The organism is Variovorax sp. 01T432, assembly GCF_056398605.1.
Genome location: NZ_JBFTPS010000032.1, coordinates 1 through 55,697 on the forward strand (window position 1 = coordinate 1; position 55,697 = coordinate 55,697).

53 protein-coding genes (1 of these 53 running past the window's edge) are annotated in these 55,697 nt (G+C 66.8%); 23 read left to right on the plus strand and 30 right to left on the minus strand.

Going from position 1 to position 55,697, the window contains the following annotated elements; translation table 11 throughout:
• A partial coding sequence (locus AC1DNF_RS22335; protein WP_478150818.1) for an AMP-binding protein occupies positions 1-554 on the minus strand: 554 nt, incomplete at its 3' end.
• A gap of 312 nt (positions 555-866) precedes the next feature.
• Here AC1DNF_RS22335 and AC1DNF_RS22340 point away from each other — a divergent pair.
• From AC1DNF_RS22340 to AC1DNF_RS22360, 5 genes are all read left to right on the plus strand, one after another.
• Entirely contained in the window at positions 867-2,348 is a 1,482-nt protein-coding gene (locus AC1DNF_RS22340) for a protein adenylyltransferase SelO (protein ID WP_478150819.1), read from the plus strand.
• Positions 2,345-2,755 (plus strand): peptide-methionine (R)-S-oxide reductase MsrB, encoded by a 411-nt coding sequence (msrB, locus tag AC1DNF_RS22345; RefSeq protein WP_478150820.1) that lies wholly within the window; start codon positions 2,345-2,347, stop codon positions 2,753-2,755. Before AC1DNF_RS22340 ends, msrB begins: the two co-directional genes overlap by 4 nt.
• 16 nt (positions 2,756-2,771) lie before the next feature.
• Complete coding sequence (locus AC1DNF_RS22350) at positions 2,772-3,314, plus strand: septation protein A (protein WP_478150821.1); 543 nt, start codon at positions 2,772-2,774, stop codon at positions 3,312-3,314.
• A complete protein-coding gene (locus AC1DNF_RS22355; RefSeq protein ID WP_478150822.1) occupies positions 3,311-3,574 on the plus strand; it encodes a BolA family protein in 264 nt (87 codons plus the stop codon). The genes AC1DNF_RS22350 and AC1DNF_RS22355 overlap by 4 nt, the downstream gene beginning before the upstream one ends.
• Positions 3,575-3,692: 118 nt before the next feature.
• Positions 3,693-4,478, plus strand: coding sequence for a foldase protein PrsA (locus tag AC1DNF_RS22360; RefSeq protein ID WP_478150823.1), 786 nt, complete (start codon positions 3,693-3,695; stop codon positions 4,476-4,478).
• Positions 4,479-4,613: 135 nt separating this feature from the next.
• Here the strand turns inward: AC1DNF_RS22360 and purL are convergent, their stop codons facing one another.
• Positions 4,614-8,618, minus strand: coding sequence for a phosphoribosylformylglycinamidine synthase (gene purL / locus AC1DNF_RS22365; protein ID WP_478150824.1), 4,005 nt, complete (start codon positions 8,616-8,618; stop codon positions 4,614-4,616).
• A 168-nt stretch (positions 8,619-8,786) separates the two neighbouring features.
• On the opposite strand from purL, the gene map reads away from it, so the two are divergent.
• Complete coding sequence (gene map, locus AC1DNF_RS22370; RefSeq protein WP_478150825.1) at positions 8,787-9,611, plus strand: type I methionyl aminopeptidase; 825 nt, start codon at positions 8,787-8,789, stop codon at positions 9,609-9,611.
• A gap of 26 nt (positions 9,612-9,637) precedes the next feature.
• Positions 9,638-12,223 carry a [protein-PII] uridylyltransferase gene (locus AC1DNF_RS22375; protein ID WP_478150890.1) on the plus strand — a complete coding sequence of 862 codons (2,586 nt, stop codon included), beginning with the start codon at positions 9,638-9,640 and terminating at the stop codon, positions 12,221-12,223.
• A gap of 4 nt (positions 12,224-12,227) precedes the next feature.
• Here AC1DNF_RS22375 and AC1DNF_RS22380 read toward each other — a convergent pair whose 3' ends face one another.
• Positions 12,228-12,938: a hypothetical protein gene (locus AC1DNF_RS22380; protein WP_478150826.1), complete on the minus strand. Its 711-nt coding sequence runs from the start codon at positions 12,936-12,938 to the stop codon at positions 12,228-12,230.
• Between the two features lie 313 nt (positions 12,939-13,251).
• On the opposite strand from AC1DNF_RS22380, the gene AC1DNF_RS22385 reads away from it, so the two are divergent.
• Entirely contained in the window at positions 13,252-13,716 is a 465-nt protein-coding gene (locus AC1DNF_RS22385; protein WP_478150827.1) for a methyltransferase family protein, read from the plus strand.
• Positions 13,717-13,757: 41 nt separating this feature from the next.
• On the opposite strand, the gene AC1DNF_RS22390 is transcribed toward AC1DNF_RS22385, so the two are convergent.
• A complete protein-coding gene (locus AC1DNF_RS22390; RefSeq protein ID WP_478150828.1) occupies positions 13,758-14,150 on the minus strand; it encodes an ArsR/SmtB family transcription factor in 393 nt (130 codons plus the stop codon).
• Positions 14,151-14,328: 178 nt separating this feature from the next.
• Here AC1DNF_RS22390 and AC1DNF_RS22395 point away from each other — a divergent pair, with 178 nt between their 5' ends.
• The 7 genes from AC1DNF_RS22395 (at position 14,329) to sorB (ending at position 23,366) form a co-directional block, all read left to right on the plus strand.
• Positions 14,329-15,384 carry an efflux RND transporter periplasmic adaptor subunit gene (locus AC1DNF_RS22395; RefSeq protein WP_478150829.1) on the plus strand — a complete coding sequence of 352 codons (1,056 nt, stop codon included), beginning with the start codon at positions 14,329-14,331 and terminating at the stop codon, positions 15,382-15,384.
• Complete coding sequence (locus AC1DNF_RS22400) at positions 15,381-18,683, plus strand: efflux RND transporter permease subunit (RefSeq protein WP_478150830.1); 3,303 nt, start codon at positions 15,381-15,383, stop codon at positions 18,681-18,683. Before AC1DNF_RS22395 ends, AC1DNF_RS22400 begins: the two co-directional genes overlap by 4 nt.
• A complete protein-coding gene (locus tag AC1DNF_RS22405; RefSeq protein WP_478150831.1) occupies positions 18,680-18,889 on the plus strand; it encodes a YgaP family membrane protein in 210 nt (69 codons plus the stop codon). The genes AC1DNF_RS22400 and AC1DNF_RS22405 overlap by 4 nt, the downstream gene beginning before the upstream one ends.
• 2 nt (positions 18,890-18,891) lie before the next feature.
• Complete coding sequence (locus AC1DNF_RS22410) at positions 18,892-20,349, plus strand: TolC family protein (protein WP_478150832.1); 1,458 nt, start codon at positions 18,892-18,894, stop codon at positions 20,347-20,349.
• A 61-nt stretch (positions 20,350-20,410) separates the two neighbouring features.
• Positions 20,411-21,682 (plus strand): NAD(P)/FAD-dependent oxidoreductase, encoded by a 1,272-nt coding sequence (locus AC1DNF_RS22415; protein ID WP_478150833.1) that lies wholly within the window; start codon positions 20,411-20,413, stop codon positions 21,680-21,682.
• Between the two features lie 104 nt (positions 21,683-21,786).
• On the plus strand, positions 21,787-23,019 hold the full coding sequence (sorA, locus tag AC1DNF_RS22420) for a SorA family sulfite dehydrogenase catalytic subunit (RefSeq protein WP_478150834.1): 1,233 nt from the start codon (positions 21,787-21,789) through the stop codon (positions 23,017-23,019).
• An 11-nt stretch (positions 23,020-23,030) separates the two neighbouring features.
• Positions 23,031-23,366 (plus strand): SorB family sulfite dehydrogenase c-type cytochrome subunit, encoded by a 336-nt coding sequence (sorB, locus tag AC1DNF_RS22425; RefSeq protein ID WP_478150835.1) that lies wholly within the window; start codon positions 23,031-23,033, stop codon positions 23,364-23,366.
• Positions 23,367-23,380: 14 nt separating this feature from the next.
• On the opposite strand, the gene AC1DNF_RS22430 is transcribed toward sorB, so the two are convergent.
• Entirely contained in the window at positions 23,381-23,767 is a 387-nt protein-coding gene (locus AC1DNF_RS22430; RefSeq protein ID WP_478150836.1) for a hypothetical protein, read from the minus strand.
• A gap of 208 nt (positions 23,768-23,975) precedes the next feature.
• Here AC1DNF_RS22430 and AC1DNF_RS22435 point away from each other — a divergent pair, with 208 nt between their 5' ends.
• On the plus strand, positions 23,976-24,422 hold the full coding sequence (locus AC1DNF_RS22435; RefSeq protein WP_478150837.1) for a carboxypeptidase regulatory-like domain-containing protein: 447 nt from the start codon (positions 23,976-23,978) through the stop codon (positions 24,420-24,422).
• The gene (petA, locus tag AC1DNF_RS22440) at positions 24,419-25,015 is read left to right on the plus strand and encodes a ubiquinol-cytochrome c reductase iron-sulfur subunit (RefSeq protein WP_478150838.1); all 597 of its coding nucleotides are present in this window, start codon (positions 24,419-24,421) and stop codon (positions 25,013-25,015) included. The genes AC1DNF_RS22435 and petA overlap by 4 nt, the downstream gene beginning before the upstream one ends.
• 70 nt (positions 25,016-25,085) lie before the next feature.
• Here petA and AC1DNF_RS22445 read toward each other — a convergent pair whose 3' ends face one another.
• Entirely contained in the window at positions 25,086-25,349 is a 264-nt protein-coding gene (locus tag AC1DNF_RS22445; protein WP_478150839.1) for a hypothetical protein, read from the minus strand.
• A 125-nt stretch (positions 25,350-25,474) separates the two neighbouring features.
• Between AC1DNF_RS22445 and AC1DNF_RS22450 the strand changes: the two genes are divergently transcribed.
• Positions 25,475-25,825 carry a hypothetical protein gene (locus tag AC1DNF_RS22450; protein WP_478150840.1) on the plus strand — a complete coding sequence of 117 codons (351 nt, stop codon included), beginning with the start codon at positions 25,475-25,477 and terminating at the stop codon, positions 25,823-25,825.
• A 215-nt stretch (positions 25,826-26,040) separates the two neighbouring features.
• The gene (locus tag AC1DNF_RS22455) at positions 26,041-29,184 is read left to right on the plus strand and encodes an FAD-dependent oxidoreductase (protein ID WP_478150841.1); all 3,144 of its coding nucleotides are present in this window, start codon (positions 26,041-26,043) and stop codon (positions 29,182-29,184) included.
• Here AC1DNF_RS22455 and AC1DNF_RS22460 read toward each other — a convergent pair.
• Genes AC1DNF_RS22460 through AC1DNF_RS22470 form a run of 3 tightly spaced genes read right to left on the minus strand, consistent with a single transcriptional unit; the run spans position 29,094 to position 32,187 of the window.
• Positions 29,094-30,143, minus strand: a complete 1,050-nt coding sequence (locus tag AC1DNF_RS22460; RefSeq protein WP_478150891.1) for an amino acid ABC transporter permease — start codon at positions 30,141-30,143, stop codon at positions 29,094-29,096. The two genes, AC1DNF_RS22455 and AC1DNF_RS22460, sit on opposite strands and share 91 nt — an antisense overlap.
• A complete protein-coding gene (locus tag AC1DNF_RS22465) occupies positions 30,143-31,147 on the minus strand; it encodes an amino acid ABC transporter permease (protein ID WP_478150842.1) in 1,005 nt (334 codons plus the stop codon). The genes AC1DNF_RS22460 and AC1DNF_RS22465 overlap by 1 nt, the downstream gene beginning before the upstream one ends.
• Positions 31,144-32,187 carry an amino acid ABC transporter substrate-binding protein gene (locus AC1DNF_RS22470; protein ID WP_478150843.1) on the minus strand — a complete coding sequence of 348 codons (1,044 nt, stop codon included), beginning with the start codon at positions 32,185-32,187 and terminating at the stop codon, positions 31,144-31,146. Before AC1DNF_RS22470 ends, AC1DNF_RS22465 begins: the two co-directional genes overlap by 4 nt.
• A gap of 148 nt (positions 32,188-32,335) precedes the next feature.
• Here AC1DNF_RS22470 and AC1DNF_RS22475 point away from each other — a divergent pair, with 148 nt between their 5' ends.
• Positions 32,336-32,740 (plus strand): DoxX family protein, encoded by a 405-nt coding sequence (locus AC1DNF_RS22475; RefSeq protein WP_478150844.1) that lies wholly within the window; start codon positions 32,336-32,338, stop codon positions 32,738-32,740.
• A 15-nt stretch (positions 32,741-32,755) separates the two neighbouring features.
• On the opposite strand, the gene def is transcribed toward AC1DNF_RS22475, so the two are convergent.
• From def to smc, 5 genes are all read right to left on the minus strand, one after another.
• Positions 32,756-33,295, minus strand: a complete 540-nt coding sequence (gene def / locus AC1DNF_RS22480; RefSeq protein ID WP_478150845.1) for a peptide deformylase — start codon at positions 33,293-33,295, stop codon at positions 32,756-32,758.
• A gap of 46 nt (positions 33,296-33,341) precedes the next feature.
• Positions 33,342-33,845, minus strand: coding sequence for a hypothetical protein (locus AC1DNF_RS22485; RefSeq protein WP_478150846.1), 504 nt, complete (start codon positions 33,843-33,845; stop codon positions 33,342-33,344).
• A gap of 119 nt (positions 33,846-33,964) precedes the next feature.
• Positions 33,965-36,052 (minus strand): NAD-dependent DNA ligase LigA, encoded by a 2,088-nt coding sequence (ligA, locus tag AC1DNF_RS22490; protein ID WP_478150847.1) that lies wholly within the window; start codon positions 36,050-36,052, stop codon positions 33,965-33,967.
• Positions 36,053-36,075: 23 nt separating this feature from the next.
• The gene (locus AC1DNF_RS22495; RefSeq protein WP_478150848.1) at positions 36,076-37,188 is read right to left on the minus strand and encodes a cell division protein ZipA C-terminal FtsZ-binding domain-containing protein; all 1,113 of its coding nucleotides are present in this window, start codon (positions 37,186-37,188) and stop codon (positions 36,076-36,078) included.
• Entirely contained in the window at positions 37,185-40,700 is a 3,516-nt protein-coding gene (gene smc, locus AC1DNF_RS22500; protein ID WP_478150849.1) for a chromosome segregation protein SMC, read from the minus strand. Before smc ends, AC1DNF_RS22495 begins: the two co-directional genes overlap by 4 nt.
• Positions 40,701-40,804: 104 nt before the next feature.
• Here smc and AC1DNF_RS22505 point away from each other — a divergent pair, with 104 nt between their 5' ends.
• Positions 40,805-41,566: a hypothetical protein gene (locus AC1DNF_RS22505; RefSeq protein ID WP_478150850.1), complete on the plus strand. Its 762-nt coding sequence runs from the start codon at positions 40,805-40,807 to the stop codon at positions 41,564-41,566.
• Positions 41,567-41,572: 6 nt separating this feature from the next.
• On the opposite strand, the gene AC1DNF_RS22510 is transcribed toward AC1DNF_RS22505, so the two are convergent.
• Together AC1DNF_RS22510 and AC1DNF_RS22515 are read right to left on the minus strand one after the other, a co-directional pair.
• Positions 41,573-42,946, minus strand: coding sequence for a type II toxin-antitoxin system HipA family toxin (locus AC1DNF_RS22510; RefSeq protein WP_478150851.1), 1,374 nt, complete (start codon positions 42,944-42,946; stop codon positions 41,573-41,575).
• Positions 42,943-43,254: a helix-turn-helix domain-containing protein gene (locus AC1DNF_RS22515; protein ID WP_478150852.1), complete on the minus strand. Its 312-nt coding sequence runs from the start codon at positions 43,252-43,254 to the stop codon at positions 42,943-42,945. The genes AC1DNF_RS22510 and AC1DNF_RS22515 overlap by 4 nt, the downstream gene beginning before the upstream one ends.
• A 210-nt stretch (positions 43,255-43,464) precedes the next feature.
• Here AC1DNF_RS22515 and AC1DNF_RS22520 point away from each other — a divergent pair, with 210 nt between their 5' ends.
• Positions 43,465-44,157 carry a P-loop NTPase family protein gene (locus tag AC1DNF_RS22520; RefSeq protein ID WP_478150853.1) on the plus strand — a complete coding sequence of 231 codons (693 nt, stop codon included), beginning with the start codon at positions 43,465-43,467 and terminating at the stop codon, positions 44,155-44,157.
• On the opposite strand, the gene AC1DNF_RS22525 is transcribed toward AC1DNF_RS22520, so the two are convergent.
• The 7 genes from AC1DNF_RS22525 to AC1DNF_RS22555 all read right to left on the minus strand — a co-directional run bounded on the left by AC1DNF_RS22525 (position 44,127) and on the right by AC1DNF_RS22555 (position 50,162).
• Positions 44,127-44,663, minus strand: coding sequence for a disulfide bond formation protein B (locus tag AC1DNF_RS22525; protein ID WP_478150854.1), 537 nt, complete (start codon positions 44,661-44,663; stop codon positions 44,127-44,129). The genes AC1DNF_RS22520 and AC1DNF_RS22525 overlap by 31 nt on opposite strands.
• Positions 44,660-45,754, minus strand: coding sequence for a sulfate/molybdate ABC transporter ATP-binding protein (locus tag AC1DNF_RS22530; RefSeq protein ID WP_478150855.1), 1,095 nt, complete (start codon positions 45,752-45,754; stop codon positions 44,660-44,662). The genes AC1DNF_RS22525 and AC1DNF_RS22530 overlap by 4 nt, the downstream gene beginning before the upstream one ends.
• Before the next feature lie 45 nt (positions 45,755-45,799).
• Entirely contained in the window at positions 45,800-46,690 is an 891-nt protein-coding gene (gene cysW, locus AC1DNF_RS22535; RefSeq protein WP_478150856.1) for a sulfate ABC transporter permease subunit CysW, read from the minus strand.
• Positions 46,687-47,580: a sulfate ABC transporter permease subunit CysT gene (cysT, locus tag AC1DNF_RS22540; RefSeq protein ID WP_478150857.1), complete on the minus strand. Its 894-nt coding sequence runs from the start codon at positions 47,578-47,580 to the stop codon at positions 46,687-46,689. Before cysT ends, cysW begins: the two co-directional genes overlap by 4 nt.
• Complete coding sequence (locus tag AC1DNF_RS22545; protein ID WP_478150858.1) at positions 47,581-48,579, minus strand: sulfate ABC transporter substrate-binding protein; 999 nt, start codon at positions 48,577-48,579, stop codon at positions 47,581-47,583. It abuts the gene before it with no gap.
• The gene (locus tag AC1DNF_RS22550) at positions 48,576-49,154 is read right to left on the minus strand and encodes an RBBP9/YdeN family alpha/beta hydrolase (RefSeq protein WP_478150859.1); all 579 of its coding nucleotides are present in this window, start codon (positions 49,152-49,154) and stop codon (positions 48,576-48,578) included. Before AC1DNF_RS22550 ends, AC1DNF_RS22545 begins: the two co-directional genes overlap by 4 nt.
• A gap of 90 nt (positions 49,155-49,244) precedes the next feature.
• On the minus strand, positions 49,245-50,162 hold the full coding sequence (locus AC1DNF_RS22555) for a LysR family transcriptional regulator (protein ID WP_478150860.1): 918 nt from the start codon (positions 50,160-50,162) through the stop codon (positions 49,245-49,247).
• 132 nt (positions 50,163-50,294) lie between these two features.
• Between AC1DNF_RS22555 and AC1DNF_RS22560 the strand changes: the two genes are divergently transcribed.
• Positions 50,295-50,942, plus strand: coding sequence for an FMN-dependent NADH-azoreductase (locus tag AC1DNF_RS22560; RefSeq protein ID WP_478150861.1), 648 nt, complete (start codon positions 50,295-50,297; stop codon positions 50,940-50,942).
• Positions 50,943-50,963: 21 nt separating this feature from the next.
• Here the strand turns inward: AC1DNF_RS22560 and AC1DNF_RS22565 are convergent, their stop codons facing one another.
• The 7 genes from AC1DNF_RS22565 to AC1DNF_RS22595 form a co-directional block, all read right to left on the minus strand.
• Entirely contained in the window at positions 50,964-51,515 is a 552-nt protein-coding gene (locus AC1DNF_RS22565; RefSeq protein WP_478150862.1) for an NADPH-dependent FMN reductase, read from the minus strand.
• A complete protein-coding gene (gene epsC, locus AC1DNF_RS22570) occupies positions 51,512-52,444 on the minus strand; it encodes a serine O-acetyltransferase EpsC (protein WP_478150863.1) in 933 nt (310 codons plus the stop codon). The genes AC1DNF_RS22565 and epsC overlap by 4 nt, the downstream gene beginning before the upstream one ends.
• 85 nt (positions 52,445-52,529) lie before the next feature.
• Entirely contained in the window at positions 52,530-53,336 is an 807-nt protein-coding gene (locus tag AC1DNF_RS22575) for a MetQ/NlpA family ABC transporter substrate-binding protein (RefSeq protein WP_478150864.1), read from the minus strand.
• A gap of 27 nt (positions 53,337-53,363) precedes the next feature.
• Positions 53,364-54,029 (minus strand): methionine ABC transporter permease, encoded by a 666-nt coding sequence (locus AC1DNF_RS22580; protein ID WP_478150865.1) that lies wholly within the window; start codon positions 54,027-54,029, stop codon positions 53,364-53,366.
• Positions 54,022-55,068: a methionine ABC transporter ATP-binding protein gene (locus AC1DNF_RS22585; protein WP_478150866.1), complete on the minus strand. Its 1,047-nt coding sequence runs from the start codon at positions 55,066-55,068 to the stop codon at positions 54,022-54,024. Before AC1DNF_RS22585 ends, AC1DNF_RS22580 begins: the two co-directional genes overlap by 8 nt.
• Positions 55,069-55,077: 9 nt before the next feature.
• Positions 55,078-55,293 carry a TOBE domain-containing protein gene (locus AC1DNF_RS22590; RefSeq protein ID WP_478150867.1) on the minus strand — a complete coding sequence of 72 codons (216 nt, stop codon included), beginning with the start codon at positions 55,291-55,293 and terminating at the stop codon, positions 55,078-55,080.
• Between the two features lie 35 nt (positions 55,294-55,328).
• Positions 55,329-55,697, minus strand: the 3' portion of a protein-coding gene (locus tag AC1DNF_RS22595) for an ATP-binding cassette domain-containing protein (RefSeq protein WP_478150868.1). Its footprint extends 462 nt past the window's final position; the window shows 369 of its 831 coding nt (coding positions 463-831); its start codon lies beyond the right edge, outside the window — the gene reads right to left on this strand; the stop codon is at positions 55,329-55,331.

The window sequence follows — 55,697 nt, forward strand, 5'->3', positions numbered from 1 at the left end:
TAGCACATGCTCGACGCCGAGTTCTCGTCGAAGCTCGGCCAGGGGTAGGCGTCGGACTGCTGGCTCATCCACGCCTCGTAGCTCACGAGATTGGGCACGCCGCTGTCGGCGGGCAGCCTGTCGGCGTCGCACAGCGCGATCCATTTCTTGATGGTGGTGCACTTGCCGTGCATGGCCTGGACCAGGGGCAGGAAGCTGAGGTCGAAACACAGGATCTGGTCTTCGGCGTGGTTCGCGATCCAGGCGATCTGGTCGGGATGCAGCCGCGGGTTGATGGTGTGCAGCACGCGCCCGCTGCCGCTCACGCCGTAATAGAGCTCCAGGTGGCGGTAGCCGTTCCAGGCGAGCGTGGCGATACGGTCGCTGAAGAGCAACTGCTCCTGCTCCAGCGCATTGGCCACCTGGCGCGAACGCGAGGCGATCTGCCGCCAGGTCGTGCGATGAATGTCGCCTTCGACGCGCCGCGAGACGATCTCGGCGTCGCCATGGTGGCGCTCGGCGAACTCGATCAGCGACGAGATCAGCAGCGGTTGGTCTTGCATCAAACCCAGCATCGAGAAAACTCCTTGGAATTGTGAAAAGCCTGCTTCTGCAGTATTGCGCACCGCACCATGGCGACGATGGGGGAATGCCCGAAGATGTTGCTCGCCCCCAGGCTGCGCGCACTTCGTGTCGCTTCGCCTCCCCCCTGCCGGGGGCGGGCCGGCCGCTTCGGGCGGCCGGGCGCGGCGGCCCTCTGGATGGGGTCGCCCCCAGGCTGCGCGCACTTCGTGTCGCTGCGCCTACCCCCTGCCGGGCGCGGCGGCCCCCATGGCTTTGCGGCCGTGCGGCGGCCGGGCTATTCGAACTGCCGGACAATCGGCGCCATGACATTGACCTCAGAAGCGGCGCTCGCCGCCGACAGCGGCCTGCATTGGAACAACCGCTTCATGGAGCTGGGCCCGGCCTTCTACACGCGGCTGCGTCCGACACCCCTCCCCGCCCCCTATTGGGTCGGCCGCAGCGACCGGGTGGCGCGCGAACTCGGGCTCGACACCGAGTGGTTCGCCTCGAACGAAGCACTGGAAACCTTCACAGGCAACGAGCTGCGCCCCGGCACCGACCCACTCTCCAGCGTCTACAGCGGCCATCAGTTCGGCGTATGGGCCGGCCAACTGGGCGACGGCCGCGCAATTCTGCTCGGCGAGACCGCGGCCGGGCTGGAAGTGCAACTCAAGGGCAGCGGCCGAACCCCCTACTCCCGAGGGGGTGATGGCCGCGCCGTGCTGCGCTCCAGCATCCGCGAATTCCTGTGCAGCGAAGCCATGCACGGCCTGGGCGTGCCGACCACGCGCGCGCTCTGCGTGACCGGCTCGGACGCCCGCGTCGCCCGCGAAGAGCTGGAAACCGCCGCCGTCGTCACCCGCGTGTCGCCCAGCTTCATCCGCTTCGGGCATTTCGAACATTTCGCGGCCAACGGGCGCGACGACGAACTGCGGACGCTCGCCGACTACGTCATCGACCGCTACTACCCGGCCTGCCGCACGACCGCCCGCTTCAACGGCAACGCATACGCCGCCCTGCTCGAAGCAGTCAGCGAACGCACCGCGGCGCTGCTGGCGCAATGGCAGGCGGTCGGCTTCTGCCATGGGGTGATGAACACCGACAACATGAGCATCCTGGGGCTCACCATCGACTACGGACCGTTCCAGTTCCTCGACGGCTTCGACCCCCGCCATATCTGCAACCACAGCGACACCGGCGGACGCTACGCCTACAACCAGCAGCCCAACGTCGCCTACTGGAACCTCCACTGCCTGGCGCAGGCGCTCCTGCCGCTGATCGGCGACCAGGAACTCGCCCTGGCCGCGCTGGCCTCGTACAAGACCGTGTTCCCGAGCGAATTCGAAGCGCGCATGCGGGCCAAGCTCGGGCTGGCCGACGCCGCCGCATCGGACCGGGCCCTGATCGAAGGCGTGCTCAAGCTGCTGGCGCAGGAAAAGGTGGACTACACGATCTTCTGGCGCCGCCTCGCGGACCACGTGGCCGGGGGCAGCCCGGAGCCGGTGCGCGACCTGTTTCTCGACCGGGCCGGCTGCGATGCCTGGCTGCTATCCTTTTCGGAGCGCCGCGCGCAAGCACCGTCGGCGCAGGCGGCCGATCTGATGTTTCGAAACAATCCGAAATTCGTGTTGCGGAACCACCTCGGCCAACAAGCGATCGAATTGGCGCAGCAAAAGGATTACGCCGGTGTTTCCACCTTGCTGGCGCTGCTCGAAACTCCATTTGAAGAACACCCCGGCCACGACACCCACGCCGGCTTCCCGCCCGACTGGGCCTCCACGATCGAAATCAGCTGCTCATCATGACCTCCCCCGTCCAGAAAACCGACGCCGAATGGAAAGCCCTGCTGGCCGAGAAAGGCGCCGAGCGCGGCGCCTTCGAAGTGACGCGCCACGCCGCCACCGAACGCCCCTTCACCGGCAAGTACGAGGCGCATTGGGAAGACGGCACCTACCACTGCATCTGCTGCGGCGCCAAGCTGTTCGAATCCGCCACCAAGTTCGACGCCGGCTGCGGCTGGCCCAGCTTTTCGCAGGAAGCAGTGCCGGGCGCGATCCGCAACATCGTCGACCGCTCACACGGCATGGTGCGCACCGAAAATGTGTGTGCCACTTGCGGGGCGCACCTGGGCCATGTGTTTCCTGACGGTCCGACCGAGACCGGGCTGCGCTACTGCATGAATTCCGCCTCGCTCGAGTTCCAGAAGAAATGACCGCTTCGCATTCCAGATGAAACTGATCCTCGACTTCTTCCCGATCCTGCTGTTCTTCGGCGCGTTCAAGCTCTACGACATCTACGCCGCCACCGGCGTGCTGATGGCGGCCACGGCCGTGCAGATGGCCATCATGTGGTTCATCCAGGACCGCCGCCTGCAGCCGATGCAGAAGGCGACGCTGGTGCTGATCCTGCTGTTCGGCACGCTCACACTCGCGCTGCACGACGACCGCTTCATCAAGTGGAAGCCGACCGTGCTCTATGGCGCCATGTCGCTGGCGCTGGCCATTGCCCTGTGGGTGTTCAAGAAGAACTTCCTCAAGATGCTCCTCGGCCAGCAACTGGAGTTGCCGACGCATATCTGGGGCAGGCTCAATGTGGCGTGGATCGTCTACTGCCTGTTCATGGCTGTGATCAACGGCTATGTGGCGGCCTATTTCAGCACCGATGCCTGGGTCAACTTCAAGCTCTGGGGCTATGCCTTCCCGATCGCCTTCCTGATCGCGCAGGGGGTCTATATCTCGCCTTATCTCAAATCGGACGAGCCGGCAGCATGAATCTTCCTACCGCCGCCGATCTCGAGGCGCGTCTGCGCGAGGCGCTGCAGCCCACCATGCTCGAGGTGATCGACGAAAGCGCCGCGCATGCGGGCCATGCGGGCGCCGGCGCGGAGGGCTACGGCACCCATTTCCGCGTGCGCATCGCGTCGCCACTATTCGACAGAAAGCCGCGGGTGGCGCGTCATCGGCTTGTGTATGATGCGCTGCAACTTTTCATCGCACAGGGCCTTCACGCCATCGCCATCGAGACGCTTTGAAGCGCATTGATCACGCCCCGCCTTTTCGTGCGGCGAGAAATATTCCCCCTTCTCTTTTTCAATCAGCATCCAGCGCTTATCCCTACGCGCGTTTCCCTCAAGGATCGAGGTTCCCCTCATGAAGAAACAAATCTTGCAGGCCATCGCGGCCGTCGTACTTGTTGGCGCCATCCCCATGGCCGCCTTCGCCCAGAACCTGGCCGTCGTCAACGGCAAGCCGGTGCCCAAGGCGCGCATGGATGTCCTGGCCCAGCAGCTGGCCAGCGCCGGCCGCCCGGTCACGCCTGAAATGCAGGGCCAGTTGCGCGAGGAGGTGATCGCGCGTGAAGTCTTCATGCAGGAGGCGCAGAAGCAGGGCCTCGACGCCACCGACGACTACAAGAACCAGCTCGAACTGGCGCGCCAGGCCATCCTGATTCGCCAGCTCTTCGAGAACTTCCGCAAGACGAGCGCCGTCTCCGACGCCGACGTGCAGGCCGAGTACGACAAGTTCGTCGCCTCCAATGGCGGCAAGGAATACAAGGCCCGCCACATCCTCGTCGAGAAGGAAGACCAGGCCCTCAAGATCCTGGCCGACCTGAAGAAGGGCGCGAAGTTCGAGGACATCGCCAAGAAGCAGAGCAAGGACCCCGGATCGGGCGCCAACGGCGGCGACCTCGACTGGGCCGCGCCAGCCAGCTTCGTGCCGGAGTTCTCCGAAGCCATGATCAAGCTCAAGAAGGGCGAGACGACGACGGTGCCGGTCAAGTCGCAGTTCGGCTATCACATCATCCGCGTCGACGACATTCGTCAGGCCCAACTGCCGAAGATCGAAGAGGTCAAGCCACAGATCACCCAGCAACTGCAGCAGCAACGTCTTCAGAAGTACCAGGAAGAATTGCGCGCGAAGGCAAAGATCGAATAAGCCTCCCCCCTGCTGGGGGCAACACCCGCAGACCGGCGGAGCCGGTTCCGTGGTGTTCCTGGAAAGAGAAAAGCGGCCCGCGGGCCGCTTTTCTCTTGTGGGGCCACGCGGTCGTTCGCTCCGCCCGCGCCCTGATCACCCCACCCACTTGCGCGCATTGCGCCAGACCCGAATCCAGGGACTGAACTCGCTCTTGTCGCCCGAGGTCCAGCTCATCTGGATGTTGCGGAAGACGCGCTCCGGGTGCGGCATCACCGCGGTGAAGCGGCCATCGGGCGTGGTCACCGCCGTGAGGCCGCCCGCGCTGCCGTTCGGATTGAAGGGATAGCGCTCGGTCGCCTGGCCCTGGTTGTCGACGAAGCGCATCGCCGCGATGGCCTTGCCGGCATCGCCGCGGTGCTTGAAGTTGGCATAGCCCTCCCCGTGGGCGACGGCGATGGGCAGGCGGCTGCCCGCCATGCCGGCGAAGAAGAGACTGGGCGAATCGAGCACCTCGACCATCGCCAGGCGGGCCTCGAAGCGCTCGCTCTGGTTGGTCGTGAAACGCGGCCAGGCCTCCGCGCCAGGGATGATGTCGGCCAGCTCGGCAAACATCTGGCAGCCATTGCACACGCCCAGCCCGAAGGTGTCGGCCCGCCCGAAGAAGCCCTTGAACTGCTCGGCCAGCTTCGGATTGAAGGTGACGCTGCGCGCCCAGCCGATGCCCGCCCCCAGCGTGTCGCCATAGCTGAAGCCGCCGCAGGCCACGATGCCCTTGAAATCGGCCAGGTCCGCCCTGCCCGCCTGCAGGTCGGTCATGTGCACATCATGGGCCTCGAATCCGGCCTCCGTGAAGGCGTAGGCCATCTCGACATGCGAATTGACGCCCTGCTCGCGCAGGATGGCAACCTTCGGCTTCGCCAGATTCAGGAAGGGCGCAGCCACGTTGTCGGTGGCGCCCGGCGCCAGGGACACGTGGGCGCCCGGGTCCAGCGGCTCGCCGGCCGCGGCGTGTTCGGCATCGGCGCAATCGGGGTTGTCGCGCTCGCGGCAGATCTTCCAGCTGACCGCGTCCCAGACCTGGTGCAGGTCATGCAGGCTGGCACTGAAGACGGACTTGGCGTCGCGCCAGACTTCGAGCTTGCCCTTGCCCGCATCCATGGGAGAGCTGGCGGGCCGCGTCTTGCCGACGAAGTGGCTGTGGGCGCTGAGGCCATGGGCGCGCAGGGTCTGCATGACCTCGTTGCGCTGCGCCGTGCGCACCTGCAGCAGCATGCCCAGTTCCTCGCTGAACAGGGCCTTGAGCGTGAGTTCTTCGCGCCGGGCGCTGACCTGGCCGGCCCAGTTCTTCGCATCGCCGTATTCGGCGCGGCTGTCGCTGATGCCGTCGCCTTCGGTAATGAGCATGTCGACGTTGAGCGCCACGCCGACGTGGCCGGCGAAGGCCATCTCGCAGGCGGCGGCGAACAGGCCACCGTCGCTGCGGTCGTGCATGGCGAGGATCTTGCCCTCGGCGCGCAGCGCGTTCACGGCGGCGATCAGCCGGACCAGGTCCTGCGGATCGTCGAGATCGGGCACCGTGTCGCCGCTTTGATCGAGCGTCTGCGCGAGGATGCTGCCGGCCATGCGGTTCCTGCCGCGGCCCAGATCGATCAGGAGCAGCGTGCTGTCGGGTTCCTGGGCGTCGAGCTGCGGTGTCAGGGTGCCGCGCACGTCCGCCAGCGTGGCGAAGGCGCTGACGATCAGGCTCACGGGAGAGGTGACCTTCTTTTGCGCACCGTCGTCCTGCCACTGCGTGCGCATCGACAGCGAATCCTTGCCGACCGGAATGGAGATGCCGAGCGCCGGGCACAGTTCGAGGCCCACGGCCTTGACGGTTTCGTAGAGCGCCGCGTCTTCGCCGGGCTCGCCGCAGGCGGCCATCCAGTTGGCCGACAGCTTGACGCGCGAGAGCTCGATCGGCGCGGCCAGCAGGTTGGTGATGGCTTCGCCGACCGCCATGCGGCCCGAGGCCGGCGCATCGATGGCCGCCAGCGGCGTGCGTTCACCCATGCTCATGGCCTCGCCCGCGAAGCCCTTGTAGTCGGCGAGCGTCACGGCGCAGTCCGCCACCGGCACCTGCCAGGGGCCGACCATCTGGTCGCGATGGCTGAGCCCGCCGACGGTGCGGTCGCCGATGGTGATGAGGAAGCGCTTGGAGGCGACCGTCGGGTGCGAGAGCACGTCGATGGCGGCCTTCTGGAGGGCAATGCCGGTGAGATCCAGGGGCTTGAAGCGGCGGGCGACGGTCTTGACGTCGCGCAGCATCTTGGGAGGCTTGCCCAGCAGGACGTCCATGGGCATGTCGACTGGCGAATGGCCCTCGCCCGCGCCCTCCTCCCCGTCGGCGACCACGAGCTGCCGCGTCTGCGTTGCCACGCCCACCACGGAGAACGGACACCGCTCCCGCTCGCAGAAGGCACTGAACCGCGCCAGCGACTCCGGCGCGATCGCCAGCACGTAGCGCTCCTGGCTCTCGTTGCACCAGATCTCCTTGGGCGCCATGCCCGACTCTTCCAGGGGCACCGCGTGCAGGTCGAAGCGCGCGCCGCGCCCGGCGTCGTTGGTCAGTTCGGGAAAAGCGTTGCTCAGGCCGCCCGCGCCCACGTCGTGGATGGCGAGGATCGGGTTCGCCTCGCCCTGCTGCCAGCAGTGGTTGATGACCTCCTGGGCGCGGCGCTCGATCTCGGGGTTGCCGCGCTGGACCGAGTCGAAGTCCAGTTCGGCCGCATTGGCGCCGGTGGCCATCGAACTCGCGGCGCTGCCGCCCATGCCGATACGCATGCCGGGCCCGCCCAGCTGGATCAGCAGCGAGCCCGCGGGAAACTGGATCTTCTTCGTCTGGCCCGCGTCGATGCTGCCCAGGCCGCCCGCGATCATGATGGGCTTGTGATAGCCGCGCCGCACGGTGTCGCCGTCGCTGGCGATCGTCTGTTCGTATTCGCGGAAGTAGCCGAGCAGGTTGGGCCGGCCGAATTCGTTGTTGAATGCCGCGCCGCCCAGCGGGCCCTCCGTCATGATCTGCAGCGGGCTCGCGATGTGGTCGGGCTTGCCGTAGCCGCCTTCGGCGGGCCAGAGCTTCGACACCGTGAAGCCGGTGAGCCCGGCCTTGGGCTTCGAGCCGCGGCCGGTGGCGCCCTCGTCGCGGATCTCGCCGCCGGCGCCGGTGGAGGCGCCCGGAAACGGCGAGATCGCGGTCGGGTGGTTGTGCGTCTCGACCTTCATCAGCACGTGGCTCAGCGCGTTCACCTTCCGGTAGCTGTCCGAACCCTCACCGGAACCGGCCACGAAACGCTCGACCTCCACGCCCTCCATGACCGACGCGTTGTCCGAATAGGCGACCACCGTGTGCTGCGGATGCTGGCGCTCGGTGTGGCGGATCATGGAGAACAGGCTGTGCGGCTGGGGCACGCCGTCGACGATGAAGTCGGCGTTGAAGATCTTGTGCCGGCAATGCTCGCTGTTGGCCTGCGCGAACATCATCAGTTCGACGTCGCTGGGGTTGCGCCCGAGGCGGGTGAAGGCATCGACGAGGTAGTCGATCTCGTCCTGCGCCAGCGCCAGTCCGAAGGTGGTGTTGGCCTCCACCAGCGCCGCGCGTCCGCCGCGCTGGACATCGACCTGCGCCATCGGCTGGGCCGGCAGTTCGGCGAAAAGGCTGGCGGCCTGGTCGAGACTGGCCAGCACGGATTCGGTCATGCGGTCGTGCAGCGGGCGGGCCACGGCGGCCAGCTTGTCGCCCTCGAGCGTCGGCGCCCTGCCGAGCAAGGGTGCCTTCAGGCTCAGGTGGTACTGGGTCACGCGCTCCACGCGCCGCAGCACGAGGCCGCAGTTGTGGGCGATGTCGGTGGCTTTGGACGCCCAGGGCGACACGGTGCCCAGCCGGGGCGTGACGACCAGCGTCGAAGCGGCCTTGGCGGGGGCGGTGAAGGGCTCGCCGTAACTCAGCAGCGCGGCGAAGCGCGCATGCCCGGCGCTGTCCAGCACCGACTCGGTCACGACCAGGTGCACGAAGCGGGCGCTCAGACCTTCGATGCGCGGCTCGATGGCCTGCAGGCGGGGCAGCAGCTGCCGCGCGCGGAAATCGCTGAGCGCGCTGCCGCCCTCGAAGAAGGTCACCACGTGGGGGACGGAATGAGAAGGCGGGTTCTGGGGCAACGTCACGGTCGGGTCGGCCGGCTGGCCGCATTGGGGTGATGAGAACGAGAGGAGAACAGACCGGGGGCCGCTGACTGGGGCCATCCGGGCAAGCCGGGAATTTTAACGGCCCCCGATGGGATAATTCCCGGCATGAGCATTACCTACAAAGACGCCGAGGGCGTCGCCGGCATGCGCGTGGCGTGCCGCCTCGCCTCCGAAGTGCTGGACTACATCACGCCGCACATCTTGCCCGGCGTCACCACCAACGACATCGACAAGCTCGCCCACGACTACATCACGCAGGTGCAGGGCGCGATTCCCGCGCCGCTGAACTACATGGGGGCGAGCAGCGTGCCCTACCCCAAGTCGATCTGCACCTCGGTCAACCACGTCGTGTGCCACGGCATCCCCAACGACAAGCCGATGAAGAAGGGCGACATCGTCAACTGCGACATCACGGTCATCAAGGACGGCTGGCACGGCGACACGAGCCGGATGTTCATCGTGGGCGACGCGTCCATCGCCGCCAAGCGGCTTTGCAACTTCACCTACGAGGCGATGTGGCACGGCATCGTCAAGGTCAAGCCCGGCGCCCATCTGGGCGACATCGGCTTCGCGATCCAGCGTTTTGCCGAAAGCAACGGCTTTTCGGTGGTGCGCGAGTTCTGCGGCCACGGCATCGGGCGCGGCTTCCACGAGGAGCCGCAGGTCCTGCACTACGGCAAGCCCGGCACGCTGGAAGAACTCAAGCCCGGCATGACCTTCACCATCGAGCCGATGATCAACGCCGGCAAGCGCGAAATCAAGGAAGACGCCAGGGGCGGCCAATACGACGGCTGGACCATCGTCACCCGCGACCACTCGCTGTCGGCCCAGTGGGAGCACACGGTGCTCGTCACCGAGACCGGCTACGAGGTCCTCACGCTGTCGGCCGGCAGCCCGCCCCCTCCCGCGTTCGTCAACGCCCTGGCGTGACGCGGCGCCGGCCTCCACAGGCTGCCATCGTGGACATTCCTTCCCTGCGCGACGCCTATCGCACGCACAAGCTGGCCCTCTTCGACCAGCTGCGCACCGCACGGGCGCCGACCCGCAGCGTCCACACCGTGCTGCGGCAACTCGCCTCGCTGGCCGACGAGACGCTGCGCGCGCTGTGGGCCGATGCCGAGTTCGGCAACCAGCTGACGCTGGTGGCAGTGGGTGGCTTCGGGCGCGGCGAACTCTTTCCGTACTCCGACGTCGACGTCCTGCTGCTGCTGCCCCATGGGCACGCCGGCGACATCGACGCCCGCCTCGAGGCCTTCATCGGCCATTGCTGGGATGCCGGACTCGAGATCGGATCGAGCGTGCGCACGGTCGACGAATGCCTGGCCGAAGCCGCGAAGGATGTCACCGTCCAGACATCGCTGCTCGAAGCGCGCCTGATCGTCGGCGACAAGAAGCTCTTCAGCACCTTTCGCAAGAGCTTCCTCGCGGCCATCGACCCGCAGGCCTTCTTCACGGCCAAGGCGCAGGAAATGCGCCACCGCCACCAGAAATTCGACAGCACGCCCTACGCGCTCGAGCCCAACTGCAAGGAATCCCCGGGCGGATTGCGCGACCTGCAGACCATCCTCTGGATGACCAAGGCCGCGGGCTTCGGCAACCGCTGGGACGACCTGGCGAAGAACGGCCTGGCGACGGCTTTCGAGGTGCAGCAGATCAAGCGCAACGAGGCGCTGTTGAGCCTGATTCGCGCGCGCCTGCACGTCACCGCCAACCGGCGCGAGGACCGCCTGGTGTTCGACCTGCAGACCGCCGTGGCCGCGACTTTCGGCTACGTCGGCGAATCGCAGCGCAAGGCGAGCGAGGCGCTGATGCGGCGCTACTACTGGGCCGCCAAGGCGGTCACGCAGCTCAACCAGATCATGCTGCTCAACATCGCCGACCGGCTGCAGCCGCAGGCCGAGGAGCCGACGAGGATCAACGAGCGCTTCTTCGAGAAGGCCGGGCTGATCGAGGTCGCGAGCGACGACCTCTACCTCAAGGAACCGCACGCGATCCTGGAGACCTTCCTGCTCTATCAGAAGACGATCGGCGTGAACGGCCTGTCGGCGCGCACGCTGCGCGCGCTGTACAACGCGCGCCACGTGATGGACAGCAAGTTCCGCAACGACCCGGTGAACCACGCCACCTTCATGCGGATGCTGCTGGAGCCGCGCGGCATCACGCATGCCTTCCGGCTGATGAACCAGACCTCGGTGCTGGGCCGCTACCTGCGGGTGTTCCGCAGCATCGTCGGGCAGATGCAGCACGACCTGTTCCACGTCTACACGGTCGACCAGCACATCCTGATGGTGCTGCGCAATGTGCGGCGCTTCTTCATCGCCGAGCATGCACACGAGTATCCGTTCTGCTCCCAGCTGGCGGCCGGCTGGGACAAGCCCTGGATCCTGTACGTGGCCGCCCTCTTCCACGACATCGCCAAGGGCCGCGGCGGCGACCACTCGACGCTGGGCGCGCGCGACGTCCGGCGCTTCTGCCAGCAGCACGACATCGCGCGCGAGGATGCCAGGCTGATCGAATTCCTGGTCGCCGAGCACCTGGTGATGAGCCAGGTGGCGCAGAAGCAGGACCTGAGCGACCCGGAGGTGATCGGCGCCTTCGCCAGGCGCGTGGGCAACGAGCGCAACCTGACGGCGCTCTACCTGCTCACCATCGCGGACATCCGGGGCACCTCGCCGCGCGTGTGGAATGCATGGAAGGGCAAGCTGCTCGAAGACCTCTACCGCTTCACACTGCGCGCCCTCGGCGGGCGCATGCCCGATGCCGATGCCGAGGTCGAGGCCCGCAAGCGCGAGGCGCTGGTGCAACTTGCGCTGTATGCGCAACCCTTCGAGGCGCACAAGGCGCTGTGGGAGACGCTGGACGTCGGCTACTTCATGCGCCACGAGGCCTCGGAGATCGCCTGGCACACCAAGAACCTCTCGCGCCACGTGCCGCACAAGGGCGTGCCGATCGATCCGCACACGCCGGCCATCGTCCGCGCCCGGCTGTCGCCGGTGGGCGAAGGGCTGCAAGTCGCGGTCTACACGCCCGACCAGCCCGACTTGTTCGCGCGCATCTGCGGCTATTTCGACCAGTCATCCTTCAGCATCCTGGATGCGAAGGTGCACACCACCACCAATGGCTTCGCGCTGGACACCTTCCAGGTCGTGACCACCTTCATCCCCGAGCACTACCGCGACCTGATCAGCATGGTCGAGACCGGCCTGGCGAAGACGCTCAACGAGGCAGGCCCGCTGCCCACGCCCAGCAAGGGCCGCGTTTCGCGCCGGGTGCGAAGCTTTCCGATCAAGCCGCGCATCAGCCTGCTGCCTGACGAGAAGGCGCAGCGCTGGCTGCTCAACATCTCGGCCAGCGACCGCACCGGCCTGCTGTATTCGGTGGCGCGCGTGCTGGCACGGCATCACCTGAACCTGCAGCTCGCGAAGGTCACGACGCTGGGCGAGCGGGTCGAGGACACCTTCCTCATCAGCGGGCCGGAGCTGCAGGGCCAGCGGGCGCAGCTGGCGATCGAGACCGAGTTGATCGAGGCGCTGGCGCCTTGAGACGCTAGCGCTTGAACTCGGCAAGGAGCCGGTCGAAGCCTTCCGAGCCGCGGGGGTGCAGGCTGGAGACCCATTGGATGAAACGCGACTCCAGCAAGGCGTGGGATTCGCGGCCCTTCAAGCCGTGCGCCTGTGCGATTTCCCGCAACGAGAGCCCGGAGTTGCCGACCTTCTCGTAAGCCTGCGCGCCGGGAATGAGGGCGGCGCACTCCAGGCGGTCGACCATCCTGCGGTTGAGGATGCCGTACCTCGCGGCGACCTCCTGCGCATTCTTGCCGGAGAAGACCTCCTTCGTCGCCGGATTCGGAAACGTGGCGGCATCGGCCTCCAGCCGTGAGCGGACCTCGTCCGACTGGATCAACCATCGATACGCGACCTCCCTGACGCTGGCGCCATCGCGAATCGCCTGGCTCATTTCGCCGCTGTAGGTCCGGGCGACGCGTCGATCCACAGCCTCATTCAAGGCGTCGAGCGCGCGGCTGTTCTTGCCGGCATAGCTCGCCTTGGCCTTCTGGAAAGCATGTGCGGCGGCATCCTGCTCGTCTTCCGCCAGATGGAGCAAGCGCTCGCCCAAGGCCTCCAGGGGCTCGCGCCGCAGGCGCGGCGGCAGCGCGCCGATCTGCTTCACCCGCTTCTCGAAGGCCGGCAGGGTTGTCACCTCCCGCGCGAACAGCATGTGGAACACGTCCCCCTTGCGCGCCAAGTCGTCGCGCATCGCCTCGCTCCCACCGGACGATGCGGCATCTCGTTGCGCGGCTGTTCTGGACGGCAGTGCCGCCAGGACATCCGGAATGCCAGGCGACGCACTCTCAGGGCCTTGCGGCGCTGCGGGATCGGGGGTTGCGGACGGGTGTGTATCCTGGGGCGGCGATGGCGGCGCGGAGTTCGCCAGTGCATCAATCCTCTTCATGATGGCTCCATTGGGATTTGTGGAAGTCGATTTCGACGAGTCGCAACGATGCATCCGGGCATCGAGACACGCATGCACGAACGCGATCCGATGAGCGCCGATCCGAAAAGGGGAATCAATGAAAACCACATCCCGTCGCGACCGCCTGGGCACCGTGCTGGTCGGCGCGCAATTCGCGTTGATCGCGGTCCTGGCAGGGCTGGCGTTGCCGCGCTTCCTTCACGCGCAGGCGCCGGCAGGCGCATGGTCGGTGGCCGCCGCCGGCGTGCTGCTGGGAGTGTGGGCGATCTCGTGCAACCGCCCGGGCAACTTCAACATCCGGCCCACGCCCCGCGAAGGCGGGCGCCTGGTGCAGGAGGGGCCTTACCGCTGGATCCGCCATCCCATGTACACCGCCGTCATGGTCCTTGGAATGGCCTGTGCCTGGGCGGGCATGACGGCGTGGGCTTGGATCTCCCTTGCCGCATTGGCAACCGTGCTGGTGATCAAGGCGGGGGTCGAGGAGCGCTGGATGCTCGCGGAACACCCGGACTACACCGCCTACCGCGCGCGCACGCAGCGCTTCATCCCCTGGATCTTCTGAGCATTGGCGCGCCGGACGCGCGAACCCTCTGATCTCTCGGGTCAGCCACGCTGGCTGGAGCGGCCCTGCGGCGGTCGCGGCTTTCCACGCCGCGCGGCGGCCGGCGCGACGAACGCGGCCCGCTTCGAGGCCGCGAGCTCGAACTGCCGCGCAATGTTGCCGCACACCAGATCGCACAGTTCGTAGACCGCGGGATCCGCAATGCGGTAATAGGCACTGTTGCCGCGGCTTTCCCTCGCCACCAACCCATGCCGGGTCAACAGCGCGAGGTGCCGCGAGACATTGGCCGAGCTGTATCCGCACAGCTGCGCGAGCTCGCCCACGTTGCGCTCCTGCTGGCGCAGGAAATTGAGAATCTGCAGCCGCGTCGGCTCGGCCAGCGCCTGGAAATAGGCCGCTACCTGCGCCAACGCATCGTCGGAGAGTCCTTCCATGCTTGGACATGCCTGATGTTGATCTGGCGCAATCATGCCTCAGCACGCTCCTCTCATACTGATCTTCACGCAATCATCTACTTGACTATTTAGCTATGTGCGCAAATACTACAGGAAAAGCTGATGTTGTTCCAGTCCCGGATCTGCCGGGACGCGCACCGGCCCCCGAGACGTCCGCATGTCCAAGATTCGCTCATTCGCCCTCACCGCACTTGTCGCTGGATTCGCGCTAGCGGCCCCTGGCCGGGCGGCCGCCGAGGCGCTGAACGCGGTGACGGCGCAGCCCGCCGCCGCCGCCGCGTCGGGCTTCGACGGCGTGGTCGAGGCGGTGCGCCAGACCGTCATTGCCGCGCAGGTGTCCGGCGCGGTGATCCAGCTCGAGGCCAAGGTCGGCGACTCCGTCAAGGCGGGGCAGGTCCTGCTGCAGATCGATGCCAGGACAGCCGACCAGAACGCCGCCGCAAGCGATGCGCAGGTCCAGGCCGCACGCGCGTCGCTGGAAGTGGCGACCAAGGAGTACGAGCGGCAGAAGCAGCTCTTCCAGAAGAACTACATCAGCCAGGCGGCCCTGGAACGCGCCGAATCCGAATTCAAGGCCACCCGGGCGCAAGTCGCGGCCCAGGGGGCTCAAGCCGGGGCCGCACGCACCCAGAGCGGACTCCATGTCATCCGCGCGCCCTACGCCGGCGTGATCGCTGAAGTGCCGGTGTCCTTGGGCGACATGGCGATGCCGGGCCGGCCCCTCATCACGGTCTACGACCCGTCCGCGCTGCGGATCAGCGCGGCGGTGCCCCAGACCGTGGCGGCGCGAATGGTGGCCGGCGAGTTGCCCCGGGCCGAGTTGCCCGGTCTGGCCGCGCCGCGCCAATGGGTAACGCCCGTGCGCATGCAATTGCTGCCCACGATCGACGCCGCCACGCACACCGTGCAGTTGCGCGTCGACCTTCCTGCCGGCCTGGACGGTGTGGCACCCGGAATGTTCGCGCGGCTGTGGCTGCCGATGGCCGAGGGCGGCGCCACGCCGAGTCTGTCGGTGCCGCTGTCGGCCATCGTGCGGCGCGCCGAGCTGACCGGGCTCTATGTGCTCAACGCGGAAGGTCGCCCCTTGCTGCGCCAGGTGCGGCTCGGCCGCGTCGACGGCGACAAGGTCGAAGTTCTCTCCGGCCTCATGCCCGGCGAGCGTGTGGCGCTCGACCCGCAGGCAGCCGCGCGCTTTCGCCAAGTCACGCCATGACGTCGCGAGGCCATTCTTCCTCGCTGGGTGTGTCGGGCCGGATCGCTGCGTTCTTCCAGAGCGCGCAGATCACGCCGCTGCTCGCCCTGATGGCGCTCCTGCTGGGCGCCTTCGCGGTGCTGGTGACGCCGCGAGAGGAGGAACCGCAGATCAACGTCACCATGGCCAACGTGCTGATTCCCTTCCCGGGCGCCAGCGTGCGCGATGTGGAGCAGATGGTGGCCGGGCCGGCCGAGCAGGTGCTGGCACAGATTGCCGGTGTCGAGCATGTGATGTCCGTTTCGCGCCCGGGCCTGGCGGTGATCACGGTGCAGTTCAAGGTCGGGGTGCCGCGCACCGAGGCGCTGGTGCGCCTGTACGACACGGTCAACGCCAACGCGGACTGGCTGCCCAAGGGCCTGGGTGTTCTGGCCCCCATCGTCAAGCCCAAGGGCATCGACGACGTGCCCATCGTGGCGCTGACGCTCTTCAGCAAGAACCCCGCGATCGGCCCCTACGACCTGGAGCGCGTGGGGCACAGTATCGAGGCCGATCTGAAACGCGTGCCCGGCACCCGCGAGGTGAACACGATCGCCGGCCCCGGCCGCGCCATCCTGGTCGAACTCGACCCCGCGCGGCTGGCCGGCGCCGGCGTCACCGTGAGCGACCTCCGGGCGGCGCTGCAATCGGCCAACCTGGGGCTGCCGGTCGGAGAACTGATCTCGGGCAATCAGGCGGTGGCCATCGAATCCGGTCCGTTCCTTCGGCAGGCGAGCGAGGTCGGCGAACTCGTGGTCGCCGTGCACGGCGGCAAGCCGGTGTTCCTGCGCGACGTCGCCACGGTGCGCGACGGCGCTCTGCCGCCCAGCCGCTACGTCTGGTACGGCGAAGCCAGCAAGGACGGTGCCGGCCCGGTCGAATACCCGGCGGTCACGCTCTCGATTTCCAAGAAGCCGGGCGAGAACGCCATCGATGTCGCGAACGCGGTGATGCGACGCGTCGACGTGCTGCGCAATACCGTGATTCCGGGCGACGTGCAGGTTGCCGAGACGCGCAACTACGGCGCCACGGCCAACGACAAGGCGCAGAAGCTGATCCAGAAGCTGCTCTTCGCCACCGCTTCGGTGGTGGCGCTCGTGTTCTTCGCGCTGGGCCGGCGGGAAGCGGCAATCGTCGGCGCCGCGGTCGTCCTGACGCTGACGGTGACGCTCTTCGCCTCCTGGGCCTGGGGCTTCACGCTCAACCGGGTGTCGCTGTTCGCGCTGATCTTCTCGATCGGCATCCTGGTCGACGATGCGATCGTCGTGGTCGAGAACATCCACCGCCACCAGCAGCTGCACCCCGAACGCAGCCTGGCGCAGATCATTCCCGGCGCGGTCGACGAAGTCGGCGGGCCGACGATCCTGGCCACGCTGACCGTGATCGCCGCGCTCCTGCCCATGGCCTTCGTGTCGGGCCTGATGGGGCCCTACATGAGCCCGATCCCGATCAACGCGAGCATGGGCATGCTGCTGTCGCTCGCGATTGCCTTCGTGGTCACGCCGTGGCTGGCACGCCTGTGGATGAAGGCCGTCCCGGCCCACGCGGCCGAGGCCGACGGCCACAAGACCAGCCATGGATTGGCGGGCAGGCTCGCGCCCCTGTTCGAACGGGTGTTCCGGCCGCTGCTCGATGAGCGGCATGGCTCGCGCAACCGCGGCCTGCTCGGTCTCGGCATCGGCGTGCTGATCGCGATGTCCATCGCGCTGCCCGCCACGGGGCTGGTGTTGCTCAAGATGCTGCCCTTCGACAACAAGTCGGAGTTCCAGGTCATCGTCGACATGCCGGCCGGAACCCCGGTCGAACAGACCGCCGCGGTGCTGCAGGAGCTGGGTGCGTACCTCGCCACGGTGCCTGAGGTCACCGACTACCAGGCCTATGCCGGCACCGCCGCCCCGATCAACTTCAATGGCCTGGTCCGGCAGTACTACCTGCGCGCCGGCGGCGAGGTGGGCGACCTGCAGGTCAACCTCGTCGACAAGCATCAGCGCAAGGCGCAGAGCCACGCGATCGCGACCCGCGTGCGGCCTGCCCTGCAGAAGATCGGCCAGCGCTTCGGCGCCAACGTCAAGGTGGTGGAAGTGCCGCCGGGCCCGCCGGTGCTGTCGCCCATCGTGGCCGAGATCTACGGCCCGGAGACCGAAGGACGGCAGCAGGTCGCCAAGGCCGTGCGCGCGGTGTTCGAGAAGACCCAGGGGCTGGTCGACGTCGACGACAGCAGCATCGCCACGGCGCCCAAGACCCTCCTGCTCGTCGACCGCCAGAAGGCGGCGATGCTCGGCGTGCCGCAGCAGGCCATCGTGACCACCCTGCGCGCGGGCCTGGCCGGCGAGGCCACGGCCTACCTGCACGACCAGAGCAAGTACCCCGCCGCCGCCACCCTGCAGCTGCCGGCCGAACGCCAGGGCGACCTGAATGCGCTGCTGCAACTCACGGTGCGCAGCGCCGCGGGCAACCTGGTGCCCATCCGCGAACTGGTCAAGGTGACGGACACGGCGCGCGAACAACCGCTCTATCACAAGGACCTGCTGCCGGTGAACTATGTCGTGGCCGACATGGCGGGCAAGCTCGACAGCCCGCTGTATGGCGTGTTCGCCATGCGCGGCGAACTGACCCGGATCGCGACGCCGGGCGGGGGCACGCTCGTCGAGTACTTCATCCACCAGCCCGAGGACGCCTACCGCGACTACGCGCTCAAGTGGGACGGCGAGTGGCAGATCACCTACGAGACCTTCCGCGACATGGGCGCCGCCTATGCCGTCGGCCTGGTGTTGATCTACCTGCTGGTGGTGGCGCAGTTCGGCTCCTACCTGACACCGCTGATCATCATGGCGCCGATCCCGTTGACGATCATCGGCGTGATGCCCGGGCACGCGCTGCTGGGTGCCCAGTACACCGCCACCAGCATGATCGGGATGATCGCGCTGGCCGGGATCATCGTGCGCAATTCGATCCTGCTGGTGGACTTCATCAACCTCCAGGTGCGCGCGGGCATGCCGTTCAAGGACGCGATCGTGCACTCGGCCATCACCCGGGCGCAGCCGATCATGCTGACCGGCGTGTCGGCGATGCTCGGCGCCCTCTTCATTCTCGACGACCCGATCTTCAACGGACTGGCGATCTCGCTGATCTTCGGCATCTTCGTCTCCACCGTGCTGACGCTGGTGGTCATCCCGATCCTCTACTACGTCGCCTATCGCAAGCGCCTGGGCGCGATCACCGGCTCACCGGAGCCGGACCCGACCTCTTTCATCGTCCCACCTCAAGGAGCCTCCCTATGACTTCCTGGCAACTCGTGCGTCTCGTCGCCGGTACCTTCATCCTGCTGTCCCTGGCATTGGGGATCCCCGGCAGCCCCATCTTCGTCAGCTCCTGGTGGCTGGCCTTCACCGCCTTCGTCGGTGCGAACCTGCTGCAGAGCGCCCTGACGAAGTGGTGCCTGATGGAGACCATCATGCGCAAGCTGGGCGCGCGCCCGGGCTGCTGAAGATGAGCATGCGCGACCGGCCCGGCGGGCCATCGGCAGGGGGCCCCGGCGTGGCCGCTGCGCGATGGCACTCGACCCCGCGAGCCTGGCTCGTCATGGGGGCGCTGGCGCTGGGCTGCTTCGCGCAGACGGCCCGGGCGGCCGATCTGATCGAGGCCTTGCATGCCGCCGAGCAAAGCGACATGGACTACGCCGTGGCGCGCGCCGCGCATGCCGCCGCGCTGCCGCGTCGCGAGCAGGCCGCGGCACTGTGGCGGCCGAGCGTGAGCGTGAGCGCATCGGCCGGGGTCTCGACCCACGACACGCAAACCCGCGGCGCCCAGTTCATCGCGCCCGGGTTCGGCACATCGAACAACGTCGACTTCAACACCTCGGTCCACGACGGCACGGCGGGCCGCTGGGCGATCACGGCAAGCCAGCCTCTCTACAACCCCGAGCGGCGCGCCCAGCAGCAGTTGCTCGGCCTTTCGGTCGACCTGGCCGAACTCGAATGGCGCTCGGCCCGGCAGGCGCTGGTGCTGCGCACCACGCAGCGCTATCTCGACCTCGCCCTGGCGCAGGAGTCGTTGCGCGTATTGAAGCTGCAGCTCGATGCGGTGCAGAAATCCTCGATCGAAGCGCAAGACCGCTTCAAGCTGGGCTCGAATCCGGTCACCGACACCTACGAGGCAGGCGCGCGCCTGGCCGGCATCCGGGCGCAGGTGCTGGCGGCCGAGAGCGACGTGCAGCTCAAGCGCCATCTGCTCTCCGACAGTACCGGCATGCCGGCAGCGACCTTGTGGGCCCGCTTGCCGGCCGCCCGATCCGCCGTCGCCGCGCCGCGGCCATTGGACGCGTGGCTGGCCGAAGCGCAGTCCGGCAATCTGGAGATCCGGATACAAGAGCTCGCGGCCGAGGTCGCGAAGCAGGAAGCCTCGAAATTCAGCCTGAAGTCATCGGTCGCGGTGGATCTCATCGCCCAGGCCTCGCGCGAACGCCTCAGCGGCAGTGGCGACTTCGGGTCCGCCTCCAACAGGGCATCGGACCGCATGCTCGGCGTGCAGATCACGGTGCCCTTGTTCACCGGCGGCTATCGCGACGCCAGGCAGGAAGAAGCGCTGCGCCTGGCCGACCAGGCCGCCACGCAAGCCGACCGCCGCCGGCAGACGGCGGCCCAGGAGCTTCGTTCCGCCTGGCTCGGTCTGAGCGTCGGTGCCGAGCGGGTCAACGCCCTCGCGGACGGCCTGAAGGCGAGCGAGGCAAGGCGCGATGCAACGCACCTGGGACACGAGGTGGGCGAGCGCACGACACTGGACGTGCTTAACGCCGAGAACGACAGCGCCGCCGCCCGCCTGGCGCTGGTGCAGGCCCGCGCCGGGCTCCTGATGGACCGCCTGCGCATCGCAGCGCTCGTCGGCCGACTCGACGACGACACCTTGCGCGCGGTCAACGATGAACTCGAACCGGCGGACCGACAGTGAACTCGATCTCATGAACGCCTGACCACCACCATCGCCGCACAGCGGCAACGAGGAGACAACCATGGCCCATATCGTCATCGTCGGCGCCGGCACCGGCGGCATGCCTGCCGCCTACGAGTTGCGCGCCGCGCTCGACAAGTCCCACCGCATCACGGTGGTCAACGCGGTCGACTACTTCCAGTTCGTGCCCTCCAATCCCTGGCTCGCCGTCGGCTGGCGCCAGCGCGAGGCGATCACCTTCCCGATCCGCCCCCACCTGGAGCAGAAGGGCATCGATTTCGTCGCCCAGCGCGTCACGCGCATCGATGCGGCGGGCAACGCGATCGAGCTGCAGGACGGCAGCAGGCTCGCGTATGACTATCTCGTCATCACCACCGGCCCCAAGCTCGCCTTCGACGAGGTGCCCGGCGCCGGCCCGGACGGCCACACCCAGTCGATCTGCCTGGTCGATCACGCGGAGAAGACCTGGGCGCAGTACCAGCAATTCCTCGAGGACCCCGGCCCGGCGGTCATCGGTGCGATGCCGGGCGCGTCCTGCTTCGGGCCCGCCTACGAGTTCTCGTTCATCTTCAACACCGACCTCAAGCGCCGCAAGCTGCGCAACAAGGTGCCGATCACCTACGTGACCAGCGAGCCCTATATCGGCCACCTGGGGCTGGGCGGCGTCGGCGACTCGAAGTCGATGCTCGAGAGCGAGTTCCGCAACAACGACATCAAGTGGATCACCAATGCCAAGGTGACGCGTGTCGAGGCCGGCAAGATGTTCGTGACCGAGATGGACGAGCACGGCCAGCCGAAGAAGGAGCACGAGCTGCCCTTCAAGTTCAGCATGATGCTGCCGGCGTTCAAGGGCGTCGATGCGGTCGCATCGGTCGAAGGCCTGTGCAACCCGCGCGGCTTCGTGATGATCGACGAATACCAGCGCAGCAAGAAGTACCGCAACATCTTCTCGGCCGGCGTCTGCGTGGCGATCCCGCCGGTCGAGGTGACGCCCGTGCCCACCGGCGCGCCGAAGACCGGCTACATGATCGAGACCATGATCACGGCCATCGTGCACAACATCGCCGCCGAACTCGCCGGCCGGCCGGCCGACGCCAAGGGCACCTGGAATGCGATCTGCCTCGCCGACATGGGCGACACCGGCGCCGCCTTCGTGGCGCTGCCGCAGATTCCGCCGCGCAACGTCAACTGGTTCAAGAAGGGCAAGTGGGTCCATCTGGCCAAGGTGGCCTTCGAGAAGTACTTCATGTACAAGATGAAGAACGGCACGTCCGAGCCCATCTACGAGAAGTACGTCCTCAAGGCCCTCGGGATCGAGCGGCTGGAGCGCTGACGGGGTCGAACGAGGGTTTGTTCTAGGGTTCGCGCTGGAATTCGGCGCCACGATGCTTTCGGCATTCCGACCGGGCATCCGACCCCAGCGCAGGAGAAGACATCATGACTTCCCCCACGAACCCACTCAGGCGCAGACTCGTCGCGGGGAGCGTCGGCGCCCTGGCGACATCGGGGCTGGGCTCCCTGAGCCGGGCCGCGTTCGCCCAGGCCGCGGGCACCGTCGAGCTGCCCTTCGTCAACGGCAAGCGCAACCTGCAGGCCTACCCCGAGAAGCGGCCGCTGATCGTGCTGACCTCGCGCCCGCCGCAGCTCGAGACGCCGTTCGAAGTCTTCAACGACGGCCTGATCACGCCGAACGATGCCTTCTTCGTCAGGTACCACAACGCCGGCATCCCGACCTCCATCGACGGCGACAAGCATGTCATCAAGATCGCAGGGAATGCGGCGGGCAAGCCCTTCGAGCTGACGATGGCCGAGCTGCGCACCCAGTTCAGGCCGATCGAATACCTCGCGGTCAACCAGTGCTCCGGCAACGGCCGCGGCCTGTTCAACCCGCGCGTGACCGGTGGACAGCTGGCCAATGGCGCGATGGGCAACGCCCGCTGGGTCGGCGTGGCGTTGAAGGACGTACTGGCTCGCGCCGAGCCCAAGAACAGCGCCCGCGAGGTCAGCTTCAATGGCCTGGACGTGGCGCTCCTGGGTGGCGGCGACTTCGTGAAGTCCATCGATGTCAACCACGCGATGGACGGCGAGGTGATGCTCGCCTACCAGATGAACGGCGCGGACATCCCCATGCTCAACGGCTACCCGGTGAAGCTCGTCGTGCCCGGCTGCTACGGGACCTACTGGGTCAAGCACCTCTCGGAGATCGAGGTGATCGACCACAGCTTCGAGGGTTTCTGGATGAAGCCGGCCTATCGCGTGCCCGACAACGACTGCGCCTGCGTCGAGCCCGGCGCGACCCCGGCGGCGACGCGGCCCATCGGCCGCTTCAACGTGCGCTCGTTCATCACCTCGCTGGCGGACGGCGCACGCGTGGGCGCCGGCCAGCAGACGATCGTGCGCGGCATCGCATTCGACGGTGGGCAGGGCATCCGCGAGGTCGCGTACTCGACCGACGGCGGCCAGAGCTGGCGCGGCGCGAAGCTCGGAGCCGACATGGGCCGCTATTCGTTTCGCGAGTTCACTTTCGGCTTCGCGCCTGAAAAGGGCTCGTACGACCTGCGCGTGCGCGCGTGGAACCGTTCCGGCCAGAGCCAGCCCATGGAGGCTCTCTGGCAGCCGGCAGGCTACATGCGCAACGTCGTCGAGTCCGTCAAGGTCGTCGCAATCTGAGGGCCACGAACATGACATGCAAGGCCTTCATCACCGCCCTGATTTCGGTGCTGGCGATCTGCCTGGGTGCGACGCAGGCGGCCGGCGCGAAGTCGATCACCTTGCCCCCGGACGGCGTGCAGCTCAAGGCCAGTCCGCTGCCGGGATATGCCAAGGCACAGGCGCTTTGCGTGGCCTGCCATTCGGCCGAGTACATGCTCTACCAGCCGCCGAGCGCCCCCCGGCCCTATTGGGACGCCATGGTCAGGCGCATGAAGATGGTGTTCAATGCGCCGCTCGATGACGCGGACATCCCGCTCATCGTCGACTATCTGGCGAAGACCTACGGCAACGAGCAGCCCAGGTAGAGACCTGGGGCCCGTCACCGGATCGCGAATGCCAGCACCACCGCGACCATTGCCAGCATGCCCAGGCCGGCGATGAACACCATCTCCGCGTGCGCTTCGTAGCGCTTCGCGGGGCCCTGCGTGCGCATCGAGACGAAAGACAGCAGCGCGCTGACCAGGAAGATCAGGGAATCCACGGCCAGGAGCTTGTCGACCACCAGGCGCAACTCGCCGCCGGGGTTGAGATGGCCGATCGACAACACGGTCATGCAGACGCCGATCATCGTGGCCGAGGTGGGAAGGATGTGGGCGGACAGCCCTCGGCCCAGGCCCTTGTCCGCGCCCGCCTCGACGAGGGTCGCGGGTGTCGGCTCGGTCTCGCCGCGGCTCGCCTCGCCGCTCACCGCGCGCCAACCATGCAAGCGGCCACCCGCGCGACAGCGATTCGACTGCAGTCCATCCGGCATGTGTCCATGATCATTCCCTTGCGGGCGCCAAGGGCTGACCCGGCGTCAGTGTCCACGCGCAGGCTTAGGCAGTCCTTAAGCCGCGGGAGGGGGCACGGCTTAAGGTCCGTCTAAGTCTTCACTTCGAAACTTTCTGCTCCGTTGTTCCAGAAGGAGATTCATCATGATTTCCCTCGTCCACAAGGTCGCTGTGACAGGAGCGCTCGGCGCCATGCTGATGGCCGCCGGCGCGGCGCAAGCCGCACTGCCACCGACCCATACGAGCGGCTCCGTCGAGTACATGACTGGCGGTATCGGCAAGGACGAATCCAGCGCGATCCAGAGAGCCAGCAGGGACTGGCCGCTGACGCTCGAGTTCGCTGCCAGGGACAGACAAGCCTCCGACTTCCTGGCGGACGTCCGGATCCAGGTCCGCGACGGCAAGGGCAAGACAGTCCTCGAGGCCACCGCGGACGGTCCCTTCCTGCTGGCCAAGCTGCCACCCGGCCCGTACAACGTGGATGCCACGTTCGCCGACAAGACCTTGCACAGGAAGGTCGTGATCGGCCCGCATCAACCCGCGTCGGCCTTGTTCGTGTGGCAGGCCGACACCAGCAAGAACGGAGCGTGACCGCGGCGCGTGCGATCCGGGCCGAGGCGAGGCAACGAGCCCGTCGGCGCCGGTATCTCCTGGCAGCGACGAGGTGGACGGGATGCGTCGGGCTGCTGGCCGCGGCCTACCCCTTCGTCGCCAGCCTCGAACCTTCCGCGCGGGATCGCGCGCGCGGTGGACCCGTGACCGGCGACCTCTCCAGGCTGCAGCCCGGTGAATTGCGCACCATCGAGTGGCGCGGCAAGCCCGTCTGGCTCATGCGCCGCAGCGACGAGATGGTGCGCGCGCTGCGGGCCGTGGATCCCGCACTCGCCGATCCGCTGTCGAAGAGATCCACCCAGCCGGCCTCCTGCCTGAACGCGACGCGCTCGCGGCGGCCGGAATTCTTCGTGGCCATCGGCGTGTGCACGCATCTCGGCTGCACGCCCGGCCTGCGCTTCGACGACGCCGCCCTGAACGCCGAGCTTCATGCGCCGGGTGGATTCCTCTGCCCCTGCCACGGCTCCCGCTTCGATCTCGCCGGTCGCGTCGTGAAGAACGTTCCGGCGCCGATCAACCTGGAGATCCCGGACTATCGGTTCACATCGCCGACGACGGTCCGCATTGGCTAGGTTGAAGGCGAGCCCATCGCGCATCGGGAGCTCGCGGCATGGCGTGCGGGAAGCTTCCCGGCTTCAGGCCTCAGTCATGCATGGCGCGGTGCTTCGCGTATTCCGACGCTTCCTGGTCGGGGACCTGTGTGATGTGCAGGTACTCCGCCAGACCGACAATCGCGGCGAGGCATGCGCACAGCAGCCGCGGTGCTCCGACGGATTCGATGACGACGCCCAGGAGCCATGCGAAGAGCAAGGTCGCCGCGACGCTGAGGGTCGCGCTGACGACCAGCATGCCCAGAACCTTCGCGCCGATGGCGGCGATCTTCCGCGAAAGCCTCAGGAGCCTCATCGACAGTGGCTTCAAGGAGGTGCCGGTACCGGTCATCGCATGCTCGAAACCCTGGGTGGGTGCCTCATCAAGTCGGTCTGCGGCAACGATAGAATGCCCAGCCGCCATACCTGCGGCCGCATGAGATGCCCCCTGCGACTGCAAGCCTTCGCATCATTCACTCCGACCTGATCCTGCCAGAAATGTTCGCTCGCCTGATCGCTCTCTTCGCCTGTATCGTGTTGCTGCCCCACTGCGCTGTCGCGAGCGCGGAAGACAGCACGGCAATGGCAGACAAATATCTTGACGTCCAACTTTGCATGGAACGCACCATCGGCAAGAAGTGGCAGCAAAGATATGGCGTTGAACTGGCGCGAAATCGCTGGGGCGCCGTGGAGCCCACCGGAGACTCCATGGACACCGCGCCACAGATCGTTCGGCTCACGGACCTGCGCTGCCGCCGCGAGCGCGACCTCGAAGGCCAACCCCGGCCTTGATCGGCGCGGCGTGGAGCAGACCCTCGGCGATCGAGTCGGGTGAGCGCGCTCGGCCTGAACGTTCGCGCCATCGAACGCCATAGGGCGCGTATGGCTGGTGGCCGTTCACGCGCCCTGTCCCCCACGAATTTCCTGGGCTCTTGCCACTACCAATATTGGTAGTACCGCGATGTCACGTCAGCGCTCAAACTGCCGCCGACTCCAAAGGACATCCGATGCCATATTGCCCCCCGCCCTTCTCTTACGGTACCCCGCCCCCCCATCAAAGGCTCAGCGCGCTCGCCACCGGCACGGCAAGATGCCCGGACACGCTGGATCACGATCACCCGACCTGGGCCAACTGGGCGCTGAGCTCACCGCGGCACTGCCTCGTCACGGACCGCACACAGCTGGCCGGCAAGAACGTCCTGGTGATCGGCGGCGGCTTCTCCGGCCTTGCCACGGCCTGGGAACTGATTCGTTGCGGGATCAATGTCACTGTGCTCGACGGCAGCCAGCGCTGCGATGAAGTGAGCACCACAGGCTCCTTCGGCCGAGCCTATACGCGCCACCTGCAGGACCCCTCGAACACCGAGCGCCAGTTCACCTGCGAGATGGGCGCGGCGGGCTTCCCGGTCGGATCGAAGCTGTTCTGGTACTACTTGAAGCATCTCTACCAGATGCTCAAGCCGGAATTCCTGCCCCTCGGCGATCGCGACCCGAACATCGGGCCGTGTCCCGTCGCCGGCATCGTGCCCACCGCCATCCTGTGTGACGGCAGGCTCGAGACCTTCAATGGGCAACCGCCTCCCGGATTCTCCGATTTCCTGCGAGATCGACTGGGACAGTTCTTCAGGGATCTCGCCGTCACCGATGGTCGCGGCTTGAAGACCAGCTTCGAGGACGTCCAACGGATTCTCAAGCAGACGGACAACGTGACACCCCAAGATCTCGATCGGGTCGCCTTCTTCTGGTCGACGATGATCGATCGCTATGACAACCAGTCCCTGGAAGAAGTACTGCGCGCGCCGACGGAGCAAGGCGGCCTCTGCCTGAGCCCGGACCAGGTGCGCATCTTCGCCGCGGTCGGTTACGGCACAGGCGGATTCGCCGCCATGCTGCCTCTTGGCTTCCTGACCACCTTGCGTCTCAATCTCTGGGCTCCGGGCGCACTGATGACACCGCCGCCGGGCCTGACCGTCTCGGGCGTCGCCGGGCTGCTGCGCCTGGCGTGCGACAAGGCCAATGTCATCGGTCATGAATCCGAACAGTGGGGAACGTTGGACTTCCGGGAGAACACCACGGCCACCAGTGTGCTCTGGGATCGATCCAGCCGCCTCTACGAAGTCGAGGCGATGGATGTCGACGGAGCGGTCACCGTCCTCTTCAGCCCCCACGTGGTGGTCGCCACGAGCCCGCGTGCTTTCCAGACGCGGCTCAATCTCGATCGACCGACGCCGGCCACAAGCGACGGCGTCCATCAGGGCGTATTCGAAACAAGCCCGGACATGGTGCCCCGCCTGTCGGCCGAACTGCAGGATATCGTGCAGGCGATGGGTGAAGCTCAAGAGTGCCCGGCTTCGCTGTTCTACTCGGTGATTCGCAAGCCGTGGTACGTCGCGCCTGGCCAAACGACTCCCTTGGATCCCGACTGGCCCACGGTCCGCTCAGAGCCCGTCAAGGTGCTTGTCTCCGATACGCTGGCCCGGACCACCGTGATCCTGGACCCGTTTCCCGACAGTCCCTTCGCGCTCGCCAAGATCAGCGAGGCGTGGGGCACGGATGCCAGCAAGCTGCATGCGGCGAAGCTCTACATCAGGAATCAGATTCCCTACGCCTCGCCGTCCAGGCCCGGCATCGCGGAGAACGAGTTCTACGCCAAGTCCTTCGATGGCTATGCCAGCCCCTCGAATCGCTCAACGCCGTTTCGACTCGCCGCGCGGCTGCGCGAAAACACGGACTCGTCGCTGATGAGCGCACTGGCGTGGGAACTGGTACCGCTGGCGCACTCGGGTGCGACATTGCAAGGCCCGGGGGATCATCAGAAGCTGACGCGACTGGCGTTTCAGCACCAGATGTGCATGGACACCTCCTATGCCGCGTACCGTCATGGTCCCGATCAGACCTCCGCAAGCTCAGGTTTCTACCTTGCCGGCGAAGGCTGTTCATTCCTGGGCGGATGGGTGGAAGGTGCGCTGACGGCCGGCATGAACGCCGCATTGGCGGTCATCTTCGGCATGAACAGGGCCGGCGACCTGCCACCGAATGTCAGGGCTGGCTATGCCACGCCATCACGCTATCGGAGAAGGGGCGCGACGCTCAGACCTGTTCAGGTGTGTTCCTACCACCAGCCCAAGCCAGACATGCCACCGAGTCTGAACTATGCGTCGATACTGCCGGAAAAGGCGACGCCGCTGCGCCCTGCGATGCCGATCCCCGGCGAAACCAACACCAATGCAAGTCCGTATGCCCTGCTGAACTGGAGAAATTCAACTTTCATATTCTTCTCGCGAGCCGACCGCTCCCTGAGGGCCCTGCGCATACAAAGCGAATTCAGCGTAGTGGAAAAACACACGATTGAAGCAGCCGGAGGGTACGGGCCGCCCAGTGCTGTCGTCTATGACGACAGAGTCTATGTCTTCTATCAGGCCAATGACTCCAATGACGTGAACTATCGTTATCTCGATACGTCGACAACACCATGGAGTTGGCAACCCGGAAACTATGTCGGTTCCTGGATACCTGAGACCAATTTCAAGCCGCTGGCTGTTGCCACTCCATTTGGACTTTACCTTTTCTCCATCAGTCCGGACTTCATCACCATCTCTGCTTTCAGGTTCATCAATAACCAGTGGTTGCCTTTAGGCGATCAAGAAGTGATTGGCGCGGAGCACCCCGCCGCCGTCGAAAACAATGGTGCCATTCTTATCTTCTTCCTGACACCAGAGACGCCACGACGCATTGGCTATCAAGTCTTTGATGCGGCAACGGGGGTCTTTGATGAGCTCGGCGCAGATTGGCCGCACTTGGTTGGTTCAGACGGAGCCTTTCTTCGAGCTGGCGCTGGTTTCCTGTGCGCAAACAATGTGGATGGGGACATCGCGGTGTACTACCCCTCCGAAAGCGGCGGCACGGTGGCGGCTACTTTCAGGTGGTCCGGCGAATCTCGCACTTTGTCGTGGTGTGCGAGCCCCGTCGCGGTGGAGGCTGTTCGCGCGGATGCCTCAGGGGCGCTGGCCGTCCTGACCGGCGACATTGTCGAGCCGGACCCCAACACCCAGAACAGTCGTCACCCTGCCCCCAGCCTCCGCTCCAGCCAGACGCTGTATCGCGACAGCCCGAAGCACAGCACCCAGTACACCCCCGCGATGAACAAATAGCCCTCGAGGTAGAAGGGCCGCCAGGTCGGGTCGCCGCCCAGGGCCAGCCCGAGCGCGCCGGTCAGCTCGAACAAGCCGACCACTGTCACGAGCGAGGTGTCCTTCAAGGTGCCGACGACGCTGTTGGTCAGCGCGGGCACCACCAGGCGCAGTGCCTGGGGCAGCACGATGTCGCGCTGCACCGGCCAGCGACCGAAGCCCAGCGCCATCGCCACCTCGGTCTGCCCGCGCGGCACGGCTTGCAGCCCGCCACGGATGATCTCCGCCAGGTAGGCCGCGACGAACAGCGACAACCCGGCGAGCACGCGCACCAGCACGTCGGGTTGCCAACCCGCCGGCCACAGCAGCGGCAGCAGAAACGATGCCATGAACAACACGGAGATGAGCGGCACGCCGCGCACCAGTTCGATGTAGGTGGCGCTGAGCGTGCGCACCACCGGCCACCGCGCGCGGCGCCCCAGCGCGAGCAACAGGGCCAGCGGAAACGCAAGCGCCAGCCCGACCACCGCAAGCCCGATGGTGAGCGGCACGCCACCCCAGCGGCTGGTGGGGACATAGGCCAGCCCGAGAAGGCCCCCGCGCATGAGCACGGCGAACAGCATCAGCACCACGCCCCACAGCGGCAGCAGCCACCATCGCCAGCTGCGTGGCCAGGCGCTGAGCATGGTGGCCAGCGACAGCACAGTGACCGCGATGGCGGGGCGCCACTGGTCCTCGTAGGGATAGCGGCCGAACAGAATGGGCCGCCACTTCTCGGCAATCACGCCCCAGCACGCGCCATGCCTGACCGCGCGGCAGGCTTCGGCATCGGGGCGAAACACCGCATGCAGCACCGCCCAGTCGAAGGCATGAAACCCCGCCCACGCGATGACCAGTGTCACCGCCAGCGTGAACAGCGCGCGCAGCGGCGAGCCCCACAGCTCCTTGCGCCAGTCGACCGGCGAGCGGGGGCCGCCGATCACCGCCAGCCCCTGAGAGCGACGCGCGCGTTGTAGCGGTTCATCGCGCCGGAGATGAGCAGCGAGAGCGCGAGGTAGACGGCCATGATCACCGCGATGCACTCGAAGGCGCGGCCGGTCGAATTCAGCGAGGTGTTGGCGATGGAAACCAGCTCGGGGTAGCCCACGGCCACGGCGAGCGATGAGTTCTTGGTGAGGCTCAGCAACTGGTTGGTGAGCGCCGGCACGATGACCCGCAGGGCCTGCGGCATGACGACGATACGCAGTTGCTGCGCCGGCGACAGCCCGAGCGCCTGCGCCGCCAGCTTCTGGCCCTGCGACACCGAGGCGATGCCGGCACGCACGATCTCGGCCACGAATGCGGCGGTGTAGAGCGCCAGCGCCAGCACCACCGAGAGGTATTCCGGGCTCAAGGCGGCGCCGCCGCTCACGTTGAAGCCCCCGCGCTCGGGCCAGTCGAGGTGCGTCGGCCAGAAGGCCCCCTCGTCGCGCACCGGCCAGGGCATCGAGAGGCCGTCCTTGCTGAGCCACACGCCCGGCACGATCTGCATCGCCTCGGTGGAATCGGGCAGCAACTGCGTGAGGGCGAAGTAGAGCATCAGCAGTTGCACCAGCAGCGGCACGTTGCGCACCGTCTCCACATAGGCCGTGCAGATACCCCGCACCAGCACATGCGGCGCGAGCCGGCCGATGCCGATCAGCGTGCCCAGCACGACCGCCAGCACGGCCGCGGGAATCGCGGCGCGAACGGTGTTGATCAGGCCCGCAAGAAAGGCGCGCCAGAAGGGCTGGCCCGCATCGAAATCGAGCCACCCCTCGCCGATGCCGAAGCCGGCCGGCTGCAGCAGGAAGTCGAAACCGGAACGCACCCCCCGGGCGCGCAGCACATCGAGCGCGTGCAGCACGAGCCATGCGCCGCCGGCCAGCAGCGCCGCGATCAGCAGCGCCTGCACGGCCCAGCCCAGCCAGATGCCGCGGCTCCCGCCCCGGCCGGGTGGACTCATCGCACCGGCGGTGCGTAGATCAGGCCGCCCTTGCTCCAGAGGTTGTTGGCGCCGCGCGGCAACTTGAGCACGGACTTCGGCCCGACGTTGCGCTCGAAGATCTCACCGTAGTTGCCCACCGCCTTGACGGCGCGATAGGCCCAGTCCTTGTCGAGGCCCAGGAGCTTGCCCAGGTCCTCGCCGCTGCCGAGGATGCGCTGCACGGACGGGTCCTTGCTGTCGGCCTTGAGCGCGTCGACATTGGCCTGCGTGATGCCGTATTCCTCGGCCTCGATGAGCGCGTTCGGCACCCACTTGGCGATGGCGAACCACTCGTCGTCGCCGCGCCGCACCAGTGGTGCGAGCGGCTCCTTGGAGATGAGTTCGGGCAGGATGACGTAGTCGTCGGCGTTCGGCGCTTCCTTGTTGCGCAGGCCGGCCAGCGCCGATGCATCCGTGGTGAAGGCCTGGCAGCGGCCGGCGAAGAAGGCCTTGAAGGACGCTTCGAAACTCTCGAAGACGACCGTCTTGATGGGAATGTTCTGTGCCTTGAACCAGTCCGAGACGTTCTTCTCGTTGGTAGTGCCCGACTGCGTGCAGATGGTGGCATTCTTGAGCTGCTTGGCGCTGGTCACCTTGATCTTCTTCGGCACCAGGAATCCCTGGCCGTCGTAGTACGTGATGGTGGTGAAGTTGAAGCCGAGCGAAACGTCGCGCGTGAGCGTCCAGGTGGTATTGCGCGCGAGGATGTCGACCTCGCCCGCCTGCAGCGCCGAGAAGCGCTGCTGCGAATTGAGCGGCACGAAGTCCACCTTCTTCCCGTCGCCGAGGACGGCCGCGGCGATCGCGCGGCACGTGTCGACGTCCAGGCCCGACCAGTTGCCTTGCGTGTCGGGCGCGGAGAAGCCGGCCACGCCGTTCGTCACCCCGCACTTGACTGTGCCGCGCTGCTTGACGGCGTCGAGCGTCTTGCCCGCGTAGGCCGGGGCGGCGCTCAGTGCCAGGGTCGCCGCAAGAGCCGGGACAAGGGTGGCGAGGGCCGCGCGGAAAGGTGTGCTCATTTGGAATCCTCAAAGAACAAAACAGCCGGCAGTTTACGGTTGTGGCCGAAGCTCTGCCGAAGACGCATGCACCGCCAGCAGATTCCGCGGGATCTCTCGCGGATCGACCACAATCGCGCGTGTTTCTTCATCAAAGGGCCCTTCCAACATGATCCGTTCCGACGACACAGGCAAACTCGTTCTGCGCCTGGCGCTTGGCGTCCTCATCCTGCTTCATGGCATTTCCAAAGTCAGCTCCGGCATCGGCTTCATCACGAACATGCTGGCCGCGCACGACTTGCCCAGAATCCTGGGCTACCTGGTCTATGTCGGTGAGATCGTGGCGCCGGTCTTGATCATCATCGGGCTCTATACGCGGCCGGCGGCATGGATTGTCGTCATCGACATGCTGGTCGCGATCTGGCTGGTGCACATGAGGGACCTGGGCGCGATGGGCAGGAGCGGCGGCTGGGCGCTGGAACTGCAAGGGATGTACCTGTTCGGTGCCCTGGCGGTGGCCTTGCTCGGCGCCGGCCGCTTCAGCGTGGGAGGAACGGGCGGCCGGTCCAACTGAGCCACCTGGAAGGCCTCACTCGTCTTCGGCGGCATCGAGGCCCGGGAAGAGGACCTCGGTATAGCCGAAGCGCGAGAAATCGCGCACACGCATCGGATAGAGCTTGCCGAGCAGATGATCCACCTCGTGCTGCACCACCCGCGCATGGAAGCCGCTCACGGTGCGGTCGATGGGATCGCCGTAGGGGTCGAAGCCGGTGTAGCGGATGTTGGCGAAGCGCGGCACCACACCACGCAGGCCCGGCACCGACAGACAGCCTTCCCAACCCTCTTCCTCCTCGTCCCCGATCGGCGTGATGACGGGGTTGAGGAGTACCGTGCGCGGCACGATCGGAGCGTCCGGGTAGCGCGGGTTGACGCCGTCGGTGCCGAAGATGACGAGCTGCTGGTCGACGCCGATCTGCGGCGCCGCAAGACCGGCACCGTTGACCGCGTGCATGGTTTCGAACATGTCGCGCACCAGCAGGTGCAGTTCATCGGTGTCGAAAGCGGTGACGGGCTGCGCGATGCGCAGCAGCCGGGGGTCACCCATCTTGAGGATTTCGCGAATGGCCATGAAGCCATTATCGCGATGAGCGCCAATCGGCGGCGCCGCGGGCGCGTCAGCGGGGCCGCATGATGGCCGGCGGTGGCTCGCCACCGCCACCGCCACCGCCGCCCTGCTGCCCTGGACCTTGGCCGGGGTCCGGGCGCGGGGCGCGCGGAGGCGGGATCGCGCGCGTACCGCGGGGTTGCATGATCGCCTCGGGCGCGATGCCGCCTCCCGGTGGCTCCGCGCCGCGCGCGACCGGAGGGACGCCGGTGCCGGGGCGCCTCGCCCGATCGCCGGGCCGCGGACCCTCGTAGCCACGCCGGCCGTCGTAGTCGGGTCGGCCGTAGTAGCCCGGGCGGTTGTAGTAGCGAGGCCCGTAATAGCCGCCGCCGTAGCCACCCTCGATGTACACCGAAGGAGGCGCTGCGTAGACAGGCCCCGGATTCACGTAGTAAGGATCGGAATACACCGCGCCACCGTCATAGGCCGGGCCCACGGGGTAAGCAACGCAGCCGCCGAGGACGGCAATACCGCCGAGTGCGGCGCACATTCCGAGCAAGCGGATTCTGTTCATGATGATGAGACTCCTGGGCAGTATGTGTAGTTCAACGCCCGGTTGTAGGCCCTGTTGACCGGGCGCGTGTGAAGCCCCGGTAACGCTGGGTAAAGACAGACCCGGCCGGCCTCGGAAAGTCAGATGCCCTTGTCCAGGATCGACAGCATCTCGGCTTCGTCGATCACCGCCACGCCCAGATCTCGCGCCTTCTCGAGCTTGCTGCCCGCTTCTTCGCCAGCCACCAGGAAGTCGGTCTTCTTGCTCACCGAGCCAGCCACCTTCGCACCGGCTGCTTCCAGTTTGTCCTTTGCTTCATCACGGCTGAGCGTAGGAAGAGTACCGGTGATCACGAAGGTCTTGCCCGCCAAGGGCCTGGGCGCGCGGGCGGCGGGCTCGCCCTCATCCCAGTGCACGCCGCAGGCGCGCAACTGCTCGACGACCTCGCGGTTGTGGGGCTGGTCGAAGAAGGTGCGCAGGCTCTTCGCGACCACGGGGCCGACGTCGTTGACCTCCAGGAGCTGTTCCTCGGTCGCCTCCATGATGGCGTCGAGCTTGCCGAAGTGCTTGGCCAGGTCCTTGGCGGTGCTCTCGCCGACGTGCCGGATGCCGAGCCCGAAAAGGAAGCGCGGCAGGGTCGTCTTCTTCGATGCCTCCAGGGCGTCGACGATGTTCTTCGCCGACTTGTCGGCCATGCGGTCCAGCCCCGCCAGCGTCGCGAAGCCCAGCCTGTAGAGATCGGGCAACGTGCGGATCAGGTGGGTGTCGACCAGCTGCTCGACCAGCTTGTCGCCCAGGCCCTCGATGTCGAGCGCGCGGCGCGCCGCGAAATGCAGGATCGCCTCCTTGCGTTGCGCGCCGCAGAAGAGGCCGCCCGTGCAGCGGTAGTCGACCTCGCCTTCCTCGCGCAGCGCGTCGGATCCGCAGACCGGGCACTTGCGCGGCATGGTGAAGACCGGGCCGCGCTGGTCCTCCGGCCTGGCGGCGCTTTCGGGCAGCACGCCGACCACCTCGGGGATGACGTCGCCCGCACGCCGCACGATCACGGTGTCACCCACGCGCACGTCCTTGCGGCGGGCTTCGTCCTCGTTGTGGAGCGTCGCGTTCGTCACCGTGACGCCGCCCACGAACACCGGCGCGAGCTTGGCGACGGGTGTGAGCTTGCCTGTGCGGCCGACCTGCACCTCGATGCCCAGCACCTCGGTCAGTTGCTCCTGCGCCGGGTACTTGTGCGCCACGGCCCATCGAGGCTCGCGCGAAACGAAGCCGAGCTGGCGCTGGAGATCGAGCCTGTCGACCTTGTAGACCACGCCATCGATGTCGTAGGGCAAGGCGTCGCGCTGGCGGCCGATGGTTTCGTGGAAGGCGATCAGCTCGATCGCGCCACGGGCGCGTGTCGTCTGCATGGCGACAGGAAAACCCCAGGCATCGAACTGGCGCAGCCAGTCGTACTGCGTCGGCCAGTCGGGCCCGCCCTGCTCCGGCGGCGTGACCTCACCCAGGCCATAGGCGAAGAAGCTCAGCGGACGGGACGCCGCGATGGCGGGGTCGAGCTGGCGAACCGCGCCCGCGGCGGCGTTGCGCGGATTGACGAACACCTTCTCGTTCTTCTGGCCGGCCGCGATCTTCTCGCGCTGCCGTGCGTTGAGGGCCTCGAAATCGTCGCGCCGCATGTAAACCTCGCCGCGCACCTCCACGACCGGCGGCAGCGCCGATCCCTCGCCGCGCAGCCGCAAGGGAATCTGCTGCACCGTGCGGATGTTCTGCGTGATCTCTTCGCCGACCTCGCCGTCCCCACGGGTCGCGGCCTGCACCAGCACGCCATGCTCATAGCGCAGGTTGACCGCCAGGCCGTCGAACTTGAGTTCGCAGACGTATTCGACCTGCGGCGCATCCTCGGCCAGCCCGAGTTCCTTGCGCACGCGCGCATCGAAGGCGCTGGCGCCCGCCGGGCTGATGTCGGTCTCGGTGCGGATCGACAGCATCGGCACCTTGTGGCGCACCTTGGTGAAGCCTTCGAGCACCTTGCCGCCCACGCGCAGGGTGGGCGAATCGGGCGTGCGCAGATCCGGATACTCGGCTTCGATCGCCTGCAGCCGCTGGAACAGCCTGTCGTATTCCGCGTCCGGCAGCTCCGGGGCGTCCAGCACGTAGTAGAGATGGGCGTGGCGGCGCAGTTGCTCGCTCAGTGCGGCGGCTTCGCGAGCGGCGTCTTCACGCGTCGTCATGCGGGTCTCCCGGAAAGACAGGGTTAGCTGAAGAGACGTCGTGCCAGCGGCGAGCCGGCGGAGAGGTCGCGTGAATCGAGCGTGTCGTAGAGCTGTTCGAGGTCGGCACCGATGATGTCCATGGTGTCCTCGCGCAGCAACTGGCCGTCGCCGTCGGTGACGACGCCGTCCATCTCGCGCGCCAGGGTGGCGGCGGCTTCGCGCATGCGCTCGAAGGGCCGCTCGGCCCGATCGACCTGCGGAACGTCGAGGCTCAGCGTGAGTTCGCGGATGGCCGATTGCGCCGGGTCGTCGGCCAGCGCGGCCTGGGTGTCGAAGGACAGTCCCAGGATCGGCGGCAGCCCCGCCTCGCTCGCGGGCAGCACCATGCGCCCCGGAATCATGCCGGCCACGAAACCCAGCCGCGCGGCGTTCTGCTGCACGTAGCCCGGACTCCAGGCGGCATGCCGCGCGCGCAGGACGAAGCCGAGCTGCGCGTCATGCGCGCTCGCGAACTGGTCGAGTTCGCGCGCGCGCGCCACTTCGTCGAGCATTTCCGGAAACTCGGGCGCGCCGTTGAGCGCATCGGCGAAGGCCTGCGCCTTGACGACGAACTCGGAGTATTCGATCTCGTTGAGCGCGCCGGTCCGGTTGGCCAGTTGCACGCCGACCTGGAAAGCGCCATAGCGCTGGCCCGGCAAGGCCGGCTCCCACGCGCCCGTGTGGGCATTGAGGCCCTCGATGGCAACCGGCTTGCTCCCGGCGCGCCGCGTCGCGGGCATGGCCGCGATGGCCGCGTCGCCCGAGGCCACGCCGTCGAGCGAGATGGGCGCGATCACGTCGATCAGGGGGTCGAGCCCTCCGCGCCGGTCGGCCGTGGAGGTCGGCTGCGCGGTCGGTGGCGGCAGGTCGGGGTCGAACAGCGGCTCGTGCCGCTCGTTGCCAGGCGAGGGATGAGGGTCGATGTGCAGCACCGGCTCTTCCTGGCCCTCGCGCCGCGCCTGCGCCTGCTGCGCTTCGGGGGCCGAGGGCGATGCGCCGTCCGGGGCATCGGGCTGTCGCGGCGCATTGCGGCGCGACATCCATGTGTTGTAGCCGACCACGGCCGCGAGAACGAGGCCGCCGAGGATGGCCAGTGCGACGCTCAGGCTGCTCATGCGGCCTCGACCATCGATACGGCGGCTTCCATGTCGACCGCCACGATGCGCGAGACGCCCTGCTCCTGCATGGTCACTCCGATGAGTTGTTCGGCCATTTCCATCGCGATCTTGTTGTGGCTGATGAAGAGGAACTGGGTTTCGCGGCTCATGGCGGTCACGAGTTTGGCATAGCGCTCGGTGTTGGCGTCGTCCAGCGGCGCATCCACCTCGTCGAGCAGGCAGAAAGGCGCGGGGTTGAGCTGGAAGATGGCGAACACGAGCGCGATGGCCGTCAGCGCCTTCTCGCCGCCCGAGAGCAGGTGGATGGTCTGGTTCTTCTTACCGGGCGGCTGCGCCATCACCTGCACGCCCGAGTCGAGGATCTCGTCGCCGGTCATCATGAGCCTGGCATTGCCCCCGCCGAAGAGCTCGGGGAACATGCGGCTGAAGTGCTCGTTGACGATCTTGAAGGTGCCGCCCAGGAGCTCGCGTGTCTCGGCGTCGATCTTGCGGATCGCGTCTTCCAGCGTGCCGATGGCCTCGTTGAGGTCGGCGGACTGCGAATCGAGGAAGGTCTTGCGTTCGCTGGCGACGGCGAGTTCGTCGAGCGCGGCGAGGTTGACCGCGCCCAGCGAGGCCACCTCGCGATTCAGGCGGTCGATCTCGCTCTGCAGGCCGGTGAGGCGGACCTTGTCGGTCTCGATGGACAGCGCGACGGCTTCGAGGTCCGCCTCGGCATCGGTCAGCAGTTGCTGGTATTGCTCGAAGCCGAGCCGCGCGGCCTGCTCCTTGAGCTGGAATTCGGTGATGCGCTGGCGCAGGGGGTCGAGTTCTCGTTCGAGCTGGAGCCGGCGCTCGTCGCTTGCGCGCAGCTTCAGCGTGAGGTCGTCGTACTGGCTGCGCGCGGCGCCGAGCGCGCTTTCGCGTTCGAGCTTGAGCGCGAGCGCATCCTGCAGCCCGGCCTGCGCCGCCGCATCGGACAGGCGGCCGAGTTCGGCCCTGGCCCGCTCTTCTTCCTCCGCCAGCGTCACGGTCTGCTGCGTGGCCGTTTCGATCGCGCGATTGAGTTCGCCGCGGCGCGCCTCGAGCGTGCGCTGGGCGAAGGTCGCTTCCTGGGCCTGGCGCTCCAGGCTGCGGTGCTGCTCGCGGCTCGCGCTCAGCGCCCTGCCTGCTTCGATGACGCGCTCGTCGAGCTGCGCATGGCGCTCCTGGCTGTCGGCCAGCTGCATGTCGAGTTCCTCGAAGCGGGACTCGGCGGCGATGCGCCTTTCCTGCAACTCGTCGAGCTGCGCAAGCACTTCGCCCAGGTCCGATGAAAGCTGCTCGCTGCGCGCGCGGGTCTGCTCGGCGAGCTGCGACAGCCGCAGGGTCTCGACCTGGAGTTCGTGCGCGCGCGACTGGGTTTCGGCGGCTTCGCGGCGGGCCGTGACCAGGCGCTGCGCGGCGTCGCCATAGGCGGCTTCGGCGCGCGCGAGCGCGGTGCGCGACTCTTCGCTGATGAGCGTCTGGGCGCGCAGCTGGCGCTCCAGGTTTTCCATTTCCTGCTGGCGCGCCAGCAGCCCGGCCTGCTCGGAATCCTGCGCATAGAAACTGACGCTGTGCGGCGTGACGGCATGGCCGCTCTTGACGTAGATGGCCTCGCCCGGCTGGAGCTTGTCGCGCTGCGCCAGCGCCTCCTCCAGTGTCGGCGCGGTCAGGCAGCCGTGCAACCATTCGCCGAGCAGGGCCTGCTGGCCGGCATCGCCCAGGCGCAGGAGGTCCGACAGGCGGGGCAGCGCGCTGGGGCCCTGCGGAGCGCCGGCGGCCGGAGGACTGTAGAAAGCCAGCTTGGCCGGTGGCGCATCGCCGCCGAAGGCGCGGACCATGTCGAGCCGGCTGACTTCGAGTGCGCCGAGGCGCTCGCGCAGCGCGGCTTCGAGCGCGTTTTCCCAGCCCTGTTCGATATGGATGCGGCTCCACAGGCCTTGCAGGCCATCGAGGCCATGCTTGGCAAGCCAGGGCGCGAGCTTGCCATCGGTCTTGACCTTTTCCTGCAGCGCCTTAAGTGCGTCTAGGCGCGCGGACAGGTCCGCCTGGCGCGCGCCTTCGGTGTTGACGGCCTGCTGGCGCGTGCGGCGGTCGTCGTCGAGTCGGGGGACGGCTTCCTGCAGGTCATGCAGCCGCGCCTCGGCTTCGGCGGAGGCTTCCTGCGCCGCGGCCAGCTGCTCCTGCAGATCGCGCAGGCGGGATTCGTCCGGCGCGGCGAGCGCGTTCTGGTCGGCGCGCAGGCGCTCGGCACGCTGCGTGAGCTGGCGGCTCTGCTCCTCGATGTTGCGCTGGTCGGCCGCGAGCACCTGGATCTGCTGCTGAACCTGCGAGACCGTGGTGCGCTGGGCATTGGCCTCGTTCTGGGCGCGTTGCTGCTCTTCCTCGAGGCCGGGCATGCGGGCGTCGTGCTCTTCGAGTTGCGCTGCCAGCAGCTCGGCCTGTTCCTCGGCGTTGAGGCCCTGGCCGGCCAGGGTTTCGATCTCGGCCTCGGCGTCCTCTCGGCGTGTGCTCCACTGCCCGATCTGTTCGCGCAGTTGCACCAGCCGCTGTTCCACGCGCTGGCGGCCCTCGACCACGAAGCGGATCTCACCTTCGAGCCGGCCGACCTCGGCACTGGCTTCATACAGCTTGCCCTGCGCCTGGTTCACCTGGTCGCCCGCGGAATAGTGCGCCTGGCGCACCGTTTCGAGTTCGGACTCGATGCGGCGCAGATCGGCGGTGCGCGATTCGAGGTCGTTGATGGCCTTCTCGGCGTCGGCCTTGATCTTGCCCTGGTCGGCCTCGCTCTCGGTGCGCTTGAGGAACCAGAGCTGATGCTGCTTGCGCGTGGCGGCGCCCTGCAGCGTGTTGTAGCGCGCGGCGACTTCGGCCTGCTTCTCGAGCTTCTCGAGGTTGCTGTTGAGTTCGCGCAGGATGTCTTCGACGCGGGTGAGGTTCTCGCGCGTGTCGCCCAGGCGGTTCTCTGTTTCGCGCCGGCGTTCCTTGTACTTCGAGACCCCGGCGGCTTCTTCGAGGAAGAGGCGCAGTTCCTCGGGCTTGGACTCGATGATCCGGCTGATCGTGCCCTGCCCGATGATGGCGTAGGCGCGCGGGCCGAGGCCGGTGCCGAGGAACACGTCCTGCACATCGCGCCGGCGCACCGGCTGGTTGTTGATGTAGTAGCTGGAGTTGCCGTCGCGCGTCAGCACGCGCCGGACCGCGATTTCGGCGAATTGGGCCCACTGGCCGCCGGCCCGGTGGTCGGCGTTGTCGAACACCAGCTCCACGCTGGAACGGCTCGCCTGCTTGCGCGTGGTCGTGCCGTTGAAGATGACGTCCTGCATGGACTCGCCGCGCAGCTCGGAAGCGCGCGATTCGCCGAGCACCCAGCGCACGGCATCCATGATGTTCGACTTGCCGCAGCCATTGGGACCGACCACGCCCACGAGCTGGCCGGGCAACAGGAAGTTGGTGGGTTCGGCGAAGGACTTGAAGCCCGAAAGCTTGATGGAGTTGAGACGCACGACTGGTCGGCTTTATGCCAAGGTGTTGATTTGTAAGGGAAATTCACTGGCCCGCCCCCCGAAGACCGGCCGCCACTCGAGGCGAGGATGATAACGTGCGAGTCATGAGAGATTCCCCTGTTTCCCCTGTTCTCCCAGGCATCGGGCGTCGCTCCCTGCTGCTGGGAGGCGGCGTGGCAATGCTGGGTGTGTCGGCCTGCACCAGCACCACGAACCGTGCCGAACCGTACGAGAGCAAGGAGTGGCTCCAGTCCAGCGCCAACCGCATCGCCAACCTCGCCCTGCGCGACAACCTGCAATCCATCCGGCGGGTGCAGCTGTCGCTGTACAGGCGCAATCCGCGCGAATGGCGCAAGTGGGCCACCAGCGCGGACGATGCGATCCAGCGCACCTGGGACGCGGTGAACCAGGGCGCCCCCCTGCCCGAGTTGCGCGGCGCGACCGGCATCGACGCCATCCGCCTGGCCTTCGAGACCGCGCCCAGGCCTTACACCGGCGACCGTGTCGCGGCACTCGTGATCGGATGGGCCTCGATGCTGAAAGAGGCCAACGGCAATACCTGGGAGCAGCACATGCTGGACGGCATCACGGCCGAGAACAGCTACCGGGCGGCCCGCAATGTCGAGATATCCCTCTGGCTGATCGGCTCCAGGACCGGCCCCGACGGCCAGCCTCTGCTCCTGGCGACCGAGCTCAGCGAGCGCGGCCGCAACCTGCTGGTGGACCGCGAACTCTCGAAGGTGGTTGCCCGCCTCGACCTGCTGGCCGCGCAGGCCGATGAGAAGTACCGACGCGCGGCGCTGGATTTCAGCCAGGGCTGGCTGATGGGCAGCCTCGGGCCCTTTCTGTCGCTGGTGCCGAGATAGATCGATCTAGCCGAACCATTCGGCATCGGGATGGCGCTTGCGCCACGACACGGCACTCGCACTGGCCTGGATGTATTCCGCCAGCCGCTCGCGATGGGCCGTGGAGAGCGGCAGCGTCTTCAGGAGGCCCGGCCACGACCGCATCGCCCGGTCCACGCAGCCTGTGACGACCTCGCTCAGCTGCTTTTCCGGGATGTCCCACGCATTTGCCAGCCCGCGCAGTGTCCTGGGGTCGAGCATCGTTCGCGTCTTCTGCTGGGGGAAGAAGTGCAGGCCGTGCCCGAAGCCGTTCAGGTACACGCCATAGGCGACGATGTCGTACGCCTTCGAGAGTTCGGGCTTCACCTGACCGGGGGGATACACGAAGCTGAAGTTCTTCAGGTGGGCGTCATAGTTGCCCAGCAGCTCCGACACCTTGATGCGGCGAAGAAGCTCCGCCACGTCGGCTTCTCCCCTGGCCGAGCGCCGCTTCAGCAGGAGGCCGATGGCCGCGTAGGTGCCCGAGTACTTGTACTCCGAGGGCGTGCCCGTGACTTGCGCGAAATCCTCCATGTGCATGCGCCCGGTCTGCGTCTCCACATCGCGGTCGAACCTGGAAACCAGCAGGAATTTCCGCTCGTCCTTCTGCAGCGCGTAAGGCAGCCTGTCGGCAATGGCGGACAGCGGCTCCAGCGAGAACTCGCAGGTATCGACGCCGGCAGCCGCGGCCAATGTCAATGCGCTGTACTCCACTTCGGGCAGCATTTCGAATTCGCTGGTCGGGAGCTTGCCGATGAAGTGCTTCCCATCTCCCTGCGTGGAGCGCATCACATAGCGTCCCGCGCCGCCCGCCACCAGGGCGATCTTGGGCTGCACGCCCGAGATGGAGGTCTGCTGCGGCGTGGGGATCTGTCCGGAACTCATCTCGTAGCTGTCCCGGCTTTGTCCGATGAGCCGGCCGAGCTCGACCTCGTCGAGTGCTTCCGCATCGGCCCAGACATCGCCCGGCAGGTCGCCGCCGCAGGCCGCCAGCAAGCCCAGTTCGTCGTCGACCTCCAGGCCGAGGTCGCCGATCAACTGCTTGCGCAAGGGGCCCTCGGGGAGCAGGTTCTGGAAGAAAGGCGGCAGGCCGAATTTGCCGTCGCCGCGGTTGACGTCCAGGGCCGGGTCCAGGAGCTGGGCGACCGTGGCGGCCTCGGCCTCCGCGATCGCCTGCGCGGCCCGTTCGGCGCCGACTCCCGTGGCGGGCGCCACGACATAGAGCTGCGAGAGCACGGGGCGCGCCGGGTTCTTGGCATACGCGTCGTCGAACCTGAAGTACACGCGTCCGTCGTCGAGCCCGAACAGCGATCCGACATCCGTCCTTCCCAGCCGGATTCGCAATGACCGCACGACGCTCATCGGGCGGGCCTGGTCGGACGGCGGGACTTCGGCATCAGGCTGCTCAGCTCATCCTGCAGACGGGTGGCCCGGGTATCGCTGCCGACGCGGGTCAGGTCCGCCACCGTCTGCGGCACGAACTGCAGTTCGAGGCCCAGGTTCCGGAGCACGGCAAGCAGAGTGTTCAGCTCGACATTCCCCCGCCCCGCTTCCAGGGCGCCCAGGGTGTTTCTGGAAATGCCTGCCTTCAGGGCCAGCTCGGAGACGGTCATGAGCCGGTCCTTTCTCGCCTGGCGAAGACATTGGCCGATGTCTGCAAGGGTGGTCATGCTCAATATATTAGGCAAGTAGATATTCTGACCAATATATTGGTCATTGCCGGCTGCTTCGTCAAGGCCGTATGCTCAACTTAATGTGCATTTGTATCCCTGCACGCTTTGTTGAGCAACTTGAGCCATGCCCTCTTATTGCAAGGCCGCAAACAATGCGCCACCTAGAATGTTCCGCACTTTTCCCAATCCCACTCACCCAGGAACCTCATGAGCTCCATCAATTTCATCGGCGGCGAAAAAGGTGGCGTCGGCAAATCGGTCACGGCACGGGTCCTGGCGCAGTATTTCATCGACCACAGCCGGCCTTTCGTGGGCTTCGACACCGACCGCTCGCACAGCTCGTTCACGCGCTTCTATGAAGGCTTCGCGTCGCCGGTGGTGGTGGACAGCTTCGAGGGCCTCGACACCGTGGTGAACGGCTTCGAAGGCAATCCCCACCAAAGCGTGATCGTCGACCTGGCGGCCCAGACGCTCGCGCCGCTGTCGCGCTGGATCAAGGAGTCGGACCTGTTCGACGTGCTCGCCGAGATCGGCGTGGCCGTCAACTTCTGGCATGTGCTCGATGACGGGAAGGACTCGACAGACCTCCTCGGCACCCTGGTCGACACCTTCGGCAACCGGCCGAACTACATCGTGGTGCAGAACTACGGCCGCGGCAGCGACTTCGGCCTGCTGCTCGGATCGCAGTCACTCAGCAAGGCGATCGCGAACGGCGCCCGCGTGGTCGCCCTGCCCCGTCTGCACGACGCGAGCATGCGCAAGATCGACGCGCGCAACACCAGCTTCTGGAAAGCGGTGAACGACCGCGAAGGCGTGCATGCCCTGGGGCTGCTCGAACGCCAGCGCGTGAAGACCTGGCTGGCGACTTCTTACGCCGCCTTCGACACCCTGCCGCTGTAGGCTGGCGTAGCGCCCGAACGGCGGAACAGCAACACCAGCAGCAGCAGTGCGAATACGGTGAACGCGATGAAGGACCAGTTCGCGATCGACAGGCCGAGGAAGGTCCAGTCGACTTTCGAGCAATCGCCGGAGCCGCGGAAGATCATCGGCAACGCGCGCTGCAGCGGGAAGGCCTCGATCATCCCGTAGATGTCGCGCCCGCAGGACACGACCTCCGGCGGATGCCACTGCAACCAGCTCTGGCGAGCTGCGGTGTAGGCGCCGCCGGCGGACATGAGCAGCCCCAGCACCGAAGCCGAGACCTGCCAGCCCCGCCTGCTGCTCGCCGCCCCCAGTCCCGTGAAGATCGCCACGAGGATCAACGCATAGCGCTGCACCACGCACATGGGGCACGGCTCGAGGCCCACCACATGCTGCAGGTACATGCCGAACGCAAGCATGGCCACACATGCCGCGCAGATGAGGGCCAATGCACGCCGAGGCGCGCCAAAATACCAATCGATCACGGTGAAACCCAATCTTCAACGAACACACGGGCCTTGCGCGGCGTGGCGACGACCTTGTCGCCCTCGTGCAAGCCGAGCTCCCGGAACTGTTGCGCAGGGAGTTGCGCCTCGATGATGGTCCCGGACCCAGGATTGTCTGGATTCGATTCCACCGGTTCAAGTTCCAGCCTTGCGATCGGGCCGACAACAATCGCGCGTGTCAGAGTCGCGACGATGCCCGTGGCTCCCGGCGCGTGGCGCTGCACGTCGAGGTCGTGGGGGCGCACGTAGGCGAGCGCCTTGCCGTCGCGAAGCTGACGATCGTCCGTCGAATCGATGCGGATGCCTTCCACATGGACCTCGCCATCGTGCGAGCGACCATGGAACAGGTTCACATCGCCCAGGAAGCCATAGACGAAGGGGCTCGCCGGGTGGTCCCACACATCCTGCGGCGAGCCGACCTGCTCAACGCGGCCGCTGTTCATGAGCACGACGCGGTCGGCCACTTCGAGCGCCTCCTCCTGATCGTGCGTGACGAAGATGCTGGTGACATGCAGTTCGTCATGCAGCCGGCGCAGCCAGCGGCGCAATTCCTTGCGCACCTTGGCATCGAGGGCGCCGAAGGGTTCGTCCAGCAGCAGCACCTTGGGTTCCACCGCCAGCGCGCGGGCGAGCGCGATGCGCTGGCGCTGGCCGCCGGACAACTGCGAGGGATAGCGGTCGGCCAGCCAGTCCAGTTGCACCAGCTTGAGCAGTTCCAGCACCTTGGCCTTGATCTGCGTTTCGCTCGGCCGCGAGGCACGCGGCTTCACGCGCAGGCCGAAGGCGACGTTCTCGAACACCGTCATGTGGCGAAACAGCGCGTAGTGCTGGAACACGAAGCCGACCTGGCGCTCGCGCACGTGCACGTCGGTCGTGTCCTCGCCGGAGAACAGGATGCTGCCGGTGTCGGCGGTTTCGAGGCCGGCGATGATGCGCAGCAGCGTGGTCTTGCCGCAGCCCGAGGGCCCGAGCAATGCGACGAGTTCGCCCGAGGACACGTCCAGGCTCACATCGCGCAGCGCGTGGAAGTCGCCGAACTGCTTGCTGACGTTGCGGATTTCAATGCTCATAAATGCTTTCGTAAACCCCCGGGCTTGGGCAAGCCTGGGGGTATGTCATGCCACTGGTCGCTCGGGTGGCAGTTCGGCGATGGCCTTCATTTCACGCTCATGGCGCCACTCGATCACCGACTTGATCACCAGCGTGACCAGCGCCAGGATCGCCAGCAGCGAAGCCACCGCGAAGGCGGCGACCGACTGGTACTCGTTGTAGAGCACTTCGACGTGCAGCGGCATGGTGTTGGTCTGGCCGCGGATGTGGCCCGACACCACCGACACCGCGCCGAATTCGCCCATGGCGCGGGCGTTGCACAGGATCACGCCGTACAGCAGGCCCCACTTGATGTTGGGCAGCGTCACGTGCCAGAAAGTCTGCCAGCCCGACGCGCCCAGCACGATCGCGGCCTGCTCCTCCTCGGTGCCCTGGGCCTGCATCAGCGGTATCAGCTCGCGCGCGATGAAGGGAAAGGTCACGAACACCGTCGCCAGCACGATGCCGGGCACGGCGAAGATGATCTTGATGTCGTGCGCCTGCAGCCAGGGGCCGAACCAGCCCTGCGCGCCGAACACCAGGACATAGATCAGGCCCGCCACCACCGGCGAGACGGCGAAAGGCAGGTCGACCAGGGTCGTCAGAAAGGCCTTGCCGCGAAACTCGAACTTCGCAATGGCCCAGGCAGCCGCGACGCCGAAGACCAGGTTCATGGGCACGGCGATCGCGGCGCTGAGAAGGGTCAGGCGGATCGCGCTCCATGCATCGGGCTCCTTCAGTGCTTCGACATAGGCGCCGAAACCCTTGCGCAATGCCTCGGTGGCAACCGCGGCAAGCGGCAGCACGAGGAACAGGAACATGAACGCCATGGCGACGCCGATCAGTGTCCAGCGCACCCAGGCGGATTCGGTGGTGCCGGCCTTGGCGCGACGCACGATCTTCGAAGGCGCGCTCACGATGAAGCCCCCGCCCGGCGGCGCTGCCAGGCCTGCAGCCCGTTGATGACCAGCAGCAGCACGAACGAGATCACCAGCATCACCAGCGCAACCGCCGTCGCGCCCGCGTAGTCGTACTGCTCCAGCTTGCCGATGATGATCAGCGGCGTGATCTCGGAAATCATCGGCATGTTGCCGGCGATGAAGATCACCGAGCCGTATTCGCCGATCGCACGCGCGAAGGCCATCGCGAAGCCAGTCAGCAGCGCCGGCGCGATCGAAGGCAGGATCACCCGCGTGAAGGTCTGGAAGCGGGTCGCGCCGAGGCTGGTCGCGGCTTCTTCCAGTTCCTTCTCGGTGTCTTCGAGCACGGGTTGCACCGTGCGCACCACGAAGGGCAGCCCGATGAAGATCAGCGCGATCACCACGCCCGCCGGCGTGAAGGCGAGCTTGATACCCATCGGCTCCAGGAATTGCCCGACCCAGCCGTTGCCCGCGAGCAGCGCGGTCAGCGAGATGCCCGCGACGGCGGTCGGCAGCGCGAACGGGAGATCCACCAGCGCGTCGATGATCCGCTTGCCCGGAAACTTGTAGCGCACCAGCACCCAGGCCACGAGCAGGCCGAAGACCAGGTTCACCAGCGCCGCCAACAACGAGGCGCCGAAGGTCAGGCGGTACGACGCCATGACGCGCGGCGCGGTGACCGCGGTCACGAAGTGGTCCCAGTCGAGCGTGAAAGTCTTGAAGACCAGCGCCGACAGCGGGATCAGGACGATCAGGCTCAGGTACAGGATCGAGAAGCCCAGCGTCAGGTGAAAGCCCGGCAGCACGCGCCGCGACACGCCGGTGTTCCCCGCGCGCGCGAGCGGCGCCGCCGCGGACGGCAGCGCCGAGGTGACAGCCCCGCTCATTTACTTCGCGCCGGGCGTGTAGAGCTTGTCGAACTGCCCGCCGTCATTGAAGTGCACCTTCTGCGCCTCGGCGAGGCTGCCGAAGAGCTCCTGCACGGTGAAGAGCTGCAGCGGCTTGAAGGTGTCGGCATGCCGCTTGAGCACGGCTTCGGAGCGCGGACGCAAGGCATGCCTGGCGGCGATTTCCTGCGCTTCGTCGGAGTAGAGATAGTCGAGGTAGGCCTTGGCGAGTTCGCCCGTGCCCTTCTTCGCGACCGTGCGCTCGACGATGGCCACGGGGTTCTCGGCAAGGATGCTGATCGACGGATACACCGCATCGACCTTGCCGCTTCCGAATTCGCGATTGATCGACACGACTTCCGATTCGAAGGTAATCAGCACGTCGCCGATGTTGCGTTGCAGGAAGGCCGTCGTGGCATCGCGCCCGCCGCGCGCGAGGACGGGCACGTTCTTGAACAGCTTGCCGACGAACTCGGCCGCCTGCGCATCCGTGCCACCCTTCTTCTTCACGTAGCCCCAGGCCGCGAGGTAGGCATAGCGGCCGTTGCCGCCGGTCTTCGGGTTCACGACCACGACCTGGACGCCGGGCTTGATGAGGTCGTCCCAGTCCTTGATGCCCTTCGGGTTGCCGTTGCGGGTCAGGAACAGCATCGTCGAGGTGGTCGGCGACGCATTGTTGGGAAAGCGCTTGGCCCAATCCTTGGCAACCACGCCGGCGTTCGCCAGGAAGTCGATGTCGGTACTGGTGTTCATGGTCACGACATCAGCGTCCAGGCCATCGGCCACGGCGCGCGCCTGCGCGCTGGAGCCGGCATGCGACTGGTCGACCTTGACATCCTTGCCCGTCGTCTTCTTGTAGTTGGCGATGAAGGCGGCGTTGTAGTCCTTGTAGAACTCGCGCGCCACGTCGTACGAGACATTGAGCAGCGTCTGCGCGGACACGGCGCCGCTGACGGCGAGCACGAGGGCACCAAGGAGGATCTTTGTTCTGGAGGTCATAGGGTTGCCAAAGGTTCGAAATTGCGACGTTCGGCCATGCGGCCGATCGGCTCGTCTGTCAGGGATTGGAGAAGCGCCAGCCCCAGGGGCCAGTCGCCATGGCCGGAATCCACGTTGATGTGTCCGGCATTCTGCATGCGAACGAATTCGCTTCCCCAAGCACGGGCGTAAGCGCCGGCCAGGCGCACAGGGCAGAAGGGATCGTTGCTGCTGGCCACGACGATGCTGCGGTACGGCAGCTTGGCATAGGGCACGGGCGCGAAGGACTGAAGCACCGCGCGGCGTTCCGGATCGGCGGGTGCCACCAGCAATGCTCCGCTGATGCGCGCGGCCGCCGCCGCGGACAAGTGCGTCGTCGCGATGCAGCCCAGGCTGTGCGCGGCGATCACCACAGGGCCGGGGCTGCCGAGCACGAGTTTCTCCAGCGAACTCACCCAGGCATCGCGGCTCGGCGTGAGCCAGTCATCCTGCACCACCCGCACCGCCCCCTGCATGCGCTCGGCCCACAGGCTTTGCCAATGGCCGGGGCCGGAGTCGCGCCAGCCGGGCACGATGACGATGGTCGGGTGATTCACGGCGCGATTCTCCGCAGCATCGCTTCAGCGGCAAACGAATATCTAATTGTTTGAATATGGTGATTTGCGCATAACGATGTCAGCTCCAACTCAGCCGGAGAGGTCGTGCGGCTCGTCGCCATTGAGGTTCTCGCCCAGGAAATCCAGCAGGCGCCGCACCGCGGGCACCAGGGCGCGCCGCGCCGGGAACATGGCATGTGTGATGGCGGCCTGCGGCCCCCAGCCGGGAAGCACTTCCACCAGCCGCCCTACCTTGATGTCGTGACGGCACATGTAGTCAGGCAAGACGCAGATCCCGGTGCCCTGCACCACAGCGAACTTCATGGTCAACAGGTCGTCCGCCAGGTAGCGCGGCGAATGCGAGTGCACGAACACCGCTCCATCGGGGCCTTCGAGCCGCCAGCTCGCGCGGCCGTCGCCGGCCGACATGCTCACGGTATCGAGCTTCGACAGGTCGCCCGGCGTCTGGATGGGCCCCTGGCGGCGCAGCTGTTCGGGGCTCGCCACCAGGATTCCGCGGCTGACACCGAAGGTCTTGGCGACCAGCGTCGCGCTGTCCTCGATCTGAGGTCGAACGCGGAGGGCGAAATCCACGCCCTCCTCGACCGGGTCGACGGGTCGGTTCAGCACGCGCATCTCGACGCGCACGGCGGGGTAGCGCCGCATGAACTCGGGCAGCAGCGGCCCGAGGGCGCTTTGCGCCAGCGTCACTGGACAGCTCAGGCGCACGGTGCCATGCGGCTCGGTCTGCACCTGCGCGACTGCTTCCGAGGCGGCCTGCGCCGCCTCGCGCATCTCCGTGCAGTGGCGCAGGAAGATCTCGCCGGCGGGCGTGAGGGACAGCTTGCGCGTACTGCGCTGCATCAGCTGGACGCCCAGTTGCGCCTCCAGGTCGGCGACGCGGCGCGACAGCCGGGATTTCGGGATACCAAGCGCGCGGCTGGCGGCCGCAAAGCCGCCGCGCTCCGCCACCTCGGCGAAGAAAACCATGTCGTTCAGGTCTTGCATGACTCATTGTCCTGTTTCTGGGACGATATGGCCTGATTTTGCCGGCTTATCAAGAACTCATCACAAAAATAGAATTCTCGCCATGCCGACCGAATTCAGTGCCGGCCCCATCAGAGCAAGAGAGCATTGATCATGAAACTGCTGCACGTCGATTCCAGCATCCTGGGAAGCAATTCCGTCTCCCGCCAACTCAGCGCCGAAGTGGTCGCCGAATGGCGCAAGACCCATCCGAACACCACGGTCGACTACCTGGACCTTGCGGTGGACACGCCCAACCATTTCAGCGCCGACGCCCTGGGCATCAAGGTCGGCATCCAGGCCGAGCCGACCGAAGCGCAGAGCCGCGAGAATGCCGTCTCCGAGCAGCTGGTGACGCAGTTCCTGTCTGCCGACGTGATCGTGATCGGTGCGCCGATCTACAACTTCACGGTGCCCACGCAGCTCAAAGCCTGGATCGACCGCCTGGCGCAGGTCGGCCGCACCTTCAAGTACACGGACAAGGGCCCCGTCGGCCTTGCCACCGGCAAGACGGTGATCGTGGCGTCCACGCGCGGGGGCATCTACTCGACCACCGAAGGCGGTCGGGCGATGGAACACCAGGAAACCTACCTGAAGGTGATCTTCGGCTTCTTCGGCATCACCGACGTGCGCATCGTGCGCGCCGAAGGTCTGGCCATGGGCGAAGCACCCAAGGCCGCGGCACTCAGCGCCGCGCGCGCTGAAATCGCTGCGGTGACCGGCCACGCCGCCAACCAGGACGTCGCCTCGCTGGCCGCCTGAGGATGCAGGGGGAGCACGCGCTTATTGCGCGTGGCTCTTGATCCAGGCCGCGTACTTGTCGACCCAGCCCTGCAGGAACTGCTTGCTGCCTTCGCTGACGTGGCCCTTGTCGTCGAACAGGCCTTCCTTGTTCTGGATGAACACTTCGGGTTGCCCCAGGGTCGGCACGTCGAGGTAGGCCAGGACATTGCGCAGATGCTGCTGCGCGACCGCGGTGCCGACGGCTCCGACCGAGACACCGATCACGCCTGCCGGCTTGCCCGCCCAGGCGCTCTGGCCATAGGGCCGCGAGGCATTGTCGATCGCATTCTTCAACACGCCGGGAATCGAGCGGTTGTATTCCGGCGTCACGAACAACAGGCCGTCGGCGGCCGCGATCTCCGACTTCAGGCGCCTCACCGAAGGCGCCTGGTTGCCGTCATGGTCCTGGTTGTACAGCGGCAGGTCGTCGATGCGCACATGCTCGAAAGTGAAATCCGAAGGCGCCAGATGCGCGATCGCGAGCGCGAGCTTGCGGTTCAACGAATCCTGGCGCAGGCTGCCGATGACGACGGCGATCTTGGTCTGGCTCATGAAAGCTCCTTGGAGTTGACGACGGGATTCCGCGGCGCGTTCTGCAGGCTCGCCTGCGTCACGCTGGCGCCGGGCGGCACATCATCGGTGATCCAGACGTTGCCGCCGATGACAGCGCCCTTGCCCAGCGTCACGCGCCCCAGGATCGTCGCGCCAGCATAGATGATCACATCGTCCTCTACCCGGGGGTGGCGTGGCAAGCCTTTCTGCAGCTTGCCTTGCGTGTCGGTCGGAAAGCGCTTGGCGCCGAGCGTCACTGCCTGGTAGATGCGCACACGCTTGCCGATCTCGGCCGTCTCGCCGATGACGACGCCCGTGCCGTGGTCGATGAAGAAGCCGGCGTCGATCTGCGCGCCGGGATGGATGTCGATGCCGGTCTGTGAATGAGCCAGCTCGGCCACGATGCGCGCGAGCAGCGGCAGGCCGAGGCCGTAGAGCCGATGCGCCAGCCGATGGTGAACCATCGCGAGCACGCCCGGATAGCACAGCAGGACCTCATCCACGCTGCGCGCGGCCGGATCGCCCTGGTAGGCCGCCAGCACATCGCCGTCGAGCAGGCGCCGGATGCCCGGCAGCGCCGCCGCGAAGTCGCGCACGGCGGTGGCGGCGTCGGCATCGATCTCCTGCGGATCGCGCGGCTGGTGACGGGCCGTGTAGCGCAGCTCGAGCCGCGCCTGCGTCAACAGCGACTGCAGCGCGGAGTCCAGCGTATAGCCGACGTAGAAGTCCTCGCTCTCGTGCCGCAGATCGGGCGGCCCGAGCCGCATCGGGAACAGCGCGCCCTTCAGCGATTCGACGATGGCCGCCAACGCATCGCGCGAGGGGAACTCGCGGCTGCCGGGCTCTCGCGATCGCTTCTGCAGGTCGCGCCATTCGTCGCGCGCCGCGCGCAAGGCCAGGACGATATCGCTGACGTCGAAGACGGACATGGGCTCTCTCCAATGATGGGGGCTGGACATTGCATCATCGCGCAAGACCCCGCCGAGAGCGGGTTTCTCTCCAGTGCGGGCTACCCTACCAGCTGGCGAGCACGGAGCCCTTGAACTCGGTCTGCACGAAGTTGCGCACCTCGTCGGAGTGATAGGCCTTCACAAGCTTGGCAACCCAGGGCTTGTCCTTGTCCTGCGTGCGCACGGCCAGCAGGTTGACGTAAGGGCTCTTCGCGCTCTCCTTCGCGATCGCGTCCTTGCCCGGATTGAGGCCGGCCGAGAGGGCGTAGTTGGTGTTGATGCCCGCGGCGTCCAGGTCATCGAGCGTGCGCGGCAGCTGCGCGGCATCGACCTCGACGAACTTGAGCTTCCGGGGGTTGTCGATGACGTCGAGCGGCGTTGCCTTCAGGCCGGCTTCGGGCCTGAGCTTGATCAGCCCCTGGTCCTGCAGCACCAGCAGCACGCGCCCACCGTTGGTCGGATCGTTCGGCATGCCGAAGCGCGCGCCCTCCTTCAGGTCCTTCAGGCTCTTGACCCTCTTCGAATAGATGCCGATCGGGAAGTTGACGGTATAGGCCACGTCCACGATCTTGTAGCCGCGATCCTTGACCTGCTGGTCGAGATAGGGCTTGTGCTGGTAGCTGTTGGCATCGAGGTCGCCCGCGGCCAGCGCGGCGTTGGGTTGCACGTAGTCGCTGAACTCGACGATCTGGATCTTGAGGCCATCCTTCTCGGCGACCTTCTTCACCTGCTCGAGAATCTGGGCATGCGGGCCGCCGGTGACGCCGACCTTGATCGGCTTGTCCTGCGCGAATGCGGGCGCGGCCGCGAAGGCGGACACGATGGCCGATGCGACGATCGACTGGAGAAGCTTGCGTTTGTTGTCGTTCATGACGAGAGTTCTTTCAACGATGAAAATCTACTTGTGGCTGAGCCTGCGCACCAGCCAATCGCCGCCGCTCTGGACGGCCTGCACGAAGAGAATGAGCACCAGCACCACGGCCAGCATCACCTCGGGCAGGAAGCGCTGGTAACCATAGCGGATGCCGAGATCGCCCAGGCCGCCGCCGCCGATGGCGCCGGCCATCGCGGAGTAGCCCGTGAGGCTCACGAAGCTGATGGTCACGCCGGCCACGATTCCCGGCAGCGCCTCGGGCAGGAGCACCTTCCAGACGATCTGCCAGGTGCTCGCGCCCATGGCCTGCGCCGCTTCGACCAGGCCCCGGTCGACCTCGCGCAGCGAGGTCTCGACCAGCCGCGCGACGAAGGGCGCGGCGGCCAGGCTCAGGGGCACCACGGCGGCGGCGGTACCGATCGAGGAGCCCGTCAAGAGCCGCGTGAGCGGAATGATCGCGACCAGCAGGATGATGAAGGGCGTGGAGCGCACGGCATTGACCACCGCGCCCAGGATGCGGTTGACCGGCACGTTGGGAAGCACCCCGCCCTTGTCCGTGAGATGCAGGTAGACGCCCAGCGGCACGCCCGCGAGCGCGCCGATCGCGCCCGAGATGCCGACCATCACGATGGTCTCCCACAGCGAGGTGGCGAAGAGCCCGAGCATCGGGCCGCTGAAGACCTCAAACATGCGCCACCTCCTGCACCAGCACGCCCGCGCCGCGCAGGAACGCGACGGCGGCCGTCAGCGAGTCGCGAGCGCCGCGCGCCAGCACCGCGAGCGAACCGAAGGGGCGGCCCTGGATCTCGTCGACCTGACCATGCACGATCGACAAGTCGATGCCGAAGCGCCGGATCGCCTGCGACAGCAGCGGCTGATCCGCCGAATCCTCGCCCGCGAAGGCCAGGCGCAGCAGCTGCGAGGTCTGCGAGTCGCTGTTGCCGCGCATCAGTGTGCGAATGCGCGCCAGCACACTCTCGGGCAAGGCCTGCGGCGCGATGTCGTCGAGCAGGCTGCGCGTGGTCTCGTGCCGGGGCCGCGTGAAGACATCGAGCACGGCGCCCTGCTCCACGATGAGGCCATGGTCGATCACCGCGACCTGTTGCGCCAGTTGCTTGATGACCTGCATCTCATGCGTGATCAGCACGATCGTCAGGCCGAACTCGCGATTGATCTGTTGCAGGAGCGCGAGGATGGAGCGGGTCGTCTCGGGGTCCAGCGCGGAGGTCGCCTCGTCCGAGAGCAGCACCTTGGGCCGGTTCGCCAGCGCGCGCGCAATGCCCACGCGCTGCTTCTGCCCGCCGCTGATCTGCGCCGGGTAGCGATCACGCAGGGCGGACAGCCCGACCAGGTCCAGCAACGGCTCGACGCGGCCCTTGATGTCCGCTGCGCGCAGGCCCGCGAGTTCAAGGGGCAAGGCCACGTTGTCATAGACCGTGCGCGAGGCCAGCAGGTTGAAATGCTGGAAGACCATGCCGATGCCTTGCCGCGCGGCACGCAGTTCGGCGTCGGTCAGCGCGGTGAGGTCGCGCCCATCCACGCGCACGCTGCCCGCCGCGGGGCGATTGAGAAGGTTGATGGTGCGCACCAGCGAGCTCTTGCCCGCGCCGCTGCGCCCGATGACACCGAAGATTTCACCCGGTGCCACACGCAGGTCGATACCCTTCAAGGCCTCGACCTGCCCGCTCGGGCTGTCGTAAATCTGGTGGATGTTTTCGAGTTCGATCATCCCCCGAGGTTAAAGCTTTGCGATTGACACTTCGGTGGACTTGACCAATGCCACGACATCGGAGCCCGGCTTGAGCTGGAGCTCGTCGACCGAACGCGTGGTGATGACCGAAGTCACGATGCCCCATGCGGTCTCGACGTCGACCTCCGAGACGACGTCGCCGCGGATGATCTCGCGGATCTTGCCCTTGAACTGGTTGCGAACGTTGATGGCTTGGATGGACATGGAAATCTCCTGTTGAAAGAAAAGAGTGAGCGAGTTCAGACGGCCCAGCGCAATGCGTGCGCCGGGCCGTCGGCCCAGCGGGTGTCATTGGCGGGCTCGGCGGCCGGGCCTTCGGGCTTCTGCAGCACGCGGTCGAGGATGCGTTTCTCGATCGCCGCGAAGGCCGCATCGCCCTGCGATCGCGGCCGCGCCAGTGCAATGCTTTCGTCCAGCGCGATGCGGCCGTCTTCGATGAGGATCACGCGATCGGCCAGCGCCACCGCCTCCTGCACGTCATGCGTGACCAGCAGCGCGGTGAAGCGATGGCGCTGCCACAGGTCCTCGATGAGGCGGTGCATCTCGATGCGCGTGAGCGCGTCGAGCGCGCCGAGCGGCTCGTCGAGCAACAGCAGGCGCGGGTGATG

Coding starts and splice junctions, on each gene's coding strand:
- ligA (WP_478150847.1), bottom strand. CDS start 36,052: ATGACGACGCGTGAAGACGCCGCTCGCGAAGCCGCCGCACTGAGCGAG.
- AC1DNF_RS22585 (WP_478150866.1), bottom strand. CDS start 55,068: ATGATCGAACTCGAAAACATCCACCAGATTTACGACAGCCCGAGCGGG.
- AC1DNF_RS22485 (WP_478150846.1), bottom strand. CDS start 33,845: ATGAACAGAATCCGCTTGCTCGGAATGTGCGCCGCACTCGGCGGTATT.
- AC1DNF_RS22580 (WP_478150865.1), bottom strand. CDS start 54,029: ATGTTTGAGGTCTTCAGCGGCCCGATGCTCGGGCTCTTCGCCACCTCG.
- AC1DNF_RS22400 (WP_478150830.1), top strand. CDS start 15,381: ATGACGTCGCGAGGCCATTCTTCCTCGCTGGGTGTGTCGGGCCGGATC.
- def (WP_478150845.1), bottom strand. CDS start 33,295: ATGGCCATTCGCGAAATCCTCAAGATGGGTGACCCCCGGCTGCTGCGC.
- AC1DNF_RS22590 (WP_478150867.1), bottom strand. CDS start 55,293: ATGTCCATCCAAGCCATCAACGTTCGCAACCAGTTCAAGGGCAAGATC.
- AC1DNF_RS22395 (WP_478150829.1), top strand. CDS start 14,329: ATGTCCAAGATTCGCTCATTCGCCCTCACCGCACTTGTCGCTGGATTC.
- AC1DNF_RS22405 (WP_478150831.1), top strand. CDS start 18,680: ATGACTTCCTGGCAACTCGTGCGTCTCGTCGCCGGTACCTTCATCCTG.
- AC1DNF_RS22360 (WP_478150823.1), top strand. CDS start 3,693: ATGAAGAAACAAATCTTGCAGGCCATCGCGGCCGTCGTACTTGTTGGC.
- AC1DNF_RS22410 (WP_478150832.1), top strand. CDS start 18,892: ATGAGCATGCGCGACCGGCCCGGCGGGCCATCGGCAGGGGGCCCCGGC.
- AC1DNF_RS22510 (WP_478150851.1), bottom strand. CDS start 42,946: ATGAGCGTCGTGCGGTCATTGCGAATCCGGCTGGGAAGGACGGATGTC.
- AC1DNF_RS22530 (WP_478150855.1), bottom strand. CDS start 45,754: ATGAGCATTGAAATCCGCAACGTCAGCAAGCAGTTCGGCGACTTCCAC.
- AC1DNF_RS22340 (WP_478150819.1), top strand. CDS start 867: ATGACATTGACCTCAGAAGCGGCGCTCGCCGCCGACAGCGGCCTGCAT.
- AC1DNF_RS22390 (WP_478150828.1), bottom strand. CDS start 14,150: ATGGAAGGACTCTCCGACGATGCGTTGGCGCAGGTAGCGGCCTATTTC.
- msrB (WP_478150820.1), top strand. CDS start 2,345: ATGACCTCCCCCGTCCAGAAAACCGACGCCGAATGGAAAGCCCTGCTG.
- AC1DNF_RS22380 (WP_478150826.1), bottom strand. CDS start 12,938: ATGCGCGACGACTTGGCGCGCAAGGGGGACGTGTTCCACATGCTGTTC.
- AC1DNF_RS22470 (WP_478150843.1), bottom strand. CDS start 32,187: ATGAGCACACCTTTCCGCGCGGCCCTCGCCACCCTTGTCCCGGCTCTT.
- AC1DNF_RS22560 (WP_478150861.1), top strand. CDS start 50,295: ATGAAACTGCTGCACGTCGATTCCAGCATCCTGGGAAGCAATTCCGTC.
- AC1DNF_RS22385 (WP_478150827.1), top strand. CDS start 13,252: ATGAAAACCACATCCCGTCGCGACCGCCTGGGCACCGTGCTGGTCGGC.
- sorA (WP_478150834.1), top strand. CDS start 21,787: ATGACTTCCCCCACGAACCCACTCAGGCGCAGACTCGTCGCGGGGAGC.
- AC1DNF_RS22520 (WP_478150853.1), top strand. CDS start 43,465: ATGAGCTCCATCAATTTCATCGGCGGCGAAAAAGGTGGCGTCGGCAAA.
- AC1DNF_RS22435 (WP_478150837.1), top strand. CDS start 23,976: ATGATTTCCCTCGTCCACAAGGTCGCTGTGACAGGAGCGCTCGGCGCC.
- sorB (WP_478150835.1), top strand. CDS start 23,031: ATGACATGCAAGGCCTTCATCACCGCCCTGATTTCGGTGCTGGCGATC.
- AC1DNF_RS22505 (WP_478150850.1), top strand. CDS start 40,805: ATGAGAGATTCCCCTGTTTCCCCTGTTCTCCCAGGCATCGGGCGTCGC.
- AC1DNF_RS22450 (WP_478150840.1), top strand. CDS start 25,475: ATGCCCCCTGCGACTGCAAGCCTTCGCATCATTCACTCCGACCTGATC.
- AC1DNF_RS22445 (WP_478150839.1), bottom strand. CDS start 25,349: ATGAGGCTCCTGAGGCTTTCGCGGAAGATCGCCGCCATCGGCGCGAAG.
- AC1DNF_RS22555 (WP_478150860.1), bottom strand. CDS start 50,162: ATGCAAGACCTGAACGACATGGTTTTCTTCGCCGAGGTGGCGGAGCGC.
- AC1DNF_RS22515 (WP_478150852.1), bottom strand. CDS start 43,254: ATGACCACCCTTGCAGACATCGGCCAATGTCTTCGCCAGGCGAGAAAG.
- map (WP_478150825.1), top strand. CDS start 8,787: ATGAGCATTACCTACAAAGACGCCGAGGGCGTCGCCGGCATGCGCGTG.
- AC1DNF_RS22350 (WP_478150821.1), top strand. CDS start 2,772: ATGAAACTGATCCTCGACTTCTTCCCGATCCTGCTGTTCTTCGGCGCG.
- AC1DNF_RS22415 (WP_478150833.1), top strand. CDS start 20,411: ATGGCCCATATCGTCATCGTCGGCGCCGGCACCGGCGGCATGCCTGCC.
- AC1DNF_RS22475 (WP_478150844.1), top strand. CDS start 32,336: ATGATCCGTTCCGACGACACAGGCAAACTCGTTCTGCGCCTGGCGCTT.
- AC1DNF_RS22545 (WP_478150858.1), bottom strand. CDS start 48,579: ATGACCTCCAGAACAAAGATCCTCCTTGGTGCCCTCGTGCTCGCCGTC.
- AC1DNF_RS22465 (WP_478150842.1), bottom strand. CDS start 31,147: ATGAGTCCACCCGGCCGGGGCGGGAGCCGCGGCATCTGGCTGGGCTGG.
- AC1DNF_RS22565 (WP_478150862.1), bottom strand. CDS start 51,515: ATGAGCCAGACCAAGATCGCCGTCGTCATCGGCAGCCTGCGCCAGGAT.
- AC1DNF_RS22355 (WP_478150822.1), top strand. CDS start 3,311: ATGAATCTTCCTACCGCCGCCGATCTCGAGGCGCGTCTGCGCGAGGCG.
- AC1DNF_RS22575 (WP_478150864.1), bottom strand. CDS start 53,336: ATGAACGACAACAAACGCAAGCTTCTCCAGTCGATCGTCGCATCGGCC.
- epsC (WP_478150863.1), bottom strand. CDS start 52,444: ATGTCCGTCTTCGACGTCAGCGATATCGTCCTGGCCTTGCGCGCGGCG.
- AC1DNF_RS22455 (WP_478150841.1), top strand. CDS start 26,041: ATGCCATATTGCCCCCCGCCCTTCTCTTACGGTACCCCGCCCCCCCAT.
- cysT (WP_478150857.1), bottom strand. CDS start 47,580: ATGAGCGGGGCTGTCACCTCGGCGCTGCCGTCCGCGGCGGCGCCGCTC.
- AC1DNF_RS22495 (WP_478150848.1), bottom strand. CDS start 37,188: ATGAGCAGCCTGAGCGTCGCACTGGCCATCCTCGGCGGCCTCGTTCTC.